Annotated in this window: 45 protein-coding genes, 4 tRNA genes, 3 pseudogenes and 1 riboswitch (1 of these 53 only partly in view); of the genes and pseudogenes, 12 read left to right on the top strand and 40 right to left on the bottom strand. The window is 59.4% G+C overall.

Annotated elements, in window-relative coordinates; translation table 11 throughout:
* Both PSH84_RS03450 and PSH84_RS03445 read right to left on the bottom strand, forming a co-directional pair.
* Positions 1 to 638, bottom strand: partial view of a response regulator gene (locus PSH84_RS03450; protein ID WP_305482279.1) — the 5' portion only. 40 nt of this gene lie to the left of the window's left edge; only the first 638 of its 678 coding nucleotides appear in the window; the start codon lies at positions 636 to 638; the stop codon falls past the left edge of the window.
* A 104-nt stretch (positions 639 to 742) separates the two neighbouring features.
* Positions 743 to 1,342, bottom strand: a complete 600-nt coding sequence (locus PSH84_RS03445; RefSeq protein WP_122569250.1) for an outer membrane beta-barrel protein — start codon at positions 1,340 to 1,342, stop codon at positions 743 to 745.
* Positions 1,343 to 1,486: 144 nt separating this feature from the next.
* On the opposite strand from PSH84_RS03445, the gene PSH84_RS03440 reads away from it, so the two are divergent.
* Positions 1,487 to 2,275 (top strand): dienelactone hydrolase family protein, encoded by a 789-nt coding sequence (locus PSH84_RS03440; RefSeq protein WP_305468117.1) that lies wholly within the window; start codon positions 1,487 to 1,489, stop codon positions 2,273 to 2,275.
* 203 nt (positions 2,276 to 2,478) lie between these two features.
* Positions 2,479 to 3,204 carry a 4'-phosphopantetheinyl transferase family protein gene (locus tag PSH84_RS03435; protein WP_305468119.1) on the top strand — a complete coding sequence of 242 codons (726 nt, stop codon included), beginning with the start codon at positions 2,479 to 2,481 and terminating at the stop codon, positions 3,202 to 3,204.
* Between the two features lie 132 nt (positions 3,205 to 3,336).
* On the opposite strand, the gene PSH84_RS03430 is transcribed toward PSH84_RS03435, so the two are convergent.
* The gene (locus PSH84_RS03430) at positions 3,337 to 4,947 is read right to left on the bottom strand and encodes an ATP-binding protein (RefSeq protein ID WP_305468121.1); all 1,611 of its coding nucleotides are present in this window, start codon (positions 4,945 to 4,947) and stop codon (positions 3,337 to 3,339) included.
* Positions 4,944 to 5,666, bottom strand: coding sequence for a response regulator (locus tag PSH84_RS03425; RefSeq protein ID WP_305468122.1), 723 nt, complete (start codon positions 5,664 to 5,666; stop codon positions 4,944 to 4,946). Before PSH84_RS03425 ends, PSH84_RS03430 begins: the two co-directional genes overlap by 4 nt.
* Before the next feature lie 864 nt (positions 5,667 to 6,530).
* Between PSH84_RS03425 and PSH84_RS03420 the strand changes: the two genes are divergently transcribed.
* Complete coding sequence (locus PSH84_RS03420) at positions 6,531 to 9,422, top strand: ribonucleoside-diphosphate reductase subunit alpha (RefSeq protein ID WP_122569256.1); 2,892 nt, start codon at positions 6,531 to 6,533, stop codon at positions 9,420 to 9,422.
* Positions 9,423 to 9,688: 266 nt separating this feature from the next.
* Here the strand turns inward: PSH84_RS03420 and flgE are convergent, their stop codons facing one another.
* The 6 genes from flgE to PSH84_RS03390 form a co-directional block, all read right to left on the bottom strand.
* Positions 9,689 to 11,014: a flagellar hook protein FlgE gene (gene flgE, locus PSH84_RS03415; RefSeq protein ID WP_122569257.1), complete on the bottom strand. Its 1,326-nt coding sequence runs from the start codon at positions 11,012 to 11,014 to the stop codon at positions 9,689 to 9,691.
* Between the two features lie 28 nt (positions 11,015 to 11,042).
* Positions 11,043 to 11,765 (bottom strand): flagellar hook assembly protein FlgD, encoded by a 723-nt coding sequence (flgD, locus tag PSH84_RS03410; RefSeq protein ID WP_122569258.1) that lies wholly within the window; start codon positions 11,763 to 11,765, stop codon positions 11,043 to 11,045.
* Positions 11,766 to 11,780: 15 nt separating this feature from the next.
* Positions 11,781 to 12,224, bottom strand: coding sequence for a flagellar basal body rod protein FlgC (gene flgC / locus PSH84_RS03405; protein WP_060741038.1), 444 nt, complete (start codon positions 12,222 to 12,224; stop codon positions 11,781 to 11,783).
* 3 nt (positions 12,225 to 12,227) lie between these two features.
* Entirely contained in the window at positions 12,228 to 12,635 is a 408-nt protein-coding gene (flgB, locus tag PSH84_RS03400; protein WP_122569259.1) for a flagellar basal body rod protein FlgB, read from the bottom strand.
* Between the two features lie 353 nt (positions 12,636 to 12,988).
* Entirely contained in the window at positions 12,989 to 13,816 is an 828-nt protein-coding gene (gene cheR, locus PSH84_RS03395) for a protein-glutamate O-methyltransferase CheR (RefSeq protein ID WP_063324730.1), read from the bottom strand.
* Positions 13,817 to 13,875: 59 nt separating this feature from the next.
* Positions 13,876 to 14,802, bottom strand: coding sequence for a chemotaxis protein CheV (locus PSH84_RS03390; RefSeq protein ID WP_003204737.1), 927 nt, complete (start codon positions 14,800 to 14,802; stop codon positions 13,876 to 13,878).
* Positions 14,803 to 14,880: 78 nt separating this feature from the next.
* Here PSH84_RS03390 and flgA point away from each other — a divergent pair, with 78 nt between their 5' ends.
* The 4 genes from flgA (at position 14,881) to PSH84_RS03370 (ending at position 17,489) form a co-directional block, all read left to right on the top strand.
* The gene (flgA, locus tag PSH84_RS03385; RefSeq protein WP_122569260.1) at positions 14,881 to 15,645 is read left to right on the top strand and encodes a flagellar basal body P-ring formation chaperone FlgA; all 765 of its coding nucleotides are present in this window, start codon (positions 14,881 to 14,883) and stop codon (positions 15,643 to 15,645) included.
* A gap of 172 nt (positions 15,646 to 15,817) precedes the next feature.
* Positions 15,818 to 16,135, top strand: a complete 318-nt coding sequence (gene flgM, locus PSH84_RS03380; RefSeq protein ID WP_122569261.1) for a flagellar biosynthesis anti-sigma factor FlgM — start codon at positions 15,818 to 15,820, stop codon at positions 16,133 to 16,135.
* A 47-nt stretch (positions 16,136 to 16,182) separates the two neighbouring features.
* On the top strand, positions 16,183 to 16,650 hold the full coding sequence (locus PSH84_RS03375) for a flagella synthesis protein FlgN (protein WP_305468127.1): 468 nt from the start codon (positions 16,183 to 16,185) through the stop codon (positions 16,648 to 16,650).
* Between the two features lie 92 nt (positions 16,651 to 16,742).
* Positions 16,743 to 17,489 (top strand): flagellar brake protein, encoded by a 747-nt coding sequence (locus PSH84_RS03370; RefSeq protein WP_122569263.1) that lies wholly within the window; start codon positions 16,743 to 16,745, stop codon positions 17,487 to 17,489.
* A 62-nt stretch (positions 17,490 to 17,551) separates the two neighbouring features.
* Here the strand turns inward: PSH84_RS03370 and PSH84_RS03365 are convergent, their stop codons facing one another.
* From PSH84_RS03365 to PSH84_RS03275, 19 genes and pseudogenes are all read right to left on the bottom strand, one after another.
* A complete protein-coding gene (locus tag PSH84_RS03365; RefSeq protein WP_122569264.1) occupies positions 17,552 to 18,913 on the bottom strand; it encodes an MFS transporter in 1,362 nt (453 codons plus the stop codon).
* 70 nt (positions 18,914 to 18,983) lie between these two features.
* Positions 18,984 to 20,226: pseudogene (locus PSH84_RS03360) on the bottom strand (glutamine synthetase family protein).
* Positions 20,227 to 20,563: 337 nt separating this feature from the next.
* Positions 20,564 to 21,256 carry a sensor histidine kinase gene (locus PSH84_RS03355; RefSeq protein ID WP_092205395.1) on the bottom strand — a complete coding sequence of 231 codons (693 nt, stop codon included), beginning with the start codon at positions 21,254 to 21,256 and terminating at the stop codon, positions 20,564 to 20,566.
* The gene (locus PSH84_RS03350; RefSeq protein ID WP_305468130.1) at positions 21,249 to 22,856 is read right to left on the bottom strand and encodes a tetratricopeptide repeat-containing response regulator; all 1,608 of its coding nucleotides are present in this window, start codon (positions 22,854 to 22,856) and stop codon (positions 21,249 to 21,251) included. The genes PSH84_RS03355 and PSH84_RS03350 overlap by 8 nt, the downstream gene beginning before the upstream one ends.
* Positions 22,857 to 23,360: 504 nt before the next feature.
* The gene (locus tag PSH84_RS03345) at positions 23,361 to 24,233 is read right to left on the bottom strand and encodes a hypothetical protein (RefSeq protein ID WP_305482278.1); all 873 of its coding nucleotides are present in this window, start codon (positions 24,231 to 24,233) and stop codon (positions 23,361 to 23,363) included.
* A 52-nt stretch (positions 24,234 to 24,285) separates the two neighbouring features.
* Positions 24,286 to 24,900: a GAD-like domain-containing protein gene (locus PSH84_RS03340; protein ID WP_305468134.1), complete on the bottom strand. Its 615-nt coding sequence runs from the start codon at positions 24,898 to 24,900 to the stop codon at positions 24,286 to 24,288.
* 29 nt (positions 24,901 to 24,929) lie between these two features.
* Positions 24,930 to 25,577, bottom strand: a complete 648-nt coding sequence (locus PSH84_RS03335; protein ID WP_305468135.1) for a hypothetical protein — start codon at positions 25,575 to 25,577, stop codon at positions 24,930 to 24,932.
* Positions 25,578 to 25,634: 57 nt separating this feature from the next.
* The gene (locus PSH84_RS03330; RefSeq protein WP_305468136.1) at positions 25,635 to 25,991 is read right to left on the bottom strand and encodes a hypothetical protein; all 357 of its coding nucleotides are present in this window, start codon (positions 25,989 to 25,991) and stop codon (positions 25,635 to 25,637) included.
* 69 nt (positions 25,992 to 26,060) lie between these two features.
* A complete protein-coding gene (locus PSH84_RS03325; RefSeq protein WP_305468137.1) occupies positions 26,061 to 26,507 on the bottom strand; it encodes a hypothetical protein in 447 nt (148 codons plus the stop codon).
* A 90-nt stretch (positions 26,508 to 26,597) separates the two neighbouring features.
* Positions 26,598 to 27,311 (bottom strand): hypothetical protein, encoded by a 714-nt coding sequence (locus PSH84_RS03320; RefSeq protein WP_305482277.1) that lies wholly within the window; start codon positions 27,309 to 27,311, stop codon positions 26,598 to 26,600.
* A gap of 10 nt (positions 27,312 to 27,321) precedes the next feature.
* Entirely contained in the window at positions 27,322 to 27,873 is a 552-nt protein-coding gene (locus PSH84_RS03315) for a DUF6990 domain-containing protein (protein ID WP_305468141.1), read from the bottom strand.
* A 162-nt stretch (positions 27,874 to 28,035) separates the two neighbouring features.
* A complete protein-coding gene (locus tag PSH84_RS03310; RefSeq protein WP_122569271.1) occupies positions 28,036 to 28,368 on the bottom strand; it encodes a hypothetical protein in 333 nt (110 codons plus the stop codon).
* A 155-nt stretch (positions 28,369 to 28,523) separates the two neighbouring features.
* Positions 28,524 to 28,922, bottom strand: a complete 399-nt coding sequence (locus PSH84_RS03305) for a DUF6911 family protein (protein ID WP_163006896.1) — start codon at positions 28,920 to 28,922, stop codon at positions 28,524 to 28,526.
* Complete coding sequence (locus PSH84_RS03300) at positions 28,922 to 29,284, bottom strand: cytidine deaminase-like fold-containing protein (protein WP_305468142.1); 363 nt, start codon at positions 29,282 to 29,284, stop codon at positions 28,922 to 28,924. The genes PSH84_RS03305 and PSH84_RS03300 overlap by 1 nt, the downstream gene beginning before the upstream one ends.
* A 57-nt stretch (positions 29,285 to 29,341) precedes the next feature.
* Positions 29,342 to 30,016, bottom strand: a complete 675-nt coding sequence (locus tag PSH84_RS03295; RefSeq protein ID WP_122569406.1) for a hypothetical protein — start codon at positions 30,014 to 30,016, stop codon at positions 29,342 to 29,344.
* Between the two features lie 974 nt (positions 30,017 to 30,990).
* Positions 30,991 to 39,572 (bottom strand): annotated as a pseudogene (locus PSH84_RS03290) (two-partner secretion domain-containing protein); the annotation flags it as partial.
* 45 nt (positions 39,573 to 39,617) lie between these two features.
* A pseudogene (locus PSH84_RS03285) lies at positions 39,618 to 40,137 on the bottom strand (toxin-activating lysine-acyltransferase).
* A gap of 9 nt (positions 40,138 to 40,146) precedes the next feature.
* On the bottom strand, positions 40,147 to 41,808 hold the full coding sequence (locus PSH84_RS03280; protein ID WP_305468146.1) for a ShlB/FhaC/HecB family hemolysin secretion/activation protein: 1,662 nt from the start codon (positions 41,806 to 41,808) through the stop codon (positions 40,147 to 40,149).
* A 457-nt stretch (positions 41,809 to 42,265) separates the two neighbouring features.
* Positions 42,266 to 42,342: transfer RNA gene (locus tag PSH84_RS03275), tRNA-Arg, on the bottom strand.
* 528 nt (positions 42,343 to 42,870) lie between these two features.
* Between PSH84_RS03275 and PSH84_RS03270 the strand changes: the two genes are divergently transcribed.
* From PSH84_RS03270 to PSH84_RS03260, 3 genes are all read left to right on the top strand, one after another.
* Complete coding sequence (locus tag PSH84_RS03270; RefSeq protein ID WP_122569275.1) at positions 42,871 to 43,197, top strand: Arc family DNA-binding protein; 327 nt, start codon at positions 42,871 to 42,873, stop codon at positions 43,195 to 43,197.
* A 155-nt stretch (positions 43,198 to 43,352) separates the two neighbouring features.
* Positions 43,353 to 44,162 (top strand): AraC family transcriptional regulator, encoded by an 810-nt coding sequence (locus tag PSH84_RS03265; RefSeq protein WP_305468148.1) that lies wholly within the window; start codon positions 43,353 to 43,355, stop codon positions 44,160 to 44,162.
* Between the two features lie 77 nt (positions 44,163 to 44,239).
* Positions 44,240 to 44,848 carry a LysE family translocator gene (locus tag PSH84_RS03260; protein WP_305468149.1) on the top strand — a complete coding sequence of 203 codons (609 nt, stop codon included), beginning with the start codon at positions 44,240 to 44,242 and terminating at the stop codon, positions 44,846 to 44,848.
* Between the two features lie 612 nt (positions 44,849 to 45,460).
* Here the strand turns inward: PSH84_RS03260 and mgtE are convergent.
* Positions 45,461 to 46,903: a magnesium transporter gene (gene mgtE / locus PSH84_RS03255; protein ID WP_092441895.1), complete on the bottom strand. Its 1,443-nt coding sequence runs from the start codon at positions 46,901 to 46,903 to the stop codon at positions 45,461 to 45,463.
* Between the two features lie 322 nt (positions 46,904 to 47,225).
* Here mgtE and PSH84_RS03250 point away from each other — a divergent pair, with 322 nt between their 5' ends.
* The gene (locus PSH84_RS03250) at positions 47,226 to 47,729 is read left to right on the top strand and encodes a cell envelope protein SmpA (RefSeq protein WP_305468151.1); all 504 of its coding nucleotides are present in this window, start codon (positions 47,226 to 47,228) and stop codon (positions 47,727 to 47,729) included.
* Between the two features lie 40 nt (positions 47,730 to 47,769).
* Here PSH84_RS03250 and PSH84_RS03245 read toward each other — a convergent pair.
* From PSH84_RS03245 to ltaE, 7 genes are all read right to left on the bottom strand, one after another.
* A tRNA-Arg gene (locus PSH84_RS03245) sits at positions 47,770 to 47,846 on the bottom strand.
* Between the two features lie 72 nt (positions 47,847 to 47,918).
* Positions 47,919 to 47,995: transfer RNA gene (locus PSH84_RS03240), tRNA-Arg, on the bottom strand.
* Between the two features lie 108 nt (positions 47,996 to 48,103).
* Positions 48,104 to 48,194 (bottom strand) — tRNA-Ser (locus PSH84_RS03235).
* A 62-nt stretch (positions 48,195 to 48,256) separates the two neighbouring features.
* Complete coding sequence (gene csrA, locus PSH84_RS03230) at positions 48,257 to 48,445, bottom strand: carbon storage regulator CsrA (protein WP_003178872.1); 189 nt, start codon at positions 48,443 to 48,445, stop codon at positions 48,257 to 48,259.
* A gap of 184 nt (positions 48,446 to 48,629) precedes the next feature.
* Positions 48,630 to 49,871, bottom strand: a complete 1,242-nt coding sequence (locus PSH84_RS03225) for an aspartate kinase (RefSeq protein ID WP_122569280.1) — start codon at positions 49,869 to 49,871, stop codon at positions 48,630 to 48,632.
* Positions 49,872 to 49,961: 90 nt separating this feature from the next.
* Positions 49,962 to 52,583, bottom strand: a complete 2,622-nt coding sequence (alaS, locus tag PSH84_RS03220) for an alanine--tRNA ligase (RefSeq protein WP_305468152.1) — start codon at positions 52,581 to 52,583, stop codon at positions 49,962 to 49,964.
* 146 nt (positions 52,584 to 52,729) lie between these two features.
* A complete protein-coding gene (gene ltaE, locus PSH84_RS03215; protein WP_305468153.1) occupies positions 52,730 to 53,734 on the bottom strand; it encodes a low-specificity L-threonine aldolase in 1,005 nt (334 codons plus the stop codon).
* Positions 53,735 to 54,001: 267 nt separating this feature from the next.
* Positions 54,002 to 54,169: riboswitch (FMN riboswitch) on the top strand.
* A 100-nt stretch (positions 54,170 to 54,269) separates the two neighbouring features.
* Between ltaE and PSH84_RS03210 the strand changes: the two genes are divergently transcribed.
* On the top strand, positions 54,270 to 54,779 hold the full coding sequence (locus PSH84_RS03210) for a 6,7-dimethyl-8-ribityllumazine synthase (protein WP_122569283.1): 510 nt from the start codon (positions 54,270 to 54,272) through the stop codon (positions 54,777 to 54,779).
* A 123-nt stretch (positions 54,780 to 54,902) separates the two neighbouring features.
* Here the strand turns inward: PSH84_RS03210 and astE are convergent, their stop codons facing one another.
* The 3 genes from astE to astB all read right to left on the bottom strand — a co-directional run bounded on the left by astE (position 54,903) and on the right by astB (position 57,626).
* Entirely contained in the window at positions 54,903 to 55,910 is a 1,008-nt protein-coding gene (gene astE, locus PSH84_RS03205) for a succinylglutamate desuccinylase (protein ID WP_122569284.1), read from the bottom strand.
* Between the two features lie 12 nt (positions 55,911 to 55,922).
* Positions 55,923 to 56,210 carry a hypothetical protein gene (locus tag PSH84_RS03200; RefSeq protein ID WP_003178862.1) on the bottom strand — a complete coding sequence of 96 codons (288 nt, stop codon included), beginning with the start codon at positions 56,208 to 56,210 and terminating at the stop codon, positions 55,923 to 55,925.
* Positions 56,211 to 56,279: 69 nt separating this feature from the next.
* The gene (astB, locus tag PSH84_RS03195) at positions 56,280 to 57,626 is read right to left on the bottom strand and encodes an N-succinylarginine dihydrolase (protein ID WP_122569285.1); all 1,347 of its coding nucleotides are present in this window, start codon (positions 57,624 to 57,626) and stop codon (positions 56,280 to 56,282) included.
* Positions 57,627 to 57,671 lie beyond the last annotated feature (45 nt).

The raw sequence follows: 57,671 nt of genomic DNA, 5'->3' as shown, positions 1-57,671 counted from the left end.
ACGGTGTCGATCGGCTTGAAGCCAGCCGGGGCCTCCAATTTACGGCGCAGGCGCCCTACCAGCACTTCGATGACATTGGGATCACGCTCGTCGTCATCGGGGTAAAGCTGCTCCATCAAGCGGTCCTTGGCCACCACCTGCTGGTGATGGCGCATCAGGTATTCGAGGATGCGGTATTCGTAGGCCGTCAACGCCAGCGGCTCCTCGTCAAGGGACGCCTGCTTGCGGTTGAGGTCCAGCAGCAACGGCCCGGCGACGATGGTCGATTGGGTGAAGCCGCTGGAGCGGCGCAACAGGGCGTTCAAGCGGGCCTCCAACTCTTCGAACTGAAACGGCTTGACCACGTAGTCTTCGGCACCGGCGGCCAGGCCTTCGACCTTGTCCTGCCAGTTGCCGCGGGCGGTCAGGATCAGGATCGGAAACGTCTTGTCCTGGGAACGCAGCCGGCGGATCAGCTCCAGCCCGCTGATACCCGGCAGGCCCAGGTCGATCACCGCCAGGTCGTGGTTGAATTCCCGGACCTGGTACAAGGCCTCTTCGGCATTGGCCACGGCCTGCACCACATGGCCGCTGTCGGTGAGACGGGTTTGCAGGTGGTGACGCAACAGCGCTTCGTCTTCGACGACCAGTAATTTCATGGAGCCTCTCCCCAGGCAAATCAAACAATCGCGCGCGGCGCACCTCAACGAAAGACGCCGGATCGTCTTCGACCGATCCGGCTGATCTCCTCACCCTCGCCCGCTTAGAACGTGTAGTTGGCGGACAGGTAGGTCTGGGCGCTGCTGGTCAGGTCCAGCGAGCCGACCTTGTCGCCACCGTGCGGGCTCATCTCGGTGCTGGCGTTGCTGCGCAGGTAACGGTAACCCAGTTCAACCGAGGTGTTTTGCGAAATTTGTTGCAGCACGCCGCCCTGCAAGCCCACTGCGTAACCAATGTCGCTGTCGCGACTGAAGCCGGGCGAATCCTGGGTCAGCTTGGTCAGGCCCACCGTGCCGCCACCGAACAGTTTGGTGCTGCTGGTGACCGGATAGAACACATCGTAGCTGCCCAGCAGGTTTTCCTGGCGCAACTTGATGCCGTTGTGGCTGCCCGAGACGTTGTCGTAGGTGGCGTAGTAGCGGCCCTGGTCGTTCTGCTTGCCCAGGCGCAGGCCATAGGTGGTGTCCTTGCCGATGATGCCGTCGGCGTTCGGGTTGCTCAGGGCGCTGTCCAAGGCGTTGGATTTCTTCACCTTGTCGCTGGTCTGGCCGAGGGTCAGGCTGGCGAAGTTGTCATCGGCGTGAGCCATGGCACTGGCGCCCAGCACGGTGAAAGCCAACAGCAGTTTTTTCATAGCAGTCATGGTCAAGTTCCTTTGCTGCGTGGATGTTTCGTGAAGTCGCCGTCACCTTAACCAGCGGTCCCTGAACCCCCCTTGAACGTTCTCTGAACCTGCGCTGAATGAATCGGCTAATCTGTGCGGACCACTTTTATAAGGAGATCGGTCATGCGCAGGCTGCTTGCTGTTGTACTTCTGGCCATGAGCGGTGTGAGCCACGCCGCCGTCCAGACCCAGGAGATCCCCTACACCAGTGCCGACGGCACCCAGCTGATCGGCTATTACGCTTATGACGACGCCGTCAAAGGCCCGCGTCCGGGCGTGGTGGTGGTTCACGAATGGTGGGGGCTGAACGATTACGCCAAGCGCCGCGCCCGTGACCTGGCGGGCCTGGGCTACAGCGCCCTGGCCATCGACATGTACGGCGACGGCAAGAACACCGAGCACCCCAAGGACGCCATGGCCTTCATGCAGGCAGCGCTCAAGGACGGCAAGGCGGCCAGTGCCCGCTTCCAGGCCGGCCTCGACCTGCTGAAGAAACAGCCCCAGACCGATCCGGACAAACTCGCCGCCATCGGCTACTGCTTCGGCGGCAAGGTGGTGCTTGATGCCGCGCGCCAGGGGGTGCCGCTGGCCGGCGTGGTGAGCTTCCACGGTGCGCTGGTAACCAACACCCCGGCCACGCCGGGCAGCGTCAAGGCCAAGGTGCTGGTCGAGCATGGCGCCCTGGACAGCATGGTTACCCCGGACAACGTCACCGCGTTCAAGAGCGAGATGGACAAGGCCGGGGCCGACTATAAATTCGTCAGCCTGGAAGGTGCCAAGCACGGCTTCAGCAACCCCGACGCCGACCGTTTGAGCCACGGCGAACATGGCGGGCCGGACATCGGCTACAACAAGGAAGCCGATGAGAAGTCGTGGGCGGATATGCAGAAGTTCTTCAAAAATATTTTCTAATACATCCCCCTGTGGCGAGGGGATTGTGGGAGCAAAGCTTGCTCGCGACCCAGGCGACTCGATTTCTGGAAGACCGCATCGCCTTCATCGCGGGCAAGCCTTGCTCCCACAGCAAGCTCCCTCGCCACAAAAGCCAACCGCGCTTCTATTCACAAGACTTGTCCCACTACCCAGCCTCCCACCAACCCGGCAAAATGCCCGGCATGAAGACACTCCCCACCCTGCCCGCCTGTTGCTCGTCCTTGGATGAGCACTGGCTATTGCCCGACGCCCTGCCCGATACGGTGCTGCTGAGCACCCGCTTCGACCCGTTGCTGCTGGTGGGCACCGACTTCCCCAACAGCGCCATCGAGCCACCGGCGAGCATCCAGCGTTCGGTGGCCAAGCGTCAGGCAGAATTCCTGGCCGGGCGAATCTGCGCCCGGGCGGCGTTGCAGCGCCTCGATGGCCTGGCCTGCGTGCCGGCCATCGGCGAAGACCGCGCCCCGGTGTGGCCGGCTCATATCAGCGGCTCAATCACCCACAGCACGGGCCGGGCAGCAGCCATCGTGGCGAAAAAAGACCACTGGCAAGGCTTGGGCATGGACGTGGAAAACCTGCTCGATCCCGAACGCGCCGAGCGCCTGGCCGGTGAAATCCTCACCTCGCCAGAGTTGCAGCGCATGACCCGGCTCACGCGCGATGACCAGGCCTTGCTGGTGACCCTGACCTTTTCAGTGAAGGAAAGCTTGTTCAAGGCGCTGTATCCCATCGTCAGGCAGCGTTTTTATTTCGAGCATGCCGAGGTGCTGGACTGGACACGCGACGGGCAGGTGCGGCTGCGCCTGCTGACGGACCTGTCGGCCGAGTGGCGCCATGGCAGTGAGCTGCAGGCGCAGTTTGGGGTGAAGGATGGGCAGTTGTTGAGTTTGGTAGGAATCAAGGCCTGAGAGGTGTGCTGCTTTTCAGGGCCTCATCGCGGGCAAGCCTTGCTCCCACAAGTCAGCGCTCCCTCATTTAAGTGTGGTTTGCTGTGGGAGCAAGGCTTGCCCGCGATGGCGGTCGATCAGGCACCCCACCTATCAAGACCGGTCCTGATGCCTCGGCCAACTCAAGCTGAAGCACGCCCCACCCAAACTCTTGCTCTTGCCGATCAGCGCCCGACCATCATGCCAGTGGATGATCCGCCGCACGATCGACAGCCCCAGCCCATGGCCACCCGAAGCGCGGGCGCGGCTGTCATCCAGGCGCAGGAAGGGTTTGAAAATCCGCTCCCACGCCGCTTCCGGCACGCCGGGCCCGTCATCTTCCACGTCCACCCGGCAGCGCAACTGGCCCACCTGATAACTGACCGTGACCTTGGAATGGGCGTGGCGCATGGCATTGCTCACCAGGTTCTGCAGGGCGCGATGCAAAAAGCGTGGCTCAGCCTCGACCCAGGCACCATCGCAATCGGCGGCCGACAGGCATAGACCGCGCTCGACCGTGATCCCGGCCCGCAACGGCCCCAGCTCATCGATCACTTGATTGACCAGCGCATCCAGGTCCACCCGCTGGAAGCTCAAGGCCGGCGAACCCTGTTCCAGCCGCGCGTAGGTGAGCATTTCGTCCACCAGCCGATCCAGATCTTCGATGTCGTGGTCCATGCCCGCCAGGTATTTGTCCCGGGCCTGGGGCGTGGTGGCGCTGCCGAGCATTTCCAGGCCAAAACGCAGGCGCGCCACCGGGGTGCGCAATTCGTGGGACACCGCCCGCACCAGCTCGCGCTGGATCGCCAACAACTGCTGCAGGTGCTCGGCCATGCCGTTGAACGCCGCGGCCAACCGCCCGACCGAGTCGGCGCCGCGGGCCGGCACGCGGGTTTCCAGGCTGCCCTGGGCGATCTGGGTGGCGGCCGACTCCAGGCCACGCAAGCGCCGCTCCAACTGACGCACCAACAGGTAGACGATCAACCCGATCAGGCTCAACCCCAGGGCCGCGATCAGCACCAGCCATTGCGGCGGATAAGGGTTCATCTGGTACAACGGGCCGATCTCCAGCACCCACGGTGTGCCGACCATGCCAGCGAAGACCCGGATGGAGTCGCCGCCCTTGCCCAGCGCCATCACCGTATCGCCCTCGGACACACGACGGCGCTGGTCTTCGTCCATGTCGGCCTGCTCGGCGGTCATGAGTCGCAGGTCGAAACCAAAGCCTTTTTCCTGCGCCAATTGCGCCAGCCGCTTGGGTTGCTCGGCCACGGGGTAACGCACCAGTTCGTCGGCCAACAGGTAAATGGTCGCCCGGGCCAGTTGCTCGCTGATCTGCTGGACTTCCCCGACCAACATCAATTGCTCGGCATCATTGACCAGCCGATAGACTTTTGCCGCGTGCGGCCCGGTCTGCTCCACCAACGCCTGGCCGCGCAGTACACGGGTACGCTGGCCAAGGTCGAGGTCGGTCTGGGGAAAAGTCTGCAGGGCCAAGGGAATCCCCAGCAGGCGCTCCCACACCAGCAGCGCCCGGCGGCGCTCAGTGTCGTTCATCGGCCGCAGGTTATCGGCCATCAACGAAAACGTGCCGTGGGCCAGGCGCTCGCGGTATTGCTCGCCGCGGGTCTGGTTGAGCAGGTGCAGGGCCAGCACGCCGAGGACCGCCACCAGCACCAACGCCGCGCACATGCCGCCATAAATCCGCAGGAAGATCGAATTCACGGCGCCAGGTCTACGCAAGCTTCAGGAACGAACAGGTAGCCTTTGCTGCGGATGGTCTTGATCAGCCGTGGATGGTCCGGGTCGTCGCCGATCTTGGGGCGGATGCGCGAAATGCGCACATCGATGGAACGGTCCTGGCCGTCATAACCAATGCCGCGCAGGGCGGTGAAGATTTCTTCCCGGGACAGAATGCGCCCGGCATTGGACACCAGCAGCCACAGCAGGTCGAATTCGGCGCTGGTCAGCTCGATGCTGTTGCCCTGCAACCAGGCTTCGCGCAGCGCATCGTCGACCACCAGAGGGCCGAATTGCAGGCGCCGCTGCTTTTGCGCCGCGCTCGGTTCTGGCTCGCTGCGGCGCAACAGGGCCTGGATGCGCGCCAATAGCAAACGCGGGCGAACCGGTTTGCAGACGTAGTCATCGGCGCCCAGGTCCAGGCCCTGGATCTGATCGGTGTCGTCGGTGCGGGCGGTGAGCATCAGGATCGGCCCATCATAGTGCTCGCGCACCTTGCGGCAGATGCTCAGGCCGTCTTCGCCGGGAAGCATCAGGTCGAGGACCACCAGGTCCGGCTGCTCGGCAATGATCCGCGCCGCCGCCACCGCACCGTCACCTTCGATGGCGACACGCAACCCGTTGCTTTCGAGGTATTCCCGGGTCAGCTCGGCCAGCCGCTGGTCATCCTCGACGATCAATACCTGCCAGGCTTCTTGTTCCACTGGGGGACCTTTTGGCTGATTTAGCTAAATAAGGAGGGGCGTGTTGCCAATATCACTGACAAGGCACGAACCCTGTGGGAGCGAGCTTGCTCGCGATGGCAGTGTGTCAGCCAGCCTCCATGCTGCTGGTCCGCCGCCATCGCGAGCAAGCTCGCTTCCACAGGTTGGGTCCTGTGCAGCCCCCATCTTTTTGTCATGTTAAAGGAGGATAAACGCACCCATGCATGGGCCGATTGTATAAACGTCGCCTGCACAGAAAACAAGCGGACAAATGCGTTTCGGTCGGGTGGGTTTTGTGTGGTAATGTCCGCGCCCGCAAAAACTGCAGGGCTGTTTTCAGGTCATCGAAACCGATGAAAAAAGGTCCACTCCAGCTAGGTCGCGGCCTACAGAGCAGTTCCACGTTTCGCACACAAATTACGCACAGGCTTATCCACAGGTAGTACGTTGCATACCCCCCGAAAACGCATTATCTTGTAGCCCGCCGCGTAAAAAACCCTACATGTAGGGTTTCAGGCCAAAAACCCAACACAAGTTGGGCAGAAAATTCAAGCGCTTTTCATGCTTCTGTCCAACTGAAACACCGCATTTCCCCAAGCCCAGACCGCCCCTGCGGATGGCAACTGTTTCAAGGTCGAAAACGACCGAAACGGTACGGGTGTTGCAGTCAATTGCTGCCACCCCGACAACCCGGTTTCGAGCCCTGCTCGCAACCTGAGAACTTCGGATGGAAGCGGCTTTAAACGCCTGCTTCCTACTGTCCCGAAGTTGTTATGCCCGGCGCCAGTCGGTTGTAGTGCTTCAGGACGGAACGGTGGGCACCGTGATGGTGCCCAAACAAACATAGAGAACGTGGAGACACCCATGCACACCGACACAACTCGCGAGAACCCGCAGGGCACCGCGCCGCTGGCCGCCGATTCGAGCCCGGATCTGTCCGCCACCGCGCCGGGCCAACTGCGTGTGATCAAGCGTAACGGCACTGTCGTTCCTTACACCGATGACAAGATCACCGTCGCCATCACCAAAGCGTTCCTCGCAGTTGAGGGCGGCACCGCTGCCGCTTCGTCGCGAATCCACGACACCGTGGCCCGCCTGACCGAACAGGTCACCGCGACCTTCAAGCGTCGCATGCCTTCGGGCGGCACCATCCACATCGAAGAAATCCAGGACCAGGTCGAACTGGCCCTGATGCGTGCCGGCGAGCAGAAAGTGGCCCGCGACTACGTGATCTACCGTGACTCCCGCGCCAAGGAACGAGCCACTCGCTCCCCGGCCGACGCACCGGTCCAGGCCCACCCTTCGATCCGCATCGCACGCGCCGACGGCAGCCTGGCGCCGCTGGACATGGGCCGCCTGAACACCATCGTCACCGAGGCCTGCGAGGGCCTGGAAGAAGTCGACGGCGACCTGATCCAGCGCGAAACCCTGAAGAACCTCTATGACGGCGTCGCCCTCAAAGACGTCAACACCGCGCTGGTGATGACCGCCCGGACCCTGGTGGAACGCGAGCCGAACTACTCCTTCGTGACCGCTCGCCTGCTGATGGACACCCTGCGTGCCGAAGGCCTGAGCTTCCTGGAAGTCGCCGAGAGCGCGACCCACCACGAAATGGTCGACCTGTACGCCAAGGCGTTGCCCGCTTATGTCGCCAAGGGTATCGAGTTCGAATTGCTGAACCCGGTCCTGGCCGAATTCGACCTGGAAAAACTCGGCAAGGCGATCAACCACGAGCGCGACCAGCAGTTCACCTACCTGGGCCTGCAAACCCTGTACGACCGTTACTTCATCCACAAGGACGGTATCCGTTTCGAACTGCCGCAGATCTTCTTCATGCGCGTGGCCATGGGCCTGGCAATCGAAGAGAAGCAGCGCGAAGACCGTGCGATCGAGTTCTACAACCTGTTGTCGTCCTTCGACTACATGGCCTCGACCCCGACCCTGTTCAACGCCGGCACCCTGCGTCCGCAGTTGTCGAGCTGCTACCTGACCACCGTTCCGGATGACCTGTCGGGCATCTACGGCGCCATCCACGACAACGCCATGTTGTCGAAATTCGCTGGCGGCCTGGGCAACGACTGGACCCCGGTTCGCGCATTGGGCTCGTACATCAAGGGCACCAACGGCAAATCCCAGGGCGTCGTGCCGTTCCTCAAAGTGGTCAACGACACCGCCGTTGCGGTCAACCAGGGCGGCAAGCGCAAGGGCGCAGTCTGTGCCTACCTGGAAACCTGGCACATGGACATCGAAGAGTTCATCGAGCTGCGCAAGAACACCGGTGATGACCGTCGTCGTACCCACGACATGAACACCGCCAATTGGATCCCCGACCTGTTCATGAAGCGCGTCTTCGATGACGGCAAGTGGACCCTGTTCTCGCCATCCGAAGTGCCGGACCTGCACGACCTGACCGGCAAGGCTTTCGAAGAGCGCTACGAGTACTACGAAGCCCTGACCGAGTACAACAAGATCAAGCTGTTCAAAGTCGTCCAGGCCAAAGACCTGTGGCGCAAGATGCTGTCGATGCTGTTCGAAACCGGCCACCCATGGCTGACCTTCAAGGACCCGTGCAACCTGCGCAGCCCGCAGCAGCACGTGGGCGTGGTCCACAGCTCGAACCTGTGCACCGAGATCACCCTGAACACCAACAAGGACGAGATCGCGGTCTGCAACCTGGGCTCGATCAACCTGCCGAACCACATCGTCGACGGCAAGCTGGACACCGCCAAGCTGCAACGCACCGTGAACACCGCCGTGCGCATGCTCGACAACGTGATCGACATCAACTACTACTCGGTGCCGCAAGCGAAGAACTCCAACTTCAAGCACCGTCCGGTCGGCCTGGGCATCATGGGCTTCCAGGATGCGCTGTACCTGCAACACATCCCGTACGGTTCGGACGCTGCCGTCGAGTTCGCCGACAAGTCCATGGAAGCGGTCAGCTACTACGCGATCCAGGCTTCCTGCGACCTGGCCGACGAGCGCGGCGCCTACGAGACGTTCCAGGGTTCGCTGTGGTCCCAGGGCATCCTGCCGCTGGACTCGCAACAGATCCTGATCGCCCAGCGCGGCCAGAAGTACATCGACGTTGACCTGAACGAATCCCTGGACTGGGCACCGGTTCGCGCCCGTGTGCAGAAAGGCATCCGTAACTCCAACATCATGGCCATCGCACCGACCGCCACCATCGCCAACATCACTGGCGTGTCGCAGTCGATCGAACCGACCTACCAGAACCTGTATGTGAAATCGAACCTGTCGGGCGAATTCACCGTGATCAACCCGTACCTGGTTCGCGACCTCAAGGCCCGCGGCCTGTGGGACTCGGTCATGATCAACGACCTGAAGTACTACGACGGTTCGGTGCAGCAGATCGAACGCATCCCGCAAGAGCTCAAAGAACTCTACGCAACGGCCTTCGAAGTGGACACCAAGTGGATCGTCGACGCCGCCAGCCGTCGCCAGAAGTGGATCGACCAGGCTCAGTCGCTGAACCTGTACATCGCCGGCGCTTCGGGCAAGAAGCTGGACGTGACCTACCGCATGGCCTGGTACCGTGGCCTGAAAACCACTTACTACCTCCGTGCCCTGGCCGCCACCAGCACCGAGAAGTCGACCATCAACACCGGCAAGCTGAACGCGGTTTCCAGCGGCGGCAACCACGGTGACGACTCGGTCCTGGCAGCTCCAGCCGGTCCCGCGCCAGTGCCAAAGGCCTGCGCGATCGACGAGCCGGATTGCGAAGCTTGCCAATAAGCTGAGCGAGTGGGCGTTGCAAGGCGCCTGCTAAAAGAAACCCCCGATAGACCGCTGGTTTATCGGGGGTTTTCTTTTGCCTGGAGAACAGTCGGCGCCTATGACGGCCTCGTCGCGAGCAAGCTCGCTCCCACAATTGGACGCATTCCAATGTGGGAGCGAGCTTGCTCGCGATGAGGCCAGTCCAGGCACCACAAAAATAGCCGCCTACAAAAAAGCCCCTCTTGCGAGGGGCTCCTTGTGCAGCCTTTAAGCAACCATCGATATCAAGCCATCTGAATAATGGTCTGCATGATGGTGCTCTGGGTGGAGATGGTCTTGGCGTTCGCCTGATAGTTGCTCTGGGCCTTGATCAGCTCGACCAGTTCGTTGGTCAGGTTGACGTTTGACTCTTCCAGGGAGTTGGAGACGATCGAACCGAGGGTGCCGGTTTGTGGAGCATCGTAGCCTGGGATACCCGAGGCGAAGGTTTCCTTCCAGCTGGTGCCGCCTACTGGCTGCAGGCCTTGCTCGTTGGTAAAGCTGGCGAGGGCGAGCTGGCCGATCGGCTTGGTCTGGTTGTTGCTGAAGTTGGCCAGCAAGACGCCGCTGCCGTCGATGGTCAGGTTGGTGATCTGGCCAGTGGCGTAGCCGTTCTGGGCCGGAATCGAGCGGGCGGTGTCGGCGTTGAATTGGGTCGTGTTGGCCATGGAAATCGTAATAGTCGACGAGCCCGCGCCATTAGCGGTCCATGTACCATTGGTCACAGTGCCTGGGACCCAGCCAACCAGGTTCAGATCATTGCTGATGGTTGGCGGGGGTGTCGGAACAGTCGGTGGAACGGTCGGCGGAACCGGGGTGCTGACTTGGGTTAGCCTGCCGTTCGAGTCGAATGTCATCGTCGAAGGAACTGGAGCGTTCGGAGCAACCGGCGCGCTGCCATTGAGGTTACGACCATCAATCAAGGTATAGACGTTCCAAGTATTGCCGGCAGTCTTGACCATGTACTGGTCCATGGAGTGCTGGTTGCCCTGGGTGTCATAGACCGGAGTAGTGAACTGCTTGGTGAACGTGGCCGTGTCGGCCGGATTGAACGCCACAGTGATCGGCGTCGCCGTCGAGTTCAGGTTGATGGTCGACGAAACCAGGCTGGTGGCTTGCGGCGGCAGGTTCGAGGTGTCGATGCGCAGGTCGGTCAGGATACCGTTCTGGATCTTGCCGTTGGCATCCACGCCATAGCCTTGCAGGCGGGCCGTGCCATCACTGTTGGTGATGAAGCCTTCCTTGTCGGTCTTGAAGGTACCGGCACGGGTGTAGCTCAGGGAGCCGTCGTTGCTCAGGACAAAGAAGCCCTGGCCCTGGATGCCCATGTCCAGCACGTTGCCGGTGTTGTTCACGTCACCCTGGCCGAACTGCTGGGAAACGTTGGCCAGGCGCACGCCGTTGCCGACGGTCTTGCTGCCCGAGCCCAGCTTGGTAGCCGAATAGACGTCTTCGAATTCCGCGCGGGACGATTTGAAACCGGTGGTCGCCACGTTGGCGATGTTGTTGCCGGTCACGTCCAGCTGTTTGTTGGCTGCATAGAGACCGCTAAGGCCGATGTTAAAAGACATGTTGACTCCTTTTGCCGGTTAGTCGGCTCTACATACCAATAGTTTGTACTTTGGACAGGGCAATGCTGCCCAGCCCGGCCAGGTTGAGCATCAGCTCACCGCCCGTCTGGCTGATCGTCACGCTGCTGACCGTGGCCGGCAGGTTAGTGATCAGCGACGTGGCCTTGCCGTCGATGGTGGTCGAAGCGGCGAAGGTGTAGGTGCCCGATTCAACGACCGCGCCCGCGTCGTTCTTGCCATCCCAGATGAAGGCGGAGTTGCCGGCCTTCTGGCTGCCCAGGTCGATGGTGCGAACGGTCTTGCCGTCCTTGTCCACGATCTTGACGGCAACAGAGGACACCGATGTCGGCACCACCACCGTGCCGTTGAGGCTCTTGGAGGTATCGACCACAGCCTTGTCACCTGGGGCAATGACCGAGCGACCCACCAGTGACGAGGCCTGCAAGGCCTGGGACGAGTTGTAGTTGCCGGCAATGCCGCTCACCGTCTGGTTGAGGGTGGTGATGCCTTCCAGGCTGCTGAACTGCGCCAACTGGGCAACGAACTCGCCGTTATCCTGTGGCTCCAGCGGGTTCTGGTTTTTCAGCTGGGTCACGAGCAACTGCAGGAACGCATCCTTGCCCAACTCCTTCTTGCCGGTCGCCATGCCCGTCACCGTACCCAGGGTATCGGTGGTGGTGTTGGTCTTGACCGAGGAGTTGGCCAGAATCTCGTTGAGACTCAAACCGCTGGTAGTGTTGGTAACGCTCATGTGACTCGCCCCTTATCACTGACCGAGGGTCAGGACCTTCTGCATCATGGCTTTGGCGGTGTTCATCATTTCGGCGTTGGTCTGGAACGAACGACTGGCGGAAATCATGTCGGCCATTTCTTCGACGACGTTGACGTTCGGGTAGTAGACATAACCCTTGGCGTCCGCGGCCGGATGGTTTGGCTCATAACGTGCTTCAAGGTTGCTCTGGTCTTCGACCACGCCAAGCACCTGTACGCCCTGCCCGGCCGCTTCCTGGTCCTGGAACAGCGAGTCGCTGCCGCCGGACTGGCCGCCCTGGAACATGGTGGCGAATACCGGGTGGCGAGCGCGGTAGGTCTGGTCGATGCTCGACGAAACGGTCTCGGCGTTGGCGATGTTACTGGCGACGGTGTTCAGGCGAGTGGTCTGGGCACTCATGGCACTGCCGGCGATGTTGAATACGCTCGCAATCGACATGGCTTACTCTCCGCGCAGGGCCGATACCAGCCCTTTGAATTTGCTGTTGAGCAGGGTGAAGCTGGCCTGGAAGTTCACGGAGTTTTCCGCGTAGTTGGACTGTTCCAGTTGAGCGTCCACGGTGTTCTGGTCGATCGAAGGCTGCATCGGCGTGCGATACATCAGCGACTCATCGCCATTGCCCAAGCCTTCGGCTTCGATATGACGACTGTTGGTCATGTTCAAGGCGAAATGGCCGTTCTTGGCTTTCTCGTTCTGCTCGGCGAGCACTTTGGAGAAGTCCAGATCCCGAGCCTTGTAGTTCGGGGTATCGGCGTTGGCGATGTTGTTGGCCAGGACTTCGGCACGTTGGGCGCGGAAGCCCAGGGCCTTTTCGTGGATACCGAGCGCTTTATCGAAGCTGATGCTCATGTCGGAAACCTTTGGGTGACCAGAATGTACGTACGACGGCTAAAGCAAGCGTCGTGCCACTTTCAAAAACCCCATAAACCGGGGCTTTGCGGGCACCGGCAAGGCGGCAATGCCAGAAAAGCGGCAATCGGTTTCCGCCGGCTGCCGCTTTTCTGCCGCTTTCACCCAGGCAATGAAGATCAAATGTGGGAGCGAGCTTGCTCGCGATGGCGGTGTGTCAGTCAAAATTGAATCGTCTGCCTATCGCGAGCAAGCTCGCTCCCACAGGAGGCTGTGGTGTACTGGAAAAAACTGGCAGGCAAAAAAACGGGAGCCCCGTGGGGACTCCCGCTTTTTTTGACAACCCAAGCCAATCACTTCGCCTGGTAGATGATCCCCGGGCTGCACTGGACCATCTGGTAATGATCCGGCAAACCGTTCAACGCCTCGGAGGCGCCGAGGAACAGGTAGCCGCCCGGCTTGAGCGTGCCGTGGATGCGCAGCAGGATGTCCTTCTTCACTTCGGCGGAGAAGTAGATCAGCACGTTACGGCAAAACACGATGTCGAACTTGCCCAGGCTGGCGTAGCTGTCCAGCAGGTTGAACGAGCGGAACTCCACCCGGCTCTTGATCGGCGCCTTGACCACCCATTTGCCCGGCCCTTTGGGGTCGAAGTAGCGTTGCAGGCGGTCCGGCGACAAGCCACGGCCGATGGCCAGGCTGTCGTACTCGCCGGTCTTGCAGTTATTGAGCATGGTCCCGGACAGGTCGGTGGCGACGATCTGCACGCCGCCTTTCAACTGGCCGAGGTTGGAGCGTTCGAACTCATCGATGGACATCGACAGCGAATAGGGTTCCTGCCCCGACGAACAGGCCGCCGACCAGATCCGTAGGCGCTGGCCCGGGCTGGCCTTGATGGCGGCCGGCAGCACTTTGTTCTTCAGCACCTCGAACGGATAGGTGTCACGAAACCATAGGGTTTCGTTGGTAGTCATGGCATCCACCACCATCTCGCGCAAGCCACTGCGCGGCTGGGTCTGGATACGCTGCACCAGCTCGCCCAATGACTTGAGGCCCTGTTGCTCCATCAACTTATTGAGACGGCTCGACACCAGGTATTGCTTGTTTTCACCAAGCAAGATGCCACAGGCTTTTTCCAGGAAGACCCGGAACTGTTCGAAATCCAAATTACCCGTAGACAAGATACCGCCTCTTTCATCGTGTTGACTTGCCGGGCGCACAACGCGCCCGACCTTCTACTTTATTCTGCTGCTTTGATCCGTTCGACGACCCGGGACGCCAGGTCATCGGGGCGGAATTTTGCCAGGAAATCGTCGGCACCGACCTTCTTGACCATCGCCTGGTTGAAAACACCAGACAACGAAGTATGCAAGATGATGTGCAGCTTTTGCATGCGCGGATCGCTGCGGATTTCCGAGGTCAGGGTGTAGCCGTCCATTTCCGGCATCTCAATGTCGGAGATCATCATCAGGAATTCTTCCTCAGGCTTCTTGCCCTCGTCGACCAGCTTGCGCAGGTAATCCAGCGCCTGTCGCCCGTCGTTCAACGCCACCACCTCGACGCCGACCGTTTGCAGGCAACGGGTCACCTGCTTGCGGGCCACCGAAGAATCATCGACGGTCAACACTCGCAGCGAAATCGCCTTGTGCTGGGTCTCGGCATCCACCACCCCCACGGAAATCGCTTCCGGCGTGGGCGCCACTTCGGCGAGGATTTTCTCCACGTCGATGATTTCCACCAACTGGTTATCGACCCGGGTCACCGCCGTCAGGTAGTGATCGCGGCCGGTGCCCTTGGGCGGTGGATGGATCTCTTCCCAGTTCATGTTGACGATGCGCTCCACCGAGCGCACCAGGAACCCCTGGGTCTTGGTGTTGTACTCGGTGATGATCACAAACGGATTGCTCTGGTCCAGCAACCGACCGGAGCCGGTCGCCATCGCCAGGTCGAGAATCGGAATGGTCGCACCGCGGATATTGGCCACACCGCACACGACGGGGCTGGACTTGGGCATCAGGGTCAGCTTGGGGCATTGCAGCACCTCGCGAACCTTGAATACGTTGATCCCGTACATTTGTTGGCCGTCGAGACGGAACAACAACAGCTCCAGGCGATTCTGACCGACCAGCTGAGTGCGCTGGTTTACCGAATCCATTACTCCCGCCATGCCCTGACTCCTACCTAACGCTAATGTGTCCGACGCGCATTCATCACTAAACGGCACGGGGCTTGCTATTGAACCGGCATGAACGCACAAACGACATTTTCTCGACGCCTGACCACTCATTGCCGCCACTGGCTCGGTGCACTGCTGGCTGCCTGCCTGTTCACTTCGGGCAGTCCTGCCCTTGCGGCGGCTCCGGTTACCTTGCCTGATCTCCTTATCGGCGTCACTCAGGGCTTTCTTGAATTCACCGTAGAAGACTATCTGGCAAGCAGTCAAACCGAAGGTCGTTACGAAATCGAAGTCAACCAGCTCGACCCGCGCTTGCGCATGCCCATGTGTGACAAGGAATTGACTGCGTCGCTGGAGAGCCCGGCCCGGCCCCTGGGCCGCGTCACGGTGAAGGTTCGTTGTGACAGTGCCGCGCCCTGGACGGTGTTCGTGCCCGCTCAAGTGCGCCTGTTCCGGGAAATCGTCACCACCACCCGTCCACTCAAGCGGGCCGGGATCGTCGAGCCCCAGGACGTGATGTTGCGCGAACGGGACATCAGCCAGATCACCCAGGGTTTCCTGACCTCTGTCGATCAAGCCATCGGGCAGAAACTTGTCCGACCAATGGTCGCCGATCAGGTCGTGACGCTGGTGCACCTGGAACAGGCCGAGGTGGTCCGCAAGGGTGACCAGGTGGTCATCACCGCCCGTAGCGGCTCTCTTGCCGTGCGGATGCCCGGCGAGGCCCTGTCCAACGGCGGCATGCGTGAGCAGATACGGGTAAAAAACCTTAATTCCCAGCGCGTCATCAAGGCGCAAGTGATGGCTCCAGGCCAAGTGGAAGTGGCGATGTAATGACCCGATAGAGGAGGTAGAAAGCTGGCGCTTGATCCCGGTGTTCCCTAGACTGTGCCTTACGCAAAGGCAAGCGCAGACGTGCGCACGTTCATTGAACAAATGAGCCTAAAGTTTTTTTGGGGATGGCCGAAAACATGGCAAGCGTCCAAATACCCAGAGGTTTTTTACCATGGTCATCGATTTCAATCGTTTAAACAGCTCTTCACCGCTGACAGGCACTACGCGTACCAGCGCCACCAAGGAAACCGTCGAAACCGACAAATCCGCGCCGCTGTCCACGCCTGCCGAAAAGGTCAGCAACGGGGAGTCGGTACACCTCAGCAATGAGGCTCAGCAGTTGCAGAAGGTCACTGACAAGCTGCGCGATCAACCTGTCGTCGACAACGCCCGCGTGGCCGAGTTGAAAGCAGCCATCGCCGATGGCAGCTACAAAGTCGACAGCAACCGCGTAGCCAGCAAACTGCTCAACTTCGAAGCCCAGCGCTAGGCCGCCGCCTGCGCGAGGCTTTTGGACGCTAAGACCCAAGGCCAGCCATGCACGACACTCATTTATTGCAACTGATCATCGACGACTTCGTTCCAGCGCAACAATTGCTGGAGCTATTGCAGGCCGAATCCGTGGCCCTGCACGGTCGTGACATGCCTTTGCTGGAAAATATCCTGGCGCAAAAACAGGCACTGATCATCTTGCTCGACCAGCATGGCCGCAAGCGCAGCGAGATCCTCGCCAGCCTCAACCTGCCCGCCAGTCATGACGGCCTTGAGCAGTTGGCTGCCCAGTCGACCCTCGGCGACCAGTTGCGGTCCCAGAGCAACGTACTCAACGACCTGCTCGCCCAATGCCAGGCGACCAACGCCCGCAACGGCCAGTCGATCCTGATGCAGCAGGCCGCCACCGCCAACCAGTTGCGTATTCTCAACGGTGGCGAGATCCCGACGCTGTATGACGCTAGCGGTTCGACGGCCCGAATGGTCAAGCACCGCCCGCTCAGCCAGGCATGAAACGAACAATGCCTTCGCTCTATCAACGCGCGATACATGCTGGCAAAATGCTGGCTATTCGTAGTCGTATTTTGCCTGGAGATTGACCCACCGTGTTCAATGCCTCAAACGCGGATGATGCTCCGCAGCCCCCCAAGGTCCTCACCACGCCCCTGGAAATCTCCGGCAACCTGCGGATGCTGCAAGATAGCCACGACCCGCTGATCATCACCTTCCATGAACGTACCCAGCGCTTCCAGAGCTATCTGGTCAACGTCGATCGCGAGACCAATTCCATCGCCCTGGATGAAATGATTCCCCGGGACGGCGAGCGTTTCCTGCTGGCCGGCGAGCCGTTTCGCGTCGAGGGGTTCCATGACGGCGTGCGCATCGCCTGGGATGGCAAGGGTCCGCTGACCATTGATGAGTCCAGCGACGGTCGTTGCTATCGCGGCGCCCTGCCCGACGAAGTGGTCTACCACCAACGTCGCAACGCCTTCCGTGCCGCCCTGAAACTGGCGCAACTAGTGAGCGTTGAACTGGGCGGCGACAAGCTCAAGTCCCCCGTGGACGGCAAGCTGCTGGACATTTCCGCCACCGGTTGCAAGCTGCGTTTCGACGGCGATATCACCGAACGTTTGCAATTGGGCCAGGTGTACGAGCGCTTCATCGCGGCCCTGCCGTTTGGCAACATGATCGCCCCGGTGGAGCTGCGTTACCTGCATTTCGAAGAAAGGATCAACACCACGTTCGCCGGCGTACGCTTCCACAACATCAGTGGCCTGGTGCAACGGCAGGTCGAGCGGTTCGTCTACCAGCTCCAGCGCGAAGCGCGGCGCTTCGATAAAGACGACCTCTGATCGTCGAGCCATAAAAAAACGGGCAGTCCCTTGCGGTGACTGCCCGTTTTTTTATGTCTGTTTCAAGGCCTGGCCTGGGTAAAGCTGGGGGGCTCAGGGTCCTGCACTTCAGCTTCCGCCGCGGTCTCAGTGGCGGGCTCGGGCTCCACCTCCGGATTGATCGGCGTCTGCATCTGCTCCTGGACCACTTGCTCGTCCACCCGCGGATCGAGGCACGCCACCAAAGGCGAACTCGACATACTGTCCGGCATTGCCACGTGATGCAGCGGCGCGTCATCGACCTGATGCAGGTTGGTCACTGCTTTCGGCCGGATCCGCCACACCAGTACCAAGGCGAAGAAGGCGAAAAAGCCGTAGAGCATCTGACTGCCGAACATCTTCATCAGCACGCCGGCCACCAGCGGCCCGATACTGGCGCCAACGCCATAGGTCACCAACAGCATCGCAGTCAGGGACACCCTTCGATCAGCTTCGACGTGGTCGTTGGAAAAGGCTACCGCCAGCGGATACAGGCAGAACTGCACCAGCGAACAGAAGAACCCGGCGACGAACAGCACCTCCAACGGCACCGTCGGAAGAATCGCCAACGGCAGTGCACAGATCGTCAGGACCAGCGCAAAGCAGCGAATCAGCAGCGCCCGGTCGTAACGGTCAGACAGCCAGCCCAGAGGCCACTGAACCAGCAACCCGGCAAAGATGCAGCTCCCCATGAACAGACCGACCTGCTCGGTCGACAGGCCCTGCTGAGAGGCATATAGGGGCGCCAGGCCATAGAACGAGCCGACGATCAGCCCGGAGCCCAGCACCGTACTCAATGACTGCGGCACCCGCTTGATGAAGAAGCGCGGCTCCATGGGCGCCGGATGCAGCGCCGCCGGGTGAATTCGCCGGGTCAGTGTCACCGGCACCAGGCACAAGGCAAAGCACAGCGCCACCAGCATCAGCAGCTCAAGCCCCAGGGACGGGTGCATGACCAGGATCAACTGGCCCAGCACCAGGCCCAAGTAGGAGGCGATCATGTAGCCACTGAACACCACGCCACGTTGCTTGGCATCGGCCTGTTCGTTGAGCCAGCTCTCGATGACCATGTACTGGCACATCATGCCCAGGCCGACGATCATCCGCAGCACGATCCAGGCCGGCAGCCAGTCCACCAGGCCATGGCCCAGCACCGCCGCCCCGACGATCCCGGCGCAGGCCGAATAGGCGCGGATGTGCCCGACGCGGGCGATCAGCCGATGGCCGATCTTGCCACCCAGCACCAGGCCGAAATAGTTGGCGGCCATCAGCGCACCGACCCAGAGGCTGTCCACATGGTCGGCGGCCAGGCGCAAGGCCAGGTAAGTACTCAAGAGGCCCGAGCCGATCAACATCATCAGCGAGGCGAAATAAAGCGCTCGAAAAGGTTTCCAGATTTGGCGCATCGGCGTTCCGAGCGGCTCCTTGCGGTGAGTAAGGGCTATCTGTTGAAGATAGCCCGAATGCGGCGGTTCTTTATGCCTGGGCCGCCAGGACACGTCGCTCCCAGGGGGTGATTTCATCGAAGAAGCTGGTCAGCTCCAGGGTCTTGGAAGCGATGTAGCCTTCGATGAACTCCGTGCCGAACAGTTCCTTCGCCAGATGACTACGCTTCAGACGCTCCAGGGCGGCATGCAAGGTACATGGCAGCGACAGATTATCCGGCACTTCGAATTCGCCCTGGATCGCCGCGCTCGGCTCCAGGTGATGTTCGATCCCATACAGCCCGGCGGCCAGGCTGGCGGCGATCGCCAGGTAGGGGTTGGCATCGGCCCCGGGCAAGCGATTCTCGACCCGCCGGGCCACCGGCGAGCTGGCAGGGATCCGCAGGCCGGCCGAACGATTGTCATGGGACCAGCAGGCATTGTTCGGTGAGGCGAACGGGTGGCACAGGCGCTGGTAAGAATTCACGTTCGGCGCGAACAACGCGGTGAAGTCCGCCAGGCACGCCTGTTGCCCCCCGATAAAATGCCGGAACGCGGCCGTCGGTTCACCCGCTTCGTCGCTGAAGACGTTGCGGCCGCTGCTCGCCTCGACGACGCTCTGGTGGATATGCATCGAACTGCCCGGCGTGTGGGCCAGGGGCTTGGCCATGCAGACCACGGTCAGGCCGTGCTTGAGGGCCACTTCCTTGAGCAGGTGCTTGAACAGGAACGTCTGGTCGGCCAGCAGTAAAGGATCGCCGTGGAGCAGATTGATCTCGAACTGGCTCACGCCCATTTCATGCATGAAGGTGTCGCGAGGCAAGCCCAGCGCTGCCATGCAGGCATAGACTTCAACTGAAGAACGGGCGCAGGCCATTGTTGGAACTGATGCTGAATGCCGAGTGGCCGTCTTCGCGACGTCCATCCAGGCCCATTGGCGGCTGGAACGGCTGGGTCGGGTCGGGGTTGGGGGCGAACACGAAGAATTCCAGCTCGGTCGCCACCACCGGCGCCAGGCCAAGGGCGGCATAACGTGCGACAACGGCCTTGAGCTGGCCGCGCGTCGAGAGCCGGGAGCTTTCTCCGGTCAGTTCGTCGGCGTCGCAGATTGCCAGGGCACGGGGCTGCTGGCTCCAGGGCAGGCGGTGGATCTGTTTCGGGTCGGCCACCAGCGCCAGGTCGCCGTCGTCGCTGCCGTAGAAACGCGACGGCGGATAACCGCCCATGATGCATTGCAGCAGCACGCCTCGCGCCAGCTGCAACCGCCGGCCTTCGAGGAAACCCTCGGCAGTCATCACCTTGCCCCGCGGCACGCCATTCAAATCCGGCGTGACACATTCAATCTCATCAATGCCCGTCAGTCGCTGCGCGAGTGAACGCTGGCCATCGGTCGTCATGACGCAATCCTTGTTATGTGCGAGCCGCGAACGGCAACCCGTACAAAATAGGCTCCGGCTGTTCGGAATATCAAGCGCCCGGAGGCAATAAACACCGAGTGCGGAAAATGTGGGAGCGGGCTTGCTCGCGAAAGCGGTATATCAGTCAGCAAATGTTACTGATGCACCGCTTTCGCGAGCAAGCCCGCTCCCACAAGGGGATTTGTGGTGACAGGGGTATTTATGGAGGGCATGTTCAGGGCAGATAAAGCCGGAACACCCCACCGCCCAACACACCGCCATTGGCAATCTCGGTCCGCCCGCTCACGCCGCCGCGCTGGTGCAGGCCGGCGATCCGCGCGGCGAAGTACAGGCCCAGCCCGGTGCTGCCGCTGCTGTGGTTGATGCCCTGCACATACTCGGCCTGACGCTCGATCATTTCTGGCGGGTAACCGTCGCCGTCGTCGTTGATGGTCAGCACCAGTTGCCCGGCTTCGTCGCTCACACTGATCAACAGCGCCTGGCGCGCATGGCGAATGGCGTTGTTGATGCAGTTGTCGAGCACCGAGGCCACCAGCTCACGGTCGAAAAAGCCCAAGGGGCTGAGCGGATCGACGTCGTAGGTGGCCATGATCCCGCGGCTGCGGAACACATCCTGATGACCGGCCAGTTGCGCCTCGATGAAATCGTCCAGCTCATGGTAGGCCGGGTGCAACGGCAACTGGTTGACGCCGAGCTTGTACAGCCCCAGCAACTGCACCATGAGGCCATTGAGATGGGCGAACTCGAACTCAATGACACCTTGCTCCGAGGTCTGCCGCTCGGATTCGGGCAAGCGCTCGAGCCATTGCCCATGCGCCTGCATGAGCAAGGTCAGGGAGTTTTTCATGTCGTGCACGGTCGACGCGATCACCGTGGAAAAATCGAGGGCCTGTTCGCTGTCATTCATCGCCAAATGCCTTGCTTCGCAGTTTTTGATAACGCGCAAAACGCGCATCGGTGTCGGGCATCATGCCCACCAGTTTCAGGCAGGCGCGGCACTCCTGCAGCAGTTCCGACTCCACGCTGGTGTCGGTGCCATGCAGCAGCGATTGCGCCATGTTCAGGGCAATACTGATGTTCTTCGGTTGCATCTTCAGCGCGCGGCGGAACAGCTCCCGCGCCTCCGGCAATGCGCCGGTCTTGTAGACCCGCACGCCTTCGCGGTTCAGCTCGGCGGCGGCATTGCCTTGGTTGAGGATGTTCGGGTCGTCGGTCAGCTTGGCGATGCCTTGCATCACCGTCGGGTCATCACCGTAGATTTCCGCGCAGTTCTTGAGCATCGACTCGCCGGCGCTGGTCTGGCCAAGCATTTGCAACTGCTTGGCCACCAGTAATGCGGCCTCGGCGCTCATGAACTGCTCCATGCCATCGAGGCGTTGCAAGGCTTGTTCAGTGAGCTTCTCGGCGGTTTCGGCATCGTTGAGCAACAGGCTGGTGGCCTTCATCAGCCGCGCCCGCACCTGCAACCCCGGATCGTTGAGGTTTTCCTTCGCCACGGCGCTGAGAGTGGTGTTGATCTCCAGCCGGGTCCGCGTGTCGAGGCCTTTTTCGCTGCCCTTGCTGATCAGCGCATGGGCCAGGCCGAGGTTGCTTTCCGGGTCCTTGAAGCGCGACTGCGCGCCCTGCCCGACCGCCTGGCGATAGGCCCGGGAAGCCGTGTCGTAGTCTTCGTTGGTCATCGCCAGCTTGCCCAGCAACGATTGGCGACGCACGGCCAGCGGCGACAGGCGCACCGCCTCTTCCAGCACGTGCTGCGCCTGCTTGGTGTCACCTTCGGCCATCAACACTTCGGCCATGCCGTCGTACAACGCCGGCATCATCGGAAAGACTTTCAGGGCCTTTTCATAAACGGCCTTGGCCTGCCCCACCTGGCCGCGCTTGAACATCAACTTGCCCAGCCCCGCGTAGGCCCACGGCAACGGGCGATCCGCGATGATGGAGTTGTACAGTCGCTCCAGGGCCTCGTTCTGATTCAGGTCACGCAACGCATCGGCGCGATAACGCAGGCACAACGGCCCGTAGCGCGGGTCCTGCTTGCATAGGGCGATGCAGGCATTGAGCACTTCCATCGGCTTGCCACGATCGAGGGCCTGCAGGATCGGCTTGAGCAGGGTCTTGCGCTGCTCGAGCCGTTCCAGCCGCTGGGCCAGGCCGGAGCGGTTGAACGGTTTGGTCAGGTACGCATCCGGCTCATGCTCCAGGGCACTGAGCACCATCGCCTGGCTGGTCTCGGCGGTCACCATGAGGAAGACACTTTCATGGCTGATCAACTTCTCGACCATCAGGTCCTCGAGCACCTGCTGGCCATTCTTGCGCCCGTCGCCCAGGTGATAGTCCTGCAGGATGAAGTCATAGCGCTTCTGCGAGCACATGCGCAGCGCCACTTCACCGGTGTCGGCGGTGTCCACGTCCTTGACGCCCAGCTCACGCAGCATGGAGCGGATCGAACTGCGGAAATCCGAGAAATCATCGACGATCAGAAAACTTTTTTGGTGGTACGCCAGCATCGAGGATGTCCAGGCAAGTAAGAAAATAACCCAATGGCATAACAACGAAACGCCGTGTCACAGCCCCGAGGCGCGCAGATGATAGCCACCAGCCAGCAACGTTCAAGGGATTTCAGCAACCGCTTGGCCTGGCTGTGTCGTGACGCACATTGCGAGCCAAAACGCAGAAGACAACCGGGCTCATCGGGTTATCGGCAGGAGATGGCGTTCCGTTAAGGGGAAGGTGTGGGAGAAGCCGCGTGCGAAGGATCAGCTAACCACAGACCCTGTGGCGAGGGAGCTTGCTCCCGCTGGGCCGCGCAGCGGACCTGTTTTTTGGCGGCGGCTACGCAACCGAGCGGGAGCAAGCTCCCTCGCCACGAAGGGAAGAGCCAGTTGTTGCAGTGTTTTATATCGCCCAAATACCAGCGTTCGGGAAACTGCACATCTTCCCGCAACAAGTAATACTTCATTTTCAGCTCACCGCATGTCATTGCTTAACTGAAAAAAGGGTCGCGCCTGCGTCTAAAGCCCGAAGAAACGCTCGTAGGCCGTCTCCACCCGAATAGCAAGCTGATCAGAAATGATGACCAGGTTTTCTACTGCGGCCGTCTCTGTGGACAACAAAGGACTCGAAACAGCTGGAACAGCCAAACCAAGTTGCTGCCGAACCTGAAAAATGGCGTGGACCTCCAAGGGCAACAAATCGAAAGGCGCGTATTTGAACTCAGGGTCCCACGCCCCACCACCGTCGTCCTCAGCGTGGGATAAGTGATATCGACAAAGCGCTTCCAGTGCATCAGCAAGCCCCTGCTCATTTTTCCATTCGTCTATCACGTTTTGATAAATCCCCAGATCCATCGACTTGATCTCTGGAAGCGCAGCACCTTGCGAATAGACTGAATAAAGCCAGAGCATGAAAGGTTCAAATCGACGCCGTTCAAGATAGCTCGAATCGACGGCGCCTTTGACAGACAACATTCCGGCAAGCACATCGGCCACGGATGCAGCCAGATCACGACGATCAACCGCTATCAACCCGGCCAGCAAGCACCCAGCAATACTCAACTGGTTAGTCAGGTTCGGGACGGTTCGGAGGCCTTGAAGAAAACTCGTTTTGGAGAAAGTCTTCGCCTTGAGCATCAGCGTCCAATAACGGTACATCATCGAGCGAGAGACCTGCTCCCAGCCAGAAGCCTCTCCATCACTGATCGCGACTTCGCCCCGAATGCCGTGATAGGTCGCCAACATCCCCAGCGACTCAGCCACATTGTCCAATCCGTTTAATGAGTCGCTGGCAAGGTCCTCATCGATAAAATCAAGCTCTTGAGCCGTCATGCCTTCCGACTGTGACAGCCAGTGCCGGTGCTGATGAAGCCGGACGTTGATTGCATCCATTTCGATGTGCTCCTTTTACGCCAATAAACGACCTTCCGCTTACCGTGCTCACTCATGAACGCATCTGTCGAAGGATCGTTAAGTGAACCTTCAAATTGCACTTAACCAACTGATCCAGCGAAGCCGTCCCTCCAACAAACAATGCCGGCTCAAAACCGTAGACCTCACTCTCGTCAAGTGCACCCAATTTTTTTAGCGCTCGATCAAATAAAAACTCACCTTGATTATCCTCCAGATCATAACGTTCCTTATCAGACATAGCAAAAAACGTCTGAATGGCTAGATCCGGATCTTTATTAGGCACTTTCAGTTTATTCATCAACGCGACGATAGACCCCGTCGGACATGAAACCACAATTTTCTGATTGTATTTCTCGCCCCAAGCATACAGCGTTCCAAAAGCACTCCGGGCAATAACGTGGTAATTATCTATCTGCGAAAATTCAGTACCGGCTAACCACATATCGAGCAGGTGTTTGTAATCGTCTGGGTCCACCGTCCAGAAAAGTCCATTGGCATACCCACACCAACCTTCTTTCTGCCAATAGGTGAGCAACGCGTCCGGTAGTATCCCCCGATATTTCACAATATGGGAGCCAGGCACCTGCCGATGTGATGTTGCTTCACCCATTACACCAATGAAACACTCAAAATCTTCGTCGCGCACCCTGTGCCCCCGTAGCTCAACACCAAGTTTTATCTACTGACCTGACCACCTTGCTCCTGGTTAGCCACTAAGAATCCACTCTCAGTAAGAGCACACCTTCCGCCAGCCCGCCAGAATTTAAAATAGGGTTCTAAATCAATATCAAACTTAAACAAAGGCCGCCCAATATACCAAGCAAGATAATAGTCCGCAGCCACCCCATAGAGCGCCTCAAACAACGCATAAACCTGCTCGCTCTCAGCAATCCTACTTCCCCTGATTGCATCGCCGACCTCATCAAACAACCAGTAATGAGGAATATCTTGCTGAAGCACACCCTCCATATATTGCGCATCAACAAAAAATATTTGAGCGTTATGGCAAAGCTCGAAAATTTCCAAATTGCCAAGCACACCACATGCCCTTTCTTGCTCCTTCAACCACTCCCCACCCAACCGAATCAGCTGGCTTTTCTCCACCCTACATTTGGGCAAGAGATAAAGAGAGCTTTCCATCTCTCCAGCGGCCAGAACGCGCCCAGCTCTATCGACCAATTCTTCCGAAAAAGGAAAGTAGCTAAATATACGCTTAAGCTCCTCCGCGCTACTGTGTACCTTCAACAAACCTAGAAAATGAGCCTTATCAAAAAATGCCTTGCCTTCACAGTAGGCACACCATTCCGACAATAAAGAGTTCATGCCTAATTTTTTCCATCCTTTGACAGAGACAGCAATAAGTCTGCGCAGCCATAGCTTTCACTCTTCATCCCAAAAGTCCCCTGGCGGTGCATATTCACTATTTTTCAAGATCGCACACCAACCAAAACTCCTATAAAACATCTCAAGATCAATTATTTCATAAACTCCATTCCCAGCGCCTTTCAGGGTAATCAAACCAGAACCATGATGTGTGTACTGACCGCCCGCCCCAGCGACAGCTCTCAACTCCAACTCTTTCCGATCCCACTCCAACACCACTCCAGACGATTCAGGAATAGTTTCCGCAAAAAAAACCTCAAACTCTTTGGCTATCTTGCATACACAAGGAATCCGCTCCTGTCGGAGCAGCTCATCCGTAATCAAATTTTGGGGGAAATCAATTTTCAACATCATTACAAAACCCTCCATAAAAAGAAGACAGCTTTATTTAAACACCGAATAGTTAAACACCCCCTTTCCCCATCAAGACTCTGGCAAAACCAAGAGTACGGATTTAAAAATATAAACTCTATCATCAACAGCTGATGATGCCTCATATATTGCTTCGGCTGCTGTCATAAGCGAATCCTCTCCGCCGGCTAACGACAGTGCCGATACAACACGCGCCTGGCTAAACAACCGAAGGACTTCTGCATCTAAGTTCTGCCCCTCATTCTGGCTGTCTTGCAAGTCAAAATACTGCTCATCTAACTGCGCAGCCAAATTATCTAGCCCAGAAACCTGCTCGGCCGTGAGCTTACTACCAAGACATAGTTGTTTAAGGGACTCGGGAACAATAGGCCCGTCTACTGGGCAGGCCTGAAAAGCAAGCTCACAGGCTACCTTTACCGCACTTCGTCGCTGTTTTTCACTGGCTACTTTCAGCTTTTCTACAAGGCCTTTCTCCACCTCCTCTAAACGCATGATCATTGCTTAACCCTGGACAATGGCTTAATGATGCCGGTACATTGCCCCCGGCTGCCCCAAATAATCTCTCTACGTTTCTTCAATATCTGCCCGCTAGACCAACCCCAAGATCGGCTTGATCTGTTCATTCATTTCCACAAAGGTTTCATAGGACATGCCCGGGTCATCATTGAGAACCAAATAAACCCCATCCATCAGCCGAACCGCCATACGACACTTGCCTTGCAGTCGTGCAATGACTTCATCAGGGCCATAGCCTAGAGCACGCTGACAAAGGGCTGCATCCCAGAACTGGGCAGGAAATAGCGTATAAATATTGTTGCGCCCATCAACATCTATAGTTTTATCCTCACGCAACCGATTGTAAGCCAAGCTATCATCATTCAACCCTCCTTGATAATACAGACCATACAAATCATAGGACACATGAGCCTTATACCCCTTAAACGCCTCAATCACTTTTGGCAAATACTCATTCACAACAAGCTTATAATCAACAGCCTTGTTTGATATTTTAAATACAAAACGCAAGTGCTCGTCATAAGAGGCCCTATCCTCATATAGGTATCGATCACCACGATACGCATAGTCCCCCACAAACCGAAGCCCTCTGAGGGGAAGTTTAACTGTATAGGTAGCAATCAACCCGTCGCCGCAACTCGGGGCGGCCGGAAGCTCAAGACCTGCGAACCCTAAAGGAGCACCAATCCGAGACATCCTATCCATCACTTCAGCATGCCGCTGTTTTATAGATAAAGTTCTGTCAGGACATGCATAAAACCATAGCTCTATATCTGCTGCACTCATGGGGTTCTGATTATTTACTTTCTTTAGCTATCATGAGTGCTCGCTCAATCATATCGAAAGTAATGTAAGGCACAAATCCGAGCCTGTCGCCCTTCTCAAAACTCTTTTTATATTCTTCTAAGCGCCCAATATCACCTGCTATTGCTAGAGCCGCCAAATGTCGGATAGGCATTGCACCTTTAGCTTCAGTTGGCAGTTTCCTATAAACTGTCAACCCCTCGTCAATATTCTGAGAGCGAGCCCAAGATATAGCCTTCTCAGACAGCCTAATAACATCATCACTAGAAAAACTAGACAGTTTCTCCGGAGCTTCATTTCTAACTATAATCGGAGCATTATCACCGCCATCACCCAATATGATAGAAACAGCCTCCGAAAACTCTTTGGACGAAATGGAGGACATAAGCGAAACCCGAAAATGGTCCGAGCGCTTCCCCACAGATGGGATAATCTGAAGTTGGGCTCCTCCGACATCAGTGACACAAAAATAATCACCAACTTCATCCTTGCTACAAACCCAGCCCTGCTCGCTCAAGATTAAGATAACATCTTCCCTTTCCATTACTTTGCCCCAGAAAAGCTTATAAGACAGAGGAAAATTTATTTAGCAACCAAATAATCAAACACACCCACTCCTCTTCATCCAAACAATAAATCTCCTTTTTCTATTGCGACCTGCCCCGCCTCTTTCCCCAAGAGACTTAAGACTCACAACTCCCCCTACTCATTGCGAATATATAAATTCAATCCCAATTTTTCCTTCACCCAAGTCAATCGTTACTTCGCAACCACTCCAAACAGACATACCTGCCGTTAGCTTATTCTCAAAATACCAATGTCGGAGCTCCACCAACAGCTTCAGCATATCCGTATTTGCACGCCCTCCAGCGGTAAACCAAGACACGTTACCTTGCCCATCTACGAAATCATATTCGTACTCGCAGCTATCCGCCTCCTGGGCCAACTGCGCGCGCATCACAACCTTACACGCCCCTTTTGGAGCGACATCGAATAAAATTGCGCCAATACCATTATAAATTTCACTATCGTTACGCATCAATTACCCAAGAAAAGGGGACCAAGAAAAGCAAGAAAATAGGACAAAAGAAACGAAAACAGATTTATTTGGAAACCTGAAAACCTAAAAATTTAATAAACCAGTCCTCTTCCCCCTTACTTCCCCCTAAAAACGACAACCACTTCCTCAAACGCTCAACTCAACAAACTTCGACTAACATTCCCGGTCAGAAAAAACTCTTCAAACGCATCTTTTACGACGGAAAAATTCAAGCAGACCAGTTCACCACTCCAATTATTACCTAGAATTTCATATTCACTGCCTTTAAGCCCTGAATTAAAATAAGAACGCACAATATAATCCTCACCATCATCTTCCCCCAAAGACAAAACATACCTACCATTATCCGAAAAAACTTGCAACAACTGTGGCCCCACATCCGGGCCGTCGACAACATTCAAGGTAAGAGAACCGCCCTCCTTCTCAATTTCATCTAAATGAAATTCAACATCTTGCCAAGCAGGCAGTTTTTTATTCCCCCCCTTCGCCTGATCACCGACACCAACCACCCACGATAAAGTATAGTTCTTCATTAATTTAGCTCCTTAACAGAACGCATACCGGGTCTCCAATATAACCTTTTACCCGTAGCAATCTCATTAATCTCAAGGGACTTTAAGCCGGCCTTCTCCGCGGCCGCTGCAATATCTCCTCGGCAATAACCACACACAGCTTGCCCCTCAACTTTTAGAGTCATAGCGGCCCCTTGGGTTTTCCCGGCATCGTGGGCTTGCTGTATGACCCCAATTTCCGCATGTGCAGTTGCCATATTTGCGTTAGGCAAAGGTTTACCAGATGATTCTATTTTTGTATTTACACGATCAGCTATCAATGTCGGCTGATCAGGCTTTGCTTGAGAGTCAGGTCTGGCCGTCTGGTTAACATCGGTGAACACTTGGCCATTGACCTCACCCTCCGCTTTTACCTTCGGATTAGTTGCTTTTGCCCCTATTCAACTCTTCAATGCTGGCAAAGACAGCACTTCATCGTACTGTGGCCAGTCTTCCCTCGCGCGTTTGAGCACACCTTGCATTAACTCGTCCAACTCAGGCACTGGTTGCTCGGGCGGCATTTTGTCAAAGGGCGCGGCCAGCAGCGGATGATCAATCTTCTGCGGATTGGCTAAACCTTCCCACTGGCGCAGGCGCAGGATATAGAGAATTTCTACCGGCACGCGCTCCAAGTGCCAGTCCTGATTGAAGTCGTAGGAATTCTTCTGGCTCTCTTTGCCGGTTTGCCAAGTGTGGCGGTCACACGCGGCCAACAGGCAGGGCATCAGGTCGTCGGGGCTGGGAGTGCGCCACTTGGCCAACAAGGCTTCGTAGATAGGTTCGTCGTAAGCATAAGCAGGCCATTGATGCGAGACATCGCCCACCCAATCGGCAAACACACGCAGCATAAAGGCTTGGGCGCGGCGGTGTTGCTCTTCGTACTCAATCACTAATTGATGCCCACGGTTGAGAGCCGCATGGGTGAGATAGCCCTGATGGATGACGGCATCCTTCCAGCCTAGAATCGCCATGGCGGCCATCATATTGGTGGCGGTTTGGATGCTGTAGTTTTGGCGGCGTCGATCATTGCCTGCCGCTTTGGCAATAATGTCGAACTGGCCCGCCCAGAAGAACAACTGCCAAATTCCTACTTGGTAATAGCGCAGCCAATGGGCCAATTCCAGAAGCCATTGCGGATTATCTGGTGCGGTTGCCAATACCTTGTGGGCTCTCGTGTGACGGCCATCCATTCGGAGCTACTACGCGTAACGTTGTCACTATTCGGTACAGGCATTGATGGCTTCGCAAATGCATCGCCGCGCTCAACATATTCACGGATGCCATTCAACTCGTATTCATCTGAGACGAGTGGCCCCTTGGCTATGCGCCCCAGCACACTTTTTGTAGGAGGGCCATTTCGGGTTTACGCCCGAGCGCTCGCACTGAATTACTTCTTGGTCCATGGTTCCACCTTAAATTCTGCTACACCTGTTTTACTGGGGGCGGGAACACCGACTTTGACTGTTACACCTTGAACCTTGGCTTTTCCTGAATCCAACGCCGCTTGCAAAGCATCGCGTAAAGCAGGATCAGTGTCGGCAATTGATTTATTACTTAGCCACCCCTCCAACCGCGTCCTCGGGTCCCCATGTGGCGTACCGGCCTTACTCACGCCATTCACCGAAGACTTCGCATCCATCACCACCACGGTAATCGTATCGCCATTGATCGCCACCGCGCAGCCATCACAGCCGTGGTTGCTACCGTTCTGCAATGGTTTGAAATTGAGGCCGGTTTTCTCGTTAAGGGTTTGCAGGGCCAGTTGCTCGCCGAGTTTGCCATCATTTACCAGAGAGCCGGTCTTCCAATTGGGAAGGTGCGACAACGGGATACTTTCAAACGTCTGCCCAAACAGGTCTTCAACCGGGCTGACCTTGGGAGGGTTGATTGCATCAGGGATAACCTGCACCGGCCCTTTTGCCCCAACACTATACTCCCCCGGATTCTCGACAACCTTCCCATTAACAGTCGTCGTACCAGGGCCATACCCCCCCTCAAGTTTTCCGCTATACGCCCCCTCCACGCTGCTCCACTGCAGCGGCTTACCAGCCGACACTTCAGCTTTCGCAATTTTGGCCATACCGGCCATTTTTTCAAGCCCTTCCGTCCCCACCTTGATCCCGGCTTTCGCCAACGCCACGCCGCCCTTGGCCGCCGTGCCGACGCCCGTGGCGATGCTGCCAACCTGCCAAACCAGTTCGCCAATGTCCTGGCCCAATTGCACGGCGCGATCATCCCCGCCGTTTTCCAGGGCATCTTTAACACGGTCGAGTTTGGCGTTGAGTTCGTTGACCACACCGTCGCCGAATTGCTGGCGGGCCTCGGGATCGTTGATCAGTGCTTTCAGGCCGTTGATCCCATCCACCGGATGGAGGAGGAATTGCGCCAGTCCTTCGACATCGCCCCAACCCGCCTGCACCAGGCCTTTGCCCAGGCCGAAGCGGGTCAGTACATCTTGTTTCTGGTTGATGTACGCCCATTTGGCGATCACTTTCGCCTTGGCTCCGAGACCGTCGGCCGCGCTGTACTCCTTCTCCGCCTGCACCAACTGCTGAGTCGCCAGCCAATTGTTGTCCACCGCAGCGCCCGCCGCGCTGTTGGCGGTGGCCGGGTCCAGCGAGGAGCTGGTGGCGGCCAGCCCGGTGACGATGCTGACAATCAGGTTGCGCTTGGCTTCGCGCTGGGCTTCGCTTTCATCGGGGCTGGCTTCGGAGAACAGGCCGGTGAGCAGGCTCGACGCTGCCGCGCCTGCCGCGCCGCTGCCACAGCTCTGGCTGCTGGCGGCGGCGCCCGCGCAGGCAACGACGCCGTGCAGGGCGGCGTGCAGTGGCGAGCCTTCGGTGAGTTTGCCGTCCGCCACTAGGTCGCCGATGTAGCCGGCACCCTGTTGCTGCAGGTAGTTGACTACCAGCCCTTGGACGAACGCACTGTTGCCGCCGCTGATGTTGCCACTGGCCGCGCCCACCAGGGCGGTGGTGATCTGCCGGTAGGTGCCGCCCGCGCCCCACTTGTCGGCGATGCCGCTGGCTTCGGCATTGAGTCGTTGCGCGTTGCCGAGCAGGGCCAGGCGCTCACTGTCGGTGAGTTGGGCGTTGGGGTCCAGGGCCGCTTTCTGGGCCGCCTCGGCCTGTTTGCGCTTGAGGTCGACTTCCTTGGCCTTGTTGGCAAGCAAGGTGCTGGCTTCGTTGGAGAACGCCCCGACGATCTCGAAACCGGCACGGATTTCGTCTTCGTCGAAGATCGGCTTGAGGGTGTTGCTGGTGTCGCGGTCGCTGGACACGTCACGGTTGAGGCTGGCGACGGTTTGCTCGCCATTCTTGCCAGTGCGCCTCTGTTGCTCGGCGTCGTTGCTGATGACGATGGTGCCGCCACTGATGCCGCTGCGGGTGACGCTGCTGGCATCGTCGCTGGCACTGATGGCGATCGGCATGGTGGCGCTGAGGTCGTTGTCGTTCTTCGGCAGGTCGGTGCCCGGGGTCTGCGTGCCGCCGCTGGTGGCGTTGCCCTGCTGGTCCTTGCCGACTTCGCGATAGCCGCCACCGACGCTGACGGTGCTGGCGTCGTACTCGGCCTTGTTCTTGATGTCGCGACTGGTGAGGCTGGCGGTGACCAAGCGATTCTTGCCGTCCTGCACAGCCTTGTCGCTGCTGGCGATGACAGCGCCGACCAGGTCGGTGTTGCCACCCACGCGAATGTCGAACCCGCCGTCCCCGGCCTTGATGCCCGATTGCTCGATCACGCTGGCGTAGTTGGAATCGATATCCGTGGCACCGAAGCTGCCGCTGGCACCACTGATCGTACTCATGCCGAAACAGAACGGCGGAATGCACAGGCTGATGCCTACGCCCAGGCTCTTCTCATCGACCACGTAGGTGTTGGTGTCTTGCAGGCTTTCGATGTTCAGGTCGCCGCCGATGTCGGCCAAGACCTGTTTACCGCTGGCCACCGCACCTCTGAGGTTGGTGTCACCGCCCGAGGACAGCAGCAATTGATTGCCCGCCTGGACGTGGGTGTTGGTATGGGTAAGTCCATCGCCATCCGCCTGGCCGCGACTGCCGGATGCCCCCAGATCCAGGGTGAAGCCGTTACGAGCACCGAGGGAGAAGCCGATGCCGATGCTCGCGCTGCTGCCTTTGCTGTCGGTCTCCTGCTTGTCGATATTGCGGGCGGCAAGCAGGTTGATGTCACCGTCCGCCAGTAGGCTGGCGTTGCGTCCGGCCTTGATATCGCTGCCTTGTACGGTGATGTTGCTGGCGGCTCCAGCGCCCGTGGCACGCAGGCGAACGTCGTTGCCGGCGGTCATGGTCGAGCCGGCCGCGCTGTCGCTGGTGTAGGTGGTGGTGCTTTCGTTCTTCTTGGTGCCCAGCGACAGGCTGATGTTGATCCCACCCACCGCGCCCGGGTCCATCGCCACGGCGGTGGCGGCATTGTTGGCGGCCATGACGGCGGTGGCGGCGGCCAGGGCCTTCATGCGCCCGTCGTCGGTTTTCTCCGACGCCCGTTTCATTTGCTGGGAGGTCTGAATCGCGCTGATCACCGGGTTGGTCACGGTGAGGGTGAACCCGGTCTGCTTGAACAGGGTTTCACGCTCGCGCTCGCGGGTGTTGCGCGCCTCGACGACGTCGATGGTCTGCGCCGTGACGTCGATGTTGCCTTGTGGCGCCGACACCTGACTGCCCACCTGACGATAGCCCTTGCCCGCCTCGATCAGCACATCACCAGCAGTCGAACCGACCGTGCTGGCCACGGCCGTGTGCTCGGTGGTGAGGTCCTTGACGCTTTGTTGCTGGCTGCCCAGGGTGACGGCGATACCACCGCCGCTGAACAGACCGCTTTTCTTCACCGACTTGTCATGGCGTTCGCTGCTGCTGGCGGTGGCCGCTTCGATGTTGACGTTGTTGTCCGCCACCAGCACCGTCTGGGTCGTGGACACCACGTTGCTGCCCTTGAGGTTGATGTCGCGACCGGCCTGCACATAGGTCTGCTCGCCGCTCAGGGTGGAGCCTTCGGCCGAGGTCTGGCTGATGGTGTCGCGGGTGGTGGTGGTCTTGCTGGAGAACATCCCGTTGCTGCCCTTGACCTTGTGCGCTTCATCGGCGAACTGGTAGTTCTGGCCAGCGGTCAGGTTGACGTCGCGCTTGGCCTCGGCAAACACCGCGCCTTGCTCGCTGGTGACATGGGCGGAGCGGGCGTTGAGGTCCTGGCCCGCGCTCAAGCGAACGTCGCCCTGTCCTTGGATCAGGGAGCCGACTTCGGTCTGGCTGGCGTCCTTGCGCCAGTTGCTGCTGTTCCAGCTCAGCGCTTGCTCGTGGGCTTCGCCGACGGTGGCCAGGTTGATGTTCTTGCCCGCCTCCAGCAACGTACTGCCGCCCTTGCCGGCGTTGACCACCTGGGCCCCGGTGAGGTTGAGGTCGTTGCCGGCGCTCACCCCCATCGTGCCCTGGGCGCCGCTGACGAACAGCCCGGCCACCCGTGACAGGTTGGTGCGGGTGCCTTGGGCGCTGCTGCTGTCCCGGCTGCTGGAGATGACGTTGATGTCCTGCCCGGCCTTGACCGACAGGCTGTCCACGGCACCGATCAGGCCACCGAGATTGTTGAGGTTCTCCCGCGCGGCGAGCGATACCTTGTCGGCCTGGATGCGCCCACCGAGGTTCTCGATGTTCTGCGCGGTAATCGCCATGACACTGCGCCCGGCCAGGCTGCCACTGTTGACCAGGTCGCCGGCGATGTTCAGGTTCAACCGCTGCCCGGCAATCAGGGCGCCGGAGCCGTTGAGGTCGCCCTCCTGGACCCGTACGTACACTTGCGGCACTAGCACGTTGCGGGTGTCACCGTTGGCCAGGGTGACCTGCTTCTGCACCAGCCAGACAATGTCGCTGGTCAACTGGGCCATCTGCGCGGAGGTCAGGGCCACGCCGGGCACCAGTTGCCATTGGCTGGCGACGGTCACGGCGTTGTCGATCAGGGCACGGTACTGCACCTCGTCATTGGCGTAGCCGTCGAGGAAACGTCGGCCGGTGAGTTGCGCGATCTGTTCACGAATCAATTTCTGTTCGTAGAAGCCGTCACCCAAACGTTGTTGCGTCAGTGCCGGATCGACCTGCAGGCGCTGCAACATGTAATCCGACGACAGCCAGGTGCGGTAGCTGGCAAAACGTGGGTCGGTTTCGATCAGGTAGCTGCTGGTGCTCTGGGGGTTGGTGCTGAACAGGCTGTTGTTCGGCAATGCCAGGGATGGCCCGCCGCTGCGGATCTGCTCGGCCACGCCCTTGTTGTTCAGGGTGGTCTGGGCCGCGACCTGAACGATGGGCGCCACTTGATAGGTCCTGTCGACCGGGGCGCTGACCGTGCCCGCGGCGGCTATCTGCTCGCCGACGCCCTGGGTGGCGCGGGCACCGATCTGGGTGCCGGTACCGTTGCCGGCGGCATTCTGGGCGAACACGGTCGGTTGCAGCGTAATGTCCTGGATCAAGGGTGCCGGCGTGTAGGCCGTGACGGCCGTGCCCTGACGGTCCCGGCCCTTGCGCTGGATGCGATAGAAATTACTGACGGTGCCGCTGTCGGTAGTGGTGCGCTGGCCGGTCAGTTCGGTGTTGGTCAGGCTGGTAATGTTGGCCTGCAATAACCCACCGGCAATGATGCGGCTCTTGTCGTTGAGCACATCCCCTGCGTTGATCTGCATCGTCCCACCGGAGAGGATCTGCGCCGGTGCGGAGGTGGCGATCTGGGTTTCCTGGACCACGCGGGTGTAGTCGTAGCGGTTCCAGTTGTCTTTGCGCCCCTCGGGGGTGGTCAGGTGAAGGACCTCGTCGTTGTTCACGGAGATCCGGTCGCCCTGGTAGCGGTTCGGCGAACCGCTGAGCTGGAACTCCTGCAAGGCCGTGCGGCTGACTTCCACCTGTTGGGTGCTGAAGTGTTCGTTGGTGTTGCGCACGCTTTGCACATCGAGCGACAGGTTGCCGAGGGCCTCGATGGTCGCGCTGGCGTTGGTCAGCAGTTGGGCCCGGTCCTGGGCCTTGTCGGTGGCGCTCAGCGCACCGCCGATGGCGAGGTCCCCGGCACTGAAGATCATCGCCTGTTCGCGGTTGTCCAGGGTGCCGGTGCCAATGTCCAGCGACTGGCGGGCGGCGATGGTCGCGGCGACTTCGTTTTCATCGCGGTTGCTCAGTGCCGAGGTGGCGATCGCCAGTTGATCGCCGTACAGACGTCCCGTGCCCAGGTTGTTGAGCGACAGCGCTTGCACACGCACCTGCTGGCCGTCGATCAGGCCACGGTTGGTCAAGCTGTCGTTGACGGTCAGGCGAACCTGGCCGGCGCTGATCTCGCCGCTGGCGGCGTTGTCCAGCGTCTGCGAGCGCACCAGCAGGAGATTGCCTGCCAGCAGTTTTCCGCTGTTGTTGAAAGCCCCGTCGGTGCTCAGGTCAACCTTGTTATTGGCCTGGATCTGCCCACTCAGGTCCAGGCTGCTTTGCAGGCTGAACGTCAGATCGCCCAGGCTCAGCGCCCGGCCAGTGCCCGCGTAATAGGCGGCGTTGAGGGACAACAGGCTGCCGGCGAGCAAGGTCCCGTCGAGGTTGTGCACCGACTGGCGACGTTGCATCGGATCGCGGTCGGTGATGGTCAGGCCGGCCCCCGAGGAAATCAGGCCGCCCTGGTTATCCAGCGCCTGGCTGACACCGATGGTCAATCCCTCATCGGCGCGCACGGCACCGGCCTGGTTGCCGAAGGTGTTGAGCGCCAGGCTCATGGCGCGGCCTTCGAGCCCCTGATTGGCCCCTTGGGTGGCGCTGTTGTCGAGCACGTCTGCGGTCACGCTCAGTGCGCCCGCGCTGCGCACCAGCCCGCTCTGATTGTTGAGCGTCTCCCCCAGCACCAACTGGACATCGCCGAGGCCCTGCAACTGACCACCGCGGTTATCGATCCGGGTGCCTTCGACCTGAACGCTCTTCTGGCCAATGATCTGGCCGCCGCTGCCGTTGGTAAGGTCGGTGGCCTTGAGCACCAGCGCGCCCTTGGCGCCGAGGAAGCCGGCGCTATTGTTGAAATGGGCGCTGTGGATTTCCACCGCGTCCTGGCCGCTGATGCCTTGGGTGGTGCCGGACTGAAGGTTGTTCAGTGCCTGGCTGCCGGTGTCGATGAACAGCTTGCCCTTGGCCTGGATCAGGCCCGCCGCGTTGCGCAATTCACCGCTGCGCAGGTCGAGGGTCGCGCCGGCATTCAACGTGCCCTGGCTGTTGTCCATCAGCAGGCCGTGGCTGTTCAGGTCCAAGGCCTGGCCACTGATCACCCCACCCTGGTTATTCAGGCCTTGGGCCGACAGCTCGATATCACCCAGCGCTTCAAGGCGTCCGCCACTGTTGTTCAATTGTTCGGCCGAAACGCTGACCAGCAAACCGGACTTCACCGAACCCAGCACGCCGTTGGTGTTATCCAACTGCCCGGCAATGATCTCCATGCGCTGGGTCGCGGCCAGCGTGCCGCCGATATTGTTCAAGCGGTCGAACGTCGCGTACAGCTCACCGCCTGCACTCACCGTGCCTTGGGTGTTATCCAACGCCTTGCCGCTGACCTTTGTCGTACCGCTGGCGGCCAGCGTCCCGCCGCCGTTATTGACCTCTTTGTCGGCTGTGACAGTCAACGCACCGCTATCGGTGGCGAGGACTTTGCCGCCCTGGTTGTTCAACGTGCCGACCCTCAAGTTCACCGCGCCGGGACTGCTGACTTGCCCGGCCTGATTGTCGAAGCGTTCACGGGCGGTGACCTGCAAGGGTTGTGCGCCGGTCTGCAGAATGCGTCCACGCTGGTTGGACAGGGTCGTGGTGTCGAGCGTGATCTGTTGGCCTTGGGTCAGGCCATCATCGACCACCACCTCGTTGGCCTTGACGCTCAACGTGCCATTGCTCGCCAGGGTGCCTTTGCTGCCGGCCAACTGGGTGACCTGGATGTCCAGGGTGCCTTTGCCAGCGTGCTCGACCTTGCCCTTGCTGTTGTCGAGGCGATTGGCGCCAAGCTTCAGGTTGGTGGCGTTGGAGGCAATACGGCCACCGCTGTTATCGAGCGTGGCGACGGCGGTGATCGATGTGTCGGCGGTGCCGGTCTGCACCAACTCGCCGCCGGCATTGGAAACATCTCGCGCGCTCAATTGCAGGTTGCCAGCGCTGACCTTGGCCGCATCGGTGCGCAGGGTCTTGGTCGCTTTGACATTCAGCACCTGGGTCGCATCGACTTGACTGCCACTGAGATTGGCATCGCCAGTGCTGGCCGTCAGGGTAACGTTGCGGCCCAGGGTCTGGCTGCTGCTCAAGTCCAGGTCAGCGGCCTCGACGCTGACATCGCCGCCGGCAAGGTTCTGGCCTTGCGCCTTGACCGTGGCGGCCCGTAGCGCGAGGTTGCCACTATTGCCCAGCTTGCCGTCCGCCCCGACGCCCGCCGCCAGGTTCGAGGCGGTGGTGCTGCGAATAGTCTTGGCGGTCAGTGTCGTGTGGTTCTGGCTGGCAACAGTGCCACTGTTGTCGATGTCGCCGGTGCTGTCGAGCTTCAGGTCGCCCTTGGCGTAGAGCGTGCCGCTGTTTTCAACGCTGGTGGCAGTGATCCGCGTCGCCGTTGTGCTGCTGATAGCGCCCAGGTTTTGCAACTTTCCGTCGGCGCTGACGATCACCTCGCCAGCCATGGCACCGATCTGGCCGGCGTTGCGCACACCCACGCCGGACTCCGTGCCCACCAGCATGATCTTCCCGGCATACATGCCGCCGAGCTTGGCAACGTCGATGGCAACGGTAGGCTTCTCACCCTCAGTGCCTGGCAGCGGCGTGGCCTGGGTGTTGTCGGCATTGACCTGATTGCGTCCGGCGGTGACTTTCAAGTCGTTGGCCCACACCCCGGCGTTGACCTGCACCGAACGGGCAATCAGGTCGGTGTAGTCGGCCTCGCGGGCATCCAGGCCTTTGCCTTCGATGTTGATCGCCCCGCCCTGCACGGTGTAGCCCGTGATGCGACCGTTCTCCAACTGCGCCCGACCGGTGCTGAGGGTCGCCCGGTCGGCGTTGATGAAGCCGCAACCGTTGCAGGTGATACCGGACGGGTTGGCGATCACCACTTCGGCGCGCTGGCCGGCGACTTCGACGTAACCGCGCAATTGGCTGGGATTACTGGAATTGACTTCGTTGAGGATGACCCGCGCGCTGCCATTGCCCAACATCGGGTTGCCTTCGATCCAACCGCCCAGTTTCGTCTGGCTATTGCCCGCGCCGTTGTTGAGGATCACCCCCCGGCTATCGACGTCGAACTGGTTGTAGGTGTTACGCGAGACACCGCCGGCGCTAGGCGCACGGATATTCACCTGCGGCGTGCCATTGGCGCTTTGTATCACCATGGGTCGCTGCCCGGCCGGAGCGCCAGGGTCGGCGACGATGGTGCCGGCCCAGGTCGGCGCCACGCTCAAGGACACCAGGCCAATCGCTGTCATCAAGGCAAAGCGCAACGCCCCGAGCGTCGCCGTGCAAGCCGTTGCGCCCGCCGTCGGACCGGAGCGGGTCCCCGGCGCCTTGACCTGGCTGGTGACGTTCTCGGCCACGACCATCAACAGTCCGCGGGCCTTGTTGAAAACGATTCGGTATATAGATGCTTGTTCATAGCAATTCCATTTGCGGAGCCAGCCCGCACGACCAGTGGTTGGAGTTACGCTTCGACTGCCAGCGGGTGGGCGGCAAACCAGGCCTGGGCCTGTTCGGGGATGACCCCTATGCCTTGGAATGTCTTGACCCGCAGGCCACGCTCGTCACCTCGGTGATAGAGGGCACGGGCGCAGCGATCGATGAAAAGGTGACGTTGCAACAAGCGGCTCAATACCGCCGTGTGGCCAAAGGGAGCGACCCCAGTCGTTGAGCCAGAGCCGCTCGCCGCTGTTCCAGTCCTCCTGGGTCAGTTCCAACGGAGACTGGCGCAAGTAACGTTGCTCTGCCGCCTCGTCGAGATTGAGCCAGGACAGGTAGAACACCGGCTTGCCGTGCTCGGAGCCGAGCACGAACTGGCGATGCTTGAGCGCCGGCAACAGCAACGTCGGCAAGGTGTGCAACGGCGCATCGCGATGGGCCTTGGAGTGCATCCACAACCAGGTGGCGGAGCCGAACACCGCGGCTTCGCTCCAAGGTTCGTCGATCAGGCCAGGAGCGATAATGTCTAGCGTCTCGAACTGCATGGGATCACCTCAGAATGACCAGATGACGGTGAACGCGCTGGTCACGTTGGCCGTCTCGAAACCATCGGGCTTCTTCAACGGCGTACCCACCGACCAGTCATAGGACAGGCCCTTGTAACCGCCGCGTATACCCACCACGGCCCCCGCCAGGCGCTGGCCGATCAGGAATTCACTGGATTGGCCGCTGACCTCGCCATAGTCGATACCGGTATAGAGTTCCTGGCCGGTCTGCCCCAGGGACAGGCCGATTTCGTTGCGCAGGGTCCAGCCACGGTCGGCGGAAAGAATGTTTTCGCCATCGAAGCCCCGCACGCTGTAGCGTCCGCCGATGGAGAAGCGATCCTGGGGCACCAGCGGCGTACGGTTCCATTGCGCACGCCAGCCGCCGATGTAGCGCAGGCGCTGATCGCCGACCTGGAACGGCACCTGCAATTGGGCATCGGCGGTGATGATCTGCGAGCGTGACGTACCGGCGTCAAAATCTTCTTCGGGCGCCCTGAGCGCATCATGGGCACCGGTGCCGCGACGATAGGCGACGCCCAAATCAAGAATCGAAGCGCCAATGAACTCCCGATGGTCCAACCCCAATTGCCAGCCGGCCATGCGGCGTTTCTGGTTGCCGACTTCGGTGTCGTCGATAAAATTCTCCGACGAGCGCGTCCACAGGCTGCCCCAGGCGGTGGTCTTGCGAACGGCGTCGCGGTACAGCAGGCGTGACAGGCGCAACTCGTTGTTACGACTCTCGCCGCGATACTGATAGGTCTGATTGGCGCCGGCGACAGACTGTTCGTAGTTGTATTCACTGTTGGTGAACCCCAACTGCCAGTAGCCGAACGGCAGCGAATAATGCACGGTGCGGCCATCGGAGCCGCGGTGCCCGGACTCGCCGCCGCCCAGGTCATGGTTGACGCTGGCGTAGAACAAATCGTTGAGCGACAGCAGGTTGTCCAAGGACAGCGATACGTTGCCCTGGTATTTGCCAGTGGTCTTGCTGCCCGAATTGTCCACCGACAGGCTTACACGGGCGGGGAAGCGCTGGCTCCAGGCGATCACCACGTCGCTCTCACCGGGCCTGGCGTCGGCGGCACGGGCTGGCGCGATCTTGATATCGGCCTCAGCGGTCGGCACGCGCTTGAAGTTCTCCAGCGCCTGTTCGATGTCGCGCAAGTTGAGCAGATCGCCAGGATTGGCTGGCATCGCATTCCAGGCATTGGCGCGGGAACGGGTGCCCTCCTCGAAACGAATCTCGCGAATGCGCCCTGGCACCAGGGTCAATACCAGCACCCCACTGTTCAAGTCCTGGGCTTCGGCGAGTACGCGAGTGGTGACGTAGCCGGCCTCGATGATCGCATTCTGCATGCGCTTCATCGTCAGGTTGATCCCGCCGCCACCGAGGCAACGACCAATGGCGGGATCATCCTTGGGATTGGCGGCGCGCAACGCCCACTGGAATTCTTCCGACGCCTCGCCGATCAGGCGGATGTCATTGATGGCAAAGCAGGGACTTTCCTTGGTGGGCAAGCGCTCGGCACCTTCATCCACGGGGGCTGCCTGCAGGCGCACGTCCGGCCGGGACTCCAACTGATCGCGCAAAACCCGTTCGCGCTCTTGCTGACGCAGCAGTTCTTCTTCAGGTCCAGCCGCCTGCGCAGTGCTCCACGCCCCCGTCATCCAGGCCACCATCAGCAGCAGCGCGAGACGCTTGGCGTTTTGTGCAGATGAGCGGGTTCCGTCAGCACAACGGCGAGGGCTGCTCGGTTTACACGTTCGGCAGGTTGCGGCTGGCTGCATGTCACATCCTTGTGGCTTGAATCGAAGACACGGTGGATCAGTTCCGCTGAACGCGGATTGGCACTGACATAGATAAAAAGAGGTATTTATTCCACCGATAACGAAGGAAAAGTCCTACAACTTACCGAGACGGTCTGATAGCAGAGGGAGGAGAAAGTTTCGCGGTATCGAAACAGGTTCGATACCAATGGGTAAAAATGGGCGGTCGATCACAGCCTGAGGCATTGAGGCGCTGAACAAGGCAGTGAACGGCACGCTCAAGCCGAGCCTGGTCGTTCGGGGGATGGGGTGCAAGCAGGAAAAGTTAGCGGCAATTGCGCTAACCCACTGTTTATAATGGTGTCCCAGGGCAGGTTCGAACTGCCAACCTTCCCCTTAGGAGGGGGATGCTCTATCCAATTGAGCTACTGAGACACGAGTCGACCACGAGAAACGTGGTGCGCGGAACGGCGTGCATGTTAACGACCTACCCTGCGTTTGTCATGTCGTCCCTGTTTTTAAGTGTAGGCAAATGGTACTGACCGGGGGAGGCTGATAAGGCCTAGCGGCTAGTTCCGGCGGCCATTCATCTGCCCCTGGTCTGTTCATCCTAGTAAATCGGCCATTTGCCACTATCCTGTACAAGACAGGGACGACTAGCGTTTTGGTCCATTTGCGTTATCCGCCAGACGGTATGGCACATCGACACGATCCGACGGTCACAGAATGCGAACCTGTTGTTTTTTTCCAACCAGTCCGCATTTTTTGATGAAAGGTGCTGGCATAACGCCTTTACCCGGATCAGAATTTGTCACAGAATTGGCGCCAATGATCTGGCAATTTTGAGGCATGATGCGGGCCTCTTAACAATTCAGGTTGAACATTTGGCAGTGGAGCTTGTCCTATCGACATCCTGCGGCCAATCCCGAGAACCGCTCCCCTGAACTAACCGGTTAAATAAATATGCGCCCAATGACAAAGGCAATTTATTCCAGCCGTACGGCTGACAAGTTCGTCGTACGTCTGCCAGACGGAATGCGGGAACGCATTGCCGAGGTGGCTCGTAATCATCATCGCAGCATGAACTCCGAAATCATTGCGCGCCTGGAGCAAAGCCTGATTCAGGAAGGTGCACTGGGTGAAGAGCTAAGCATGCGCCTGGACAGCCCGGAGCTGTCTTTGCATGAGCGCGAGTTGCTTCAACGCTTCCGACAACTCTCCCACCGCCAGCAGAACGCCCTCGTTTCGCTGATTGACCATAGCTCGGAAATAGCAGCAGAAGCGTCCTGATCCTGCCAATCCCTTCAAGCCAGCCTTGTGCTGGCTTTTTTCTGCCTGGCGTTTGGCCCAGACCTGCATTTGGAACGTCATCGAAGCCAACAGCCCACTGCTCAATGGCAGGGGTGCTAAATTGATCAGTCAACAACAGAGGCCTGGAGGCCTGCATGACAGGTCATGCATTCAAGGTTCGAAGAATCACAGGGCTGGGCGTGGAAATCGTCGAGGCCGATTCGGATCGAACGTTTGCCCGGCATATGCACGAACACTTTGGCATTGGCTTGCTTGTGCGTGGGGCGCAACGCTCAGCCAGCGGCCGAGGCCCGGTAGAGGCGACTGCAGGTGATCTTATATCGGTCAATCCGGCCGAAGTGCATGACGGCGCGCCCGTCGGAGACGGAACGCGTCGCTGGCAGATGCTGTATTTCGACCCACCGCTGATCGCGCAGACATTCGAGGATATGACCAAGGAAGGGGGCGTCTGCGCCAGTGAGTTCGCTTATCCGGTGCTGCAAAGCCCGCCTGCGGCCCAACTGTTCAGCATCCTGTATCGAACAATTGCTCAAGCCGAGGTGGTTGGCGATCACCTGAAAATCGAAGAGACGCTGGCGCTTTTGCTCGAACACTTGCTGGACCGCCCCATGCCGGTATCGTCTTTGCCGGAATCAGCGGCAAACCGTGCGAAAGCCATGATCGACGACGATCCGCAGTCGCCGATGTCGCTTGCCTTGCTCGCCAGGGAGGCCGATTTAAGCCGCTTTCAGCTCGTACGCGCCTTCACCCGCCTGACCGGATTGACGCCCCACGCCTATCTGCTGCAACGACGCATTCAGCGAGCCCGGCACCTGATCGCTGCGGGCATGCCGCTGGCCGATGCATCCCTTGCCAGTGGTTTTGCAGACCAGAGCCATATGACCCGATGCTTCGTGCGCAGCTTTGGGTTCTCACCCGGCATGTACGCACGACATGGACGCTAGCGTCCTGCAATTTCATTCAAGATCCCCCTTCTCATGACAGGCAGGCTGGAGCCTTCATCACTCCAAGGACGCGCTGCATGAACCTCGAATTTCTTCTCACATCCCTGATCGTGGTGGCCTCGCCTGGCACCGGTGTGGTCTATACGGTAGCGGCCGGCCTGGCCCAGGGCTGGCGCGCAAGCGTGGTAGCCGCACTCGGTTGCACCCTGGGGGTCGTGCCACACATGCTGGCAGCCATCACAGGTCTCGCGGCGCTGTTGCACGCCAGCTCGCTGGCCTTTGAAGTCGTCAAGTATCTTGGCGTCGCTTACCTGCTCTGGATGGCATGGAGCTCGCTCCAGCGTCATGGAGCATTGCACATTGATCCGGACAAGACGCCACGCTCCAATGGCGCGGTGATTGTTTCGGGCATTTTGCTCAACCTGCTGAATCCAAAACTGTCGATTTTTTTCCTGGCTTTTCTGCCGCAATTTCTTGCGCCAGGAGAAACGAATGCCATGGGGCGCATGCTGCTGTTGAGCTTCGTTTTTATGGCGATCACCTTTGCTATCTTCGCCCTCTATGGTGTGTTCTGTGCATCGATGCGCCGGCATGTTCTGGAGCGTCCATCCGTGTTGCAGTGGATACGCCGCCTATTTTCGGCAGCCTTTGTGTTGCTGGCTGCGCGACTGGCGGTGATGCGGTGATGCGGTGATGCAGTGATGCAGTGATGCAGTGATGCAGTGATGCAGTGATGCACAGAGGATTTTGCGTGATAAAAAACCGGTAAGCAGGCTAGTGCTTGGAGATTTTGATCTAGCGTTCTGGGGGCTGGGTTGGTGTGCATATCCGTTTCTTCGGTAACGGCTGCTTATGGTTCCGCCCTGACGGCGGGTCACTTTCGAAAAGCCCGGAAGCCGGCCCAGTCGAAAGTAACCAAAGCGCTTTTGCCCCACCACTCGGTGCCTCGCTTAGGCTCGGCATGCCTGAACGAAGGCATTGCTCCGTGGGCCCGCCGCGATAGCGGTGGTTCAGTCACATGGATGTTGGGCTGACGGGCCTCATCGCGAGCAAGCTCGCTCCCACAGATTTTTGTGTTGTGCGCACATGTTGTGAACATCTGCTGCCCCCTGTGGGAGCGAGCTTGCTCGCGATAGCGGTTGTGCCGTTGCATAGCGGCTGGATCTGCCGGTGGCTCTTGATTTCGACGCCCCGGCAATCAAAAGAAACCCCAAAAAAACGGCGCTTTCCATTTCTGAAGGAAGCACCGTTTTTTAAGTGGAAGTATTACGCCAAACAGGCGGGTTTCTTGTGGACGATCAGAGCAGGAAAATCGTCGCCAATCCCAGGAAAATGAAGAACCCGCCGCTGTCGGTCACAGCGGTAATCATGACGCTGGCACCCATGGCAGGATCACGCCCCATGCGGGCCAGGGTCATGGGGATCAGGACCCCCATCAATGCCGCCAGCAACAGGTTGAGCGTCATGGCGGCCGTCATGACCACCCCCAGTGACCAGCTGCCATAAAGCAGGTAAGCCACCACGCCAATCACCCCTCCCCAAATCACGCCGTTGATCAAGGAGACAGCCAGTTCCTTGCGCATCAATCGCGATGTATTGCCGGTGCTGACCTGGTCCAGTGCCATGGCACGGACGATCATGGTGATGGTCTGGTTACCGGAGTTGCCACCGATGCCGGCGACGATGGGCATCAGCGCCGCGAGCGCCACCAGCTTCTCGATGGAGCCTTCGAACAGGCCGATGACCCGGGAAGCGACAAACGCCGTGATCAGGTTGATCGCCAGCCAGGCCCAGCGGTTACGCAAGGACTTCCAGACCGAAGCGAAGATGTCTTCTTCTTCGCGCAGACCGGCCATGTTGAGGACTTCGCTTTCGCTTTCCTCACGAATCAAATCGACCATTTCATCGATGGTCAGACGGCCGATCAGCTTGCCGTTCTTGTCGACCACCGGCGCAGAAATCAAGTCATAACGCTCGAATGCCTGGGCCGCATCGTAGGCGTCTTCGTCTGGGTGAAAACTCACCGGGTCGCTGGCCATGACCTCGGCCACTTGCTTTTCCGGGTCGTTGACGAGCAAACGCTTGATGGGCAGCACGCCCTTGAGCACGCCGTCGTAGTCGACCACGAACAGCTTGTCGGTATGGCCGGGCAGTTCCTTGAGGCGACGCAGGTAACGCAAGACCACTTCAAGACTGACATCCTCGCGGATTGTCACCATCTCGAAGTCCATCAACGCACCGACCTGCTCCTCGTCATAGGACAACGCCGAGCGCACACGCTCACGCTGCTGGCCGTCGAGGGCTTCCATCAGTTCGTGGACAACGTCCCGTGGCAGTTCGGGTGCAAGGTCTGCGAGTTCGTCGGCGTCCATTTCCTTGGCCGCCGCCAGCAACTCGTGATCATCCATGTCGGCGATCAGGGTTTCGCGAACCGAGTCCGACACTTCGAGCAGGATGTCACCGTCGCGATCAGCCTTGACCAACTGCCAGACCGTCAGACGCTCTTCCAGGGGCAAGGCTTCAAGAATGTAGGCGACGTCGGCAGAGTGCAGGTCATCGAGCTTGCGTTGCAGCTCGACGAGATTCTGCCGGTGGACCAGGCTCTCGACCCGATCATGATTCGGACCTTCCTGGCGATGCGTCAGGTCTTCGACGACCCGCTGGCGCTGCAGCAGCTCAACGACTTGAGCGAGACGATCCTGAAGGCTTTCCTGCGTTTTTTTTACTTCTACTTGGGTCATAGGCGAACTCCACTCCCAGCAGTGGAGCACGCCGGAAGGATCAATCAGTTAATTCATGATTGGCAAAACTAGATATTGAGTAACTACTGGGTAAGTCCATGGAGATATTCCAAAGCCCCGGCGGGGCTGACGGGCGCAATCATACACCGCTTGACGCTTTAAAACGCTAAAAAATCATGGCAAGAACAAGCGCTTGCGAGACAAACCTGAACGCAGGCTGAACCTTCCCCTTTACGACGACTTATCCGGAAAAGAAAACACACGCCCCGGCAGAAATGCAGCGACTACCCTCTTCTCCTGCACCGCCAAGGAGGACGATCGGATGCCCATCAGCCACTACTTGTTCCTACTCGCCAGCCTGCCCTGCCTGCCCGTGTGGGCCGCCGGGCAGACCGTGCATCGCTGCGAAAGTAGCGCGGGGCACGTAACATTCACTACCTTGAGCTGCGGCCCGGGAGAAGCCCTGTCACTCCAGCAGATCCACCCGTACAGCCCAGGTTCGAGTGAGCCGGCGACCGAGGCGATGCTGCCCGAAGCGGAGCGTTGGCAAACATCCGGCAACACAACCACACGCAAGGCACTGACCGTGGTTGGCGAATTCCAAGACCGCTGCGGGAACCTTATCGATGCCAGGCAACGCCGCGATGCCATCCTGGAACGACGAATCGTCGCCGGCATGAGCCAACAGGACGTCGAGAGCGCCCTGGGCAAGCCAGACTCAATCAAGATTCGGAATTTGAGTACACGATATACCTACAAGGCGAAGAAAGGTCGCAGCGCAGAGGTCGTGTTCGATGAAAGGGGGTGCGTGAAAGGCAAATCGTAGACAGCAAAAAGCCCGCGTTAAACGCGGGCTTTTTGGTGTTTGGTGCACTCGACAGGATTCGAACCTGTGACCGCTCGGTTCGTAGCCGAGTACTCTATCCAGCTGAGCTACGAGTGCATGCTGTGGTTTTATACCAGATCACAACTGGTTGAAGCCAAGTTATTTGCATTGCTGCAAATGACTCTTAAATGGTGCACTCGACAGGATTCGAACCTGTGACCGCTCGGTTCGTAGCCGAGTACTCTATCCAGCTGAGCTACGAGTGCATTTGTTGCCGCGCATTATAGGTCGTCAAATCCTTTTGTAAAGCGCTTTTTTTCAGTAATTTCAATCACTTACTGAACAAGCCAGGTTTTGACGCACTAAACGAATAATGGCGGAGAACGGGGGATTCGAACCCCCGACACCCTTTTGAGGTGTACTCCCTTAGCAGGGGAGCGCCTTCGGCCACTCGGCCAGCTCTCCGCAACACGGGGCGTATATTAACCACCTTCATCCCCGTTTGCAAACATAAAAATCGATAAAAATTAATGGCTTGGTTCGTCGTCCTTCTCTTTCTTGATACGCAGGTAAATTTCCTCCCGGTGTACAGCAACCTCTTTCGGGGCGTTGACGCCGATACGCACTTGGTTTCCTTTGACGCCGAGCACGGTCACGGTGATTTCGCCATCGCCAATAATCAGGCTTTCTGCACACCGACGGGTCAGAATCAGCATACCTTTCTCCTCACGCAATTCACTTAAGGGACAACAGTCTGCAAAAAAAAGGCATTGGACCTACAACCGAAACGGTCGAAGCCTACAGGCCTAGTATTGACCAGCGCGGGCAAAAGAACAGTTTTGGGACGCGCCATTCAGAAAAACAAAGGGCGCGGTCCAGCCGCGCCCTCAAGACAACGCTTTACTCGCCCGGTTGGACAGCAGCGTCGAGTTCGAAAGCCGTGTGCAGGGCGCGCACGGCCAGTTCCAGGTACTTCTCTTCGATGACCACGGAAACCTTGATTTCCGAGGTAGAAATCATCTGGATGTTGATACTTTCCTTGGCCAGGGATTCGAACATGCGGCTGGCTACACCTGCGTGGGAACGCATGCCGACACCGACGATCGAGACCTTGGCGATCTTGGTATCACCCACCACTTCCCGGGCACCGATCTCGCCAGCGGTCTTTTTCAGGATCGCTTCGGCAGACTGGTAGTCGTTGCGGTGCACGGTGAAGGTGAAGTCGGTGGTGTTATCGTGCGACACGTTCTGCACGATCATGTCGACTTCGATGTTCGCGGCACTGATCGGACCGAGAATCTTGAACGCCACGCCGGGGGTGTCTGGCACGCCACGGATGGTCAGCTTGGCTTCATCGCGGTTGAAAGCGATGCCGGAAATGATCGGCTGTTCCATGGATTCCTCTTCATCGATAGTAATGAGGGTGCCCGGACCCTCTTTGAAGCTGTGCAGAACGCGCAGCGGAACGTTGTACTTGCCGGCGAATTCAACCGCCCGGATCTGCAACACCTTCGAGCCGAGACTGGCCATTTCGAGCATTTCTTCGAACGTGATCTTGTCCAGGCGCTGAGCCACAGGCACGACCCGCGGGTCGGTGGTGTAGACACCGTCCACGTCGGTGTAGATCTGGCACTCGTCAGCCTTGAGAGCCGCTGCCAGCGCTACGCCCGTGGTGTCGGAACCACCACGGCCGAGGGTGGTGATGTTGCCCTGCTCGTCCACGCCCTGGAAACCGGCGACGACCACGACACGGCCAGCCTTCAGGTCGCCGCGAATCTTCTGGTCATCGATCTGCAGGATACGCGCTTTGTTGTGCGCGCTGTCCGTCAGAATACGCACCTGGTTGCCGGTGTAGGACACCGCTGGCACACCACGCTTGATCAGCGCCATGGCCAACAAGGCGATGGTCACCTGCTCGCCGGTGGAAACGATCACGTCCAGCTCACGGGGAACCGGTTGCTGGTCGCCGCTGATTTGCTTGGCCAGATCGATCAGACGGTTGGTCTCGCCGCTCATTGCCGACAACACAACCACCAGGTCATCGCCCGCTTCACGGAATTTCTTAACCTTGTCGGCGACTTGTTCGATTCTCTCGACAGTGCCGACCGAGGTGCCTCCAAATTTCTGTACGATCAAAGCCATTTCAAAGCCGCCTCTGCCCATGAAGGGCGCCCAATAATCACTCAAACAGCGGCTGGGCTCGTCACTAGACCACGAGCCCGCGACGCTGCCTTAAATACCCTGCTCTACGAATGCAACGGTCTGGGCCAGTGCCGCGTCCAGTGCGCCGACGTCGGTACCGCCGCCTTGCGCCATGTCCGGACGACCACCGCCCTTGCCGCCCACTGCCGCAGCGGCCTGCTTCATCAAATCACCGGCTTTGAGTTGGCCAGTCAGGTCTTTGGTCACGCCTGCGACGAGAACGACCTTTTCCTCATGGACACTGCCGAGCAGGATCACTGCGCGGCCGAGTTTGTTTTTCAATTGATCGACCAGCGCCAGCAGCGCCTTGCCATCCTGACCGTCCACACGCACGGCCAACACGTTCACGCCCTTTACATCCACGGCCTGGGCCGACAGATCGTCGCCCGCGGCGCTGGCAGCCTTGGCCTGCAACTGCTCGAGTTGCTTTTCCAGCAGGCGGTTGCGCTCCAGCACTGCCGACAGCTTGTCGATCAGGTTGTCGCGGCTGCCCCGGATCAGGGTTGCCGCTTCCTTGAGTTGTTCTTCGGCCGCGTTGAGGTACGCCAGGGCCGCAGCACCGGTGACCGCTTCGATCCGACGCACGCCGGAGGCCACGCCACCTTCACTGATGATTTTCATCAAACCGATATCGCCAGTCCGGTTGGCGTGGATGCCACCGCACAGCTCAACGGAGAAGTCGCCCATGCTCAGCACACGCACGCTGTCGCCGTATTTCTCGCCGAACAACGCCATCGCGCCTTTGCGCTTTGCAGTCTCGATGTCGGTTTCTTCGGTTTCCACCGGGGAGTTCTTGCGAATCTCGGCGTTGACGATGTCTTCCAGCGCCTTGAGTTGCTCAGGCTTAATGGCTTCGAAATGGCTGAAGTCAAAGCGCAGGCGCTGACTGTCCACCAACGAGCCCTTCTGCTGGACATGCTCGCCCAGCACCTGGCGCAACGCTGCGTGCAGCAAGTGCGTGGCGGAGTGGTTCAGCGACGTGGCATGGCGAACCTCGGCGTCGACATGGGCGGCCACCGGAGCGGCAATCATCAAGCTGCCCGACGCCAGCACCCCGTGGTGCAGGAACGCACCACCGGTCTTGGTGGTGTCACGCACGTCGAAACGCGAGCTGCCCGCCTGCAGGTAACCGCTGTCGCCGATCTGGCCGCCGGATTCGGCGTAGAACGGGGTCTTGTCCAGCACGATCACGCCTTCCTGGCCTTCGCTCAGGATGTCGACCGATTGCCCGTCCTTATAGATGGCGACAATCTTGGCCGAGCCGGTGGTGCCGGCATAACCGGTGAACTCGGTGGCCACGTCAACCTTGACCAGACTGTTGTAGTCCATGCCAAAGGAGCTGGCGGAACGCGCACGCACCCGCTGGGCTTCCATCTCGCGCTCGAACCCTTCCTCGTCGAGGGTCAAGTTGCGTTCGCGGGCGATGTCGCCGGTCAGGTCCATCGGGAAACCGTAGGTGTCGTACAGCTTGAACACCACGTCGCCCGGGACCACGTTGCCCTTGAGTTCGGCCAGGTCCTGCTCGAGGATCTTCAGGCCTTGCTCCAGGGTCTTGGCGAATTGCTCTTCTTCAGCCTTGAGCACGCGTTCGATGTGCGCCTGCTGGGACTTGAGCTCCGGGAAGGCGTCGCCCATCTCGGCCGCCAATGCCGCGACGATCTGATAGAAGAAGCTGCCCTTGGCGCCCAGTTTGTTACCGTGACGGCAGGCGCGACGGATGATCCGACGCAGCACATAGCCGCGACCTTCGTTGGAAGGCAGCACACCGTCGGCAATCAGGAAGCCGCAGGAACGGATGTGGTCAGCAACCACTTTCAGCGAAGCCTGGTTGTCGTTGGTGCAACCGATGGCCTTGGCCGACGCGCTCAGCAGGCTCTGGAACAGGTCGATTTCGTAGTTGGAATGAACGTGCTGCAGCACCGCACTGATCCGCTCCAGGCCCATGCCGGTGTCCACCGACGGCGCTGGCAGCGGATGCAACACGCCATCGGCGGTGCGGTTGAACTGCATGAACACGTTGTTCCAGATCTCGATGTAGCGGTCGCCGTCTTCTTCCGGCGAGCCGGGTGGGCCGCCCCAGATGTCGGCGCCGTGATCGTAGAAGATCTCGGTGCATGGGCCGCATGGGCCGGTGTCGCCCATGGTCCAGAAGTTGTCGGAGGCGTAAGGCGCACCTTTATTGTCACCAATACGCACCATGCGCTCTGCCGGGACGCCGACCTCTTTGGTCCAGATGTCATAGGCTTCGTCATCGGTGGCGTAGACCGTTACCCAAAGCTTTTCCTTGGGCAGGTTCAGCCACTTGTCGGACGTCAGGAAGGTCCAGGCGAAGGTGATGGCGTCGCGCTTGAAATAGTCGCCGAAGCTGAAGTTACCCAGCATTTCGAAGAAGGTGTGGTGACGAGCGGTATAACCGACGTTTTCCAGGTCGTTGTGCTTGCCGCCGGCGCGCACGCATTTCTGGCTGCTCACCGCACGGGTGTAGGCACGTTTTTCCTGACCCAGGAAGCAGTCCTTGAACTGGTTCATCCCCGCGTTGGTGAACAGCAGGGTCGGGTCATTGCCCGGAATCAAAGAGCTGGAGGCTACTCGGGTGTGGCCTTGCTCTTCGAAGAAGCGAAGGAAGGCTTCACGGATTTCTGCGCTTTTCATTAGGTTCTTCCACGGAGGCTGCGGCCAAAGGCCTGTGCAAAACGTCAACAGACGAAGCAACGGCAAAGGGCCGCATTATATCGGCCCTGCGCGTGGGGTACAGCGTGTTTATGCGATAGAAACTGTCAATTGGCCCGGTTGCCAGGTCATTGGCAGGAAAATTCGACGAAAGTGGCGATCACCTGGTCGATTTGCGCCGAGCTTACGTCCATGTGCGTCACCATTCGCAGGCGTGACGCCGCGCTGAGCTTGATGCCCCGTTCATCGGCAAACGCCTTGATCGCCTCGGCCCGCTCGCCCATTTGGACGTAGACCATGTTGGTTTGCACCGGCTCGACCTCGTAGCCCGCCGCACGCAAGCCCTCGGCAAGCCGTTGGGCATTGGCGTGGTCGTCGGCCAGGCGCTGGACCTGATGCTCCAGGGCATACAGCCCCGCGGCCGCGAGAATGCCGGCCTGGCGCATTCCACCCCCGACCATCTTGCGCAGCCGACGGGCCTTGCCGATCAGCTCGACGCTGCCGCACAGGACCGAGCCCACCGGAGCGCCAAGGCCCTTGGACAGGCACACCGACACCGAGTCGAAATGTTGCGTGATTTGCCGGGCATCGACATTCAACTTGACCGCAGCGTTGTACAACCGCGCCCCGTCCAGGTGCAGGGCCAGGCCATGTTCCTGGGTGAAGCGCCGGGCCCGGGCCAGGTATTCCAGAGGCAGCACCTTGCCCTGCATGGTGTTTTCCAGGGCCAGCAGGCGAGTGCGGGCAAAGTGAAAGTCATCGGGCTTGATCGCCGCGGCGACGTGCGCCAGGTCCAGGGAACCGTCCGCCTGCACCTCGAGGGGCTGGGGCTGGATCGAACCGAGCACCGCCGCCCCGCCACCTTCATATTTGTAGGTGTGAGCCTGCTGGCCGACGATGTATTCGTCGCCGCGCTCGCAGTGGGCCATCAACCCCAACAGGTTGCTCATGGTGCCCGTGGGCACGAACAGCGCTGCGGCAAAGCCCAGGCGCGCGGCCAGTTCGGCTTCGAGGCGATTGACAGTCGGATCTTCGCCGTACACATCGTCGCCGGTCGGCGCGCTGGCCATGGCGTCGAGCATGCCGGCGGTAGGTTGGGTGACGGTGTCGCTGCGAAGATCGATAACGCTCATGAATCTGGCCTCGGGTTCTGGTGGGGGAATTCCCTTTCGAAGGGCAATTACTGCGGGCATGGCGCGGAATAATCAAGTCTGATCGACGGAAAGGGCAACACTCCCCTTGTGTGCCGTGGGAGCAAAGCTTGCTCGCGATGGCGTCGGGTCAGACAGTATTGATGTTGACTGACCCACCGCTTTCGCGAGCAAGCTTTGCTCCCACGGCTCGCTCCCACAGGGGGTTATGTGTTAAAAATCCTCCGCTGCCACAAACCATGGCGGCAAAAACGTTCTCAGGGCGGGGTGTAACTCCCCACCGGCGGTAATTGCACGCAACGTGCATAGCCCGCGAGCGCTTGGCGATACACGGCTTTGGCGGTGTAGCGACAAGGTCAGCAGACCCGGTGTGATCCCGGGGCCGACGGTCATAGTCCGGATGAAGAGAGAACGGGATTGGCACCCAAGGGCCGACTGCGACTGTCCGTGCGCGGCGTACCCTCGAATCCCCTTCGATTCATGACGCCCTGTTTTTCACACAAACAGGAACCAGAACATGCAACCCACTGCAATCGACAGCAAAAGCAAAAGTCACCCGGGCGAGCGCGTCGCGTTCATCCAGGCCTGCTGGCACAAGGAAATCGTCGACCAAAGCCGTAAAGGCTTCGTCGCCGAAATGATCAACCAGGGTTATCAGGAAAGCGACATCGACTTCTTCGAAGTTGGCGGCGCCTTCGAGATTCCGCTGCACGCCAAGCTGCTGGCCAAGTCAGGCCGCTACGCCGGCATCGTCGCCGCCGGCCTGGTGGTGGACGGGGGCATCTATCGTCACGAGTTCGTCGCCCAATCGGTGATCAGCGGCCTGATGCAGGTACAGCTGGAAACCGAAGTGCCGGTGTTCTCGGTCGTGCTCACGCCGCATCACTTTCATGCTGGGGAAGAACATCAGAAGTTTTTCTTCGAGCATTTCGTGCACAAGGGCCAGGAAGCGGCGAAGACCTGCGCCGATACCTTGCACAAGACCCGGGCGTTGCGGCGTAGTGAACAGCGGGCGGTAGCGGTCTAAAAGCTGCAAAGAAAACCTGTGGGAGCGAGCTTGCTCGCGATGGCGGAGTGTCAGTCACCTTCAGCATTGACTGATCCACCGCTATCGCGAGCAAGCTCGCTCCCACATTGGTTTGTGGGGGCTTTAAATCAGGTTTTCGTCCGTCGCCGGCACGATCAAAATCCCGGCCCGCAAGCCATTCTTCACCCTGGGGTTCGGGAAGATGATCCGCGCGCCCTCCTCTTCGATCACCCAGCGGGTCTGGGCGATGTCCTCAGCCAGCACATAACCTTTTTCAAGCTCGGAGAAGTTCTCGATATCCGCCGGCAGGTTCAGGCGGAAGCTGTCGCTGTGCTTGATGACTTCCCGCGCCACGCTGAACAGTTGAAGGCCGTCGAGCCCTTCATCCAGCTCCGGCTCGTTGCCTTCGATGATCTGTTGCAGCCGGGTTTCCAGCAGGCTGACGTTGACCCCGTCGTTCTGTCCGAATGGCCGGGCCTTGCCCAGTTCCAGGGTGAAGGACTCGGCGCCGAGCTGATCGTAGGTGTAGGCACTGAAGACGATGGACGGTTTGTTCTGCAGCAACACCGCCTCCATGCCCGCGGCACGCAGGCGCGCCAGTTCACGGCGTGAATGCTGGCGACCTTCTTTCCATGGGTAGAGGGCGAACTGCTCGATCTTCGAGCCTCGAATCGCGGTGTGCAGGTCGTAGTGCAAGCGGCTGCGTTCCGGCCGACTGAAGAAACTGGCAGCCAGCCGCTCCAGTTCACAGGCTCGCAACGCTTCAGGACCGCCGCTCAGTTCATGGCGGCCATTGAACAGCCGGTTGACGTCCTGTTCGACGAAACGCTCACCGCGCCGGATGGCCTCGGGGTTGCCGAACAGGAACAGAATGCGTGCCCGCGGTTTCAGGTCGCCACGGGCAATGTCGTGCAACAGACGGTCGAGCAATTCGATCGGCGCGGTTTCGTTGCCGTGGATACCGGCCGACAGCAGCAGGTCCAGGCCATTATCCCGGGCTTCGGGCGGCTTGACCTCCAGCGCGCCCTCGCTCAACCAGCGCATCCGTACGCCTTCGACAGTCAGTTGAGTCTTCTCCGCCGGTTCACGGCCGGCGAGGGTCAGTTCAAGCAGTTTGCCGAGGGCGAGCATAGCGCGGTTTCCTTAATGGTCGTGGCCGCAATCCGGGCCATGGACATGGTCATCGTCGCCGACGTCCGCCGGTTCCATTTCCAGTTGCAGGCTGACCAGGTTGGTCGCCAATGGACGCAACAACAGGTTGGCGTATTCCTCGTCCCCTTCCTCGACATCGACGCCGATCAGCAGCTGACCGCGGCCGTCCTGCTGGATCCACAACTCCTTGCCTTGCCACATCACCGCGACACGGGTGCAGGAGGTTTCCAGTTGGGTGCCGTCGGTGTCTTCAAGGATCAGTTGCAGGGTATCGCTCATGTCTTTACGTTCTCGTCTGGGGATAAGGCAACGCGCCCTGCTTTGACTGTAGTCAGGTCGCGCGCGCTTTCAATTGATCTGGAAAGGATAAACCGCGCCAAGTTTAAGGATTTGTGTCAATTCATCCAGTGCCGCACGGCATTCGAGCAGCAACTGCGGGTCTGCCAGGTCATTTTCGGTCATGCGGTCGCGGTAGTGGCGCTCGACCCATTGGGTCAGCGAATCGTACAGCGGCGCGGTCATGATAACCCCTGGGTTGACGGCCGCCAGCTCGGTTTCATTGAGGGCCACGCGCAACCTCAGGCAAGCCGGGCCGCCACCGTTCTGCATGCTTTGCTTGAGGTCGAAGACCTTCACTTCGCGGATGACCCCGCCAGCGCCCGTCAGGCCTTGCAAGTAGTGCCAGACGCGTTCGTTGCTGCGGCATTCTTCCGGCACGATCAACAGCATCGAGCCGTCGGGACGCGACAGCAACTGGCTATTGAACAGGTAGGAACGTACCGCATCATCGACGGTGACCGCCGAACGCGGCACGCACACCGATTGAAACTTCCCACCGACCTTGGCGAGTTTGCTGCTCAGTTCGGCCAGCATCTTGTCGGTCTCGAGGAATGCATCCTCGTGATAGAACAACACTTCGCCATTGCCCACCGCGATCACGTCGTTGTGGAACACACCCTGGTCGATCACCGACGGGTTCTGTTGGGCGTACACCACGCCCTCCTCCCTCAGGCCATGCAGGCGGGCAACGGCCTGGGAGGCTTCCAGGGTCTGGCGCGCCGGGTATTTCTGCGGTGCGGGGTAACGGGTGTCGAAGGCACTGCGACCGAAGACGAAGAATTCGACGCCGGCCTCGCCGTAGGCGCGGCAGAAACGGGTGTGGTTGGCCGCGCCTTCGTCGCCGAACTGCGCCACCGCCGGCAAGGCGGCGTGATGGGCGAAGTGCTGCTGGTTGGCGAACATCGCCCCCAGCACGCGACTGGTGGTCGGATGCTCGATGCTGCGGTGGTACTTGCAGTTCAGGTTGGCGGCGGTGAAATGCACGCGGCCATCGGCGGTATCGGCGCTCGGGCTGACCGTGGCGGCGTTGGCCACCCACATGCTGGAAGCCGAGCAACTGGCAACCAGCAGCGGCATCGCTTCTTTCGCGGCCTGTTGGATGACCTGGGCATCGCTGCCGGCAAAGCCCAAGCGGCGCAGGGCCGCCACGTCCGGGCGCTCCTGCGGCGCCAGCACGCCTTGCTGGAAACCCATGTCCATCAGCGCTTTCATTTTCGCCAGGCCCTGCAGCGCCGCTTCCTTGGGGTTGGAGGACTGCTGGCTGTTGCTCTGGGACGCGACGTTGCCGTACGAGAGCCCGCCATAGTTATGGGTCGGCCCCACTAGACCGTCAAAGTTGACTTCATAGGATTTCATCAGCGAGGCTCCACGAGAATCTGTTTTTTTATAGGCATCAAGTAA

It is taken from the genome of Pseudomonas beijingensis (genome assembly GCF_030687295.1).
GTDB classification, from domain to species: domain Bacteria; phylum Pseudomonadota; class Gammaproteobacteria; order Pseudomonadales; family Pseudomonadaceae; genus Aquipseudomonas; species Aquipseudomonas beijingensis.
Note: the sequence above shows the minus strand (reverse complement) of the source record. Positions and strands in the feature narration are given on the sequence as shown.

Coding starts and splice junctions, on each gene's coding strand:
- PSH84_RS03445 (WP_122569250.1), bottom strand. CDS start 1,342: ATGACTGCTATGAAAAAACTGCTGTTGGCTTTCACCGTGCTGGGCGCC.
- PSH84_RS03440 (WP_305468117.1), top strand. CDS start 1,487: ATGCGCAGGCTGCTTGCTGTTGTACTTCTGGCCATGAGCGGTGTGAGC.
- PSH84_RS03435 (WP_305468119.1), top strand. CDS start 2,479: ATGAAGACACTCCCCACCCTGCCCGCCTGTTGCTCGTCCTTGGATGAG.
- PSH84_RS03420 (WP_122569256.1), top strand. CDS start 6,531: ATGCACACCGACACAACTCGCGAGAACCCGCAGGGCACCGCGCCGCTG.
- flgE (WP_122569257.1), bottom strand. CDS start 11,014: ATGTCTTTTAACATCGGCCTTAGCGGTCTCTATGCAGCCAACAAACAG.
- flgD (WP_122569258.1), bottom strand. CDS start 11,765: ATGAGCGTTACCAACACTACCAGCGGTTTGAGTCTCAACGAGATTCTG.
- flgC (WP_060741038.1), bottom strand. CDS start 12,224: ATGTCGATTGCGAGCGTATTCAACATCGCCGGCAGTGCCATGAGTGCC.
- flgB (WP_122569259.1), bottom strand. CDS start 12,635: ATGAGCATCAGCTTCGATAAAGCGCTCGGTATCCACGAAAAGGCCCTG.
- PSH84_RS03390 (WP_003204737.1), bottom strand. CDS start 14,802: ATGGCGGGAGTAATGGATTCGGTAAACCAGCGCACTCAGCTGGTCGGT.
- flgA (WP_122569260.1), top strand. CDS start 14,881: ATGAACGCACAAACGACATTTTCTCGACGCCTGACCACTCATTGCCGC.
- flgM (WP_122569261.1), top strand. CDS start 15,818: ATGGTCATCGATTTCAATCGTTTAAACAGCTCTTCACCGCTGACAGGC.
- PSH84_RS03375 (WP_305468127.1), top strand. CDS start 16,183: ATGCACGACACTCATTTATTGCAACTGATCATCGACGACTTCGTTCCA.
- PSH84_RS03365 (WP_122569264.1), bottom strand. CDS start 18,913: ATGCGCCAAATCTGGAAACCTTTTCGAGCGCTTTATTTCGCCTCGCTG.
- PSH84_RS03355 (WP_092205395.1), bottom strand. CDS start 21,256: ATGAATGACAGCGAACAGGCCCTCGATTTTTCCACGGTGATCGCGTCG.
- PSH84_RS03350 (WP_305468130.1), bottom strand. CDS start 22,856: ATGCTGGCGTACCACCAAAAAAGTTTTCTGATCGTCGATGATTTCTCG.
- PSH84_RS03345 (WP_305482278.1), bottom strand. CDS start 24,233: ATGGATGCAATCAACGTCCGGCTTCATCAGCACCGGCACTGGCTGTCA.
- PSH84_RS03335 (WP_305468135.1), bottom strand. CDS start 25,577: ATGAACTCTTTATTGTCGGAATGGTGTGCCTACTGTGAAGGCAAGGCA.
- PSH84_RS03330 (WP_305468136.1), bottom strand. CDS start 25,991: ATGATGTTGAAAATTGATTTCCCCCAAAATTTGATTACGGATGAGCTG.
- PSH84_RS03325 (WP_305468137.1), bottom strand. CDS start 26,507: ATGATCATGCGTTTAGAGGAGGTGGAGAAAGGCCTTGTAGAAAAGCTG.
- PSH84_RS03320 (WP_305482277.1), bottom strand. CDS start 27,311: ATGAGTGCAGCAGATATAGAGCTATGGTTTTATGCATGTCCTGACAGA.
- PSH84_RS03315 (WP_305468141.1), bottom strand. CDS start 27,873: ATGGAAAGGGAAGATGTTATCTTAATCTTGAGCGAGCAGGGCTGGGTT.
- PSH84_RS03310 (WP_122569271.1), bottom strand. CDS start 28,368: ATGCGTAACGATAGTGAAATTTATAATGGTATTGGCGCAATTTTATTC.
- PSH84_RS03305 (WP_163006896.1), bottom strand. CDS start 28,922: ATGAAGAACTATACTTTATCGTGGGTGGTTGGTGTCGGTGATCAGGCG.
- PSH84_RS03280 (WP_305468146.1), bottom strand. CDS start 41,808: ATGACGGGGGCGTGGAGCACTGCGCAGGCGGCTGGACCTGAAGAAGAA.
- PSH84_RS03270 (WP_122569275.1), top strand. CDS start 42,871: ATGCGCCCAATGACAAAGGCAATTTATTCCAGCCGTACGGCTGACAAG.
- PSH84_RS03265 (WP_305468148.1), top strand. CDS start 43,353: ATGACAGGTCATGCATTCAAGGTTCGAAGAATCACAGGGCTGGGCGTG.
- PSH84_RS03260 (WP_305468149.1), top strand. CDS start 44,240: ATGAACCTCGAATTTCTTCTCACATCCCTGATCGTGGTGGCCTCGCCT.
- mgtE (WP_092441895.1), bottom strand. CDS start 46,903: ATGACCCAAGTAGAAGTAAAAAAAACGCAGGAAAGCCTTCAGGATCGT.
- PSH84_RS03250 (WP_305468151.1), top strand. CDS start 47,226: ATGCCCATCAGCCACTACTTGTTCCTACTCGCCAGCCTGCCCTGCCTG.
- csrA (WP_003178872.1), bottom strand. CDS start 48,445: ATGCTGATTCTGACCCGTCGGTGTGCAGAAAGCCTGATTATTGGCGAT.
- PSH84_RS03225 (WP_122569280.1), bottom strand. CDS start 49,871: ATGGCTTTGATCGTACAGAAATTTGGAGGCACCTCGGTCGGCACTGTC.
- alaS (WP_305468152.1), bottom strand. CDS start 52,583: ATGAAAAGCGCAGAAATCCGTGAAGCCTTCCTTCGCTTCTTCGAAGAG.
- ltaE (WP_305468153.1), bottom strand. CDS start 53,734: ATGAGCGTTATCGATCTTCGCAGCGACACCGTCACCCAACCTACCGCC.
- PSH84_RS03210 (WP_122569283.1), top strand. CDS start 54,270: ATGCAACCCACTGCAATCGACAGCAAAAGCAAAAGTCACCCGGGCGAG.
- astE (WP_122569284.1), bottom strand. CDS start 55,910: ATGCTCGCCCTCGGCAAACTGCTTGAACTGACCCTCGCCGGCCGTGAA.
- PSH84_RS03200 (WP_003178862.1), bottom strand. CDS start 56,210: ATGAGCGATACCCTGCAACTGATCCTTGAAGACACCGACGGCACCCAA.
- astB (WP_122569285.1), bottom strand. CDS start 57,626: ATGAAATCCTATGAAGTCAACTTTGACGGTCTAGTGGGGCCGACCCAT.